General features: G+C 68.8%; 57 protein-coding genes, 2 tRNA genes and 1 pseudogene (2 of these 60 cut by a window edge). 33 read left to right on the forward strand and 27 right to left on the reverse strand.

The features are described 5' to 3' along the window. The 3 genes from B0B14_RS03040 to B0B14_RS03050 all read right to left on the reverse strand — a co-directional run. Window positions 1–61, reverse strand: partial view of a Dabb family protein gene (locus B0B14_RS03040; RefSeq protein WP_076680043.1) — the start only. Its footprint begins 248 nt before the window's first position; only the first 61 of its 309 coding nucleotides appear in the window; its start codon is at window positions 59–61; its stop codon lies beyond the left edge, outside the window. Between the two features lie 34 nt (window positions 62–95). Then, window positions 96–1,412: a DUF4032 domain-containing protein gene (locus B0B14_RS03045; RefSeq protein ID WP_076680044.1), complete on the reverse strand. Its 1,317-nt coding sequence runs from the start codon at window positions 1,410–1,412 to the stop codon at window positions 96–98. A 76-nt stretch (window positions 1,413–1,488) separates the two neighbouring features. Next, complete coding sequence (locus tag B0B14_RS03050) at window positions 1,489–2,589, reverse strand: ABC transporter ATP-binding protein (protein WP_076680045.1); 1,101 nt, start codon at window positions 2,587–2,589, stop codon at window positions 1,489–1,491. Between the two features lie 239 nt (window positions 2,590–2,828). On the opposite strand from B0B14_RS03050, the gene B0B14_RS03055 reads away from it, so the two are divergent. The 3 genes from B0B14_RS03055 to B0B14_RS03065 all read left to right on the forward strand — a co-directional run bounded on the left by B0B14_RS03055 (window position 2,829) and on the right by B0B14_RS03065 (window position 4,882). Then, window positions 2,829–3,800, forward strand: a complete 972-nt coding sequence (locus B0B14_RS03055) for a DsbA family protein (RefSeq protein ID WP_076680046.1) — start codon at window positions 2,829–2,831, stop codon at window positions 3,798–3,800. Between the two features lie 33 nt (window positions 3,801–3,833). Continuing rightward, a tRNA-Thr gene (locus B0B14_RS03060) sits at window positions 3,834–3,906 on the forward strand. Window position 3,907: 1 nt separating this feature from the next. Beyond that, a complete protein-coding gene (locus tag B0B14_RS03065) occupies window positions 3,908–4,882 on the forward strand; it encodes a DMT family transporter (RefSeq protein ID WP_256714231.1) in 975 nt (324 codons plus the stop codon). Between the two features lie 219 nt (window positions 4,883–5,101). Here the strand turns inward: B0B14_RS03065 and B0B14_RS03070 are convergent. Further along, a pseudogene (locus B0B14_RS03070) lies at window positions 5,102–5,647 on the reverse strand (nitroreductase family protein); the annotation flags it as partial. Next, entirely contained in the window at window positions 5,644–6,057 is a 414-nt protein-coding gene (msrB, locus tag B0B14_RS03075) for a peptide-methionine (R)-S-oxide reductase MsrB (protein ID WP_076680047.1), read from the reverse strand. The gene msrB and the pseudogene B0B14_RS03070, both read right to left, overlap by 4 nt. An 82-nt stretch (window positions 6,058–6,139) precedes the next feature. On the opposite strand from msrB, the gene B0B14_RS03080 reads away from it, so the two are divergent. From B0B14_RS03080 to groL, 5 genes are all read left to right on the forward strand, one after another. Next, window positions 6,140–7,114, forward strand: a complete 975-nt coding sequence (locus B0B14_RS03080; protein ID WP_076680048.1) for a DUF2332 domain-containing protein — start codon at window positions 6,140–6,142, stop codon at window positions 7,112–7,114. A gap of 308 nt (window positions 7,115–7,422) precedes the next feature. After that, window positions 7,423–7,674, forward strand: a complete 252-nt coding sequence (locus B0B14_RS03085) for a DUF3263 domain-containing protein (protein WP_179085260.1) — start codon at window positions 7,423–7,425, stop codon at window positions 7,672–7,674. Window positions 7,675–7,742: 68 nt separating this feature from the next. Next, on the forward strand, window positions 7,743–8,318 hold the full coding sequence (locus B0B14_RS03090; RefSeq protein WP_076680050.1) for a LytR C-terminal domain-containing protein: 576 nt from the start codon (window positions 7,743–7,745) through the stop codon (window positions 8,316–8,318). 144 nt (window positions 8,319–8,462) lie between these two features. Then, the gene (locus B0B14_RS03095; protein WP_076680051.1) at window positions 8,463–8,663 is read left to right on the forward strand and encodes a cold-shock protein; all 201 of its coding nucleotides are present in this window, start codon (window positions 8,463–8,465) and stop codon (window positions 8,661–8,663) included. A 167-nt stretch (window positions 8,664–8,830) separates the two neighbouring features. Next, on the forward strand, window positions 8,831–10,450 hold the full coding sequence (gene groL, locus B0B14_RS03100) for a chaperonin GroEL (RefSeq protein WP_076680052.1): 1,620 nt from the start codon (window positions 8,831–8,833) through the stop codon (window positions 10,448–10,450). Between the two features lie 88 nt (window positions 10,451–10,538). Here groL and B0B14_RS03105 read toward each other — a convergent pair whose 3' ends face one another. The 3 genes from B0B14_RS03105 to B0B14_RS03115 all read right to left on the reverse strand — a co-directional run bounded on the left by B0B14_RS03105 (window position 10,539) and on the right by B0B14_RS03115 (window position 13,428). Beyond that, on the reverse strand, window positions 10,539–10,826 hold the full coding sequence (locus tag B0B14_RS03105) for a WXG100 family type VII secretion target (RefSeq protein WP_076680053.1): 288 nt from the start codon (window positions 10,824–10,826) through the stop codon (window positions 10,539–10,541). Between the two features lie 117 nt (window positions 10,827–10,943). Then, a complete protein-coding gene (locus tag B0B14_RS03110) occupies window positions 10,944–12,593 on the reverse strand; it encodes a sensor histidine kinase (RefSeq protein WP_076681236.1) in 1,650 nt (549 codons plus the stop codon). A 142-nt stretch (window positions 12,594–12,735) separates the two neighbouring features. After that, window positions 12,736–13,428 (reverse strand): response regulator transcription factor, encoded by a 693-nt coding sequence (locus B0B14_RS03115; protein WP_076680054.1) that lies wholly within the window; start codon window positions 13,426–13,428, stop codon window positions 12,736–12,738. Window positions 13,429–13,547: 119 nt separating this feature from the next. Here B0B14_RS03115 and B0B14_RS03120 point away from each other — a divergent pair, with 119 nt between their 5' ends. Continuing rightward, entirely contained in the window at window positions 13,548–14,579 is a 1,032-nt protein-coding gene (locus tag B0B14_RS03120; RefSeq protein ID WP_076680055.1) for a CPBP family intramembrane glutamic endopeptidase, read from the forward strand. On the opposite strand, the gene B0B14_RS03125 is transcribed toward B0B14_RS03120, so the two are convergent. Genes B0B14_RS03125 through B0B14_RS03135 form a run of 3 tightly spaced genes read right to left on the reverse strand, consistent with a single transcriptional unit; the run spans window position 14,537 to window position 18,248 of the window. Next, window positions 14,537–16,177: a DNA repair helicase XPB gene (locus B0B14_RS03125; RefSeq protein WP_076680056.1), complete on the reverse strand. Its 1,641-nt coding sequence runs from the start codon at window positions 16,175–16,177 to the stop codon at window positions 14,537–14,539. The two genes, B0B14_RS03120 and B0B14_RS03125, sit on opposite strands and share 43 nt — an antisense overlap. A gap of 60 nt (window positions 16,178–16,237) precedes the next feature. Further along, a complete protein-coding gene (locus B0B14_RS03130) occupies window positions 16,238–17,971 on the reverse strand; it encodes a helicase-associated domain-containing protein (RefSeq protein ID WP_076680057.1) in 1,734 nt (577 codons plus the stop codon). Between the two features lie 4 nt (window positions 17,972–17,975). Then, on the reverse strand, window positions 17,976–18,248 hold the full coding sequence (locus B0B14_RS03135) for a multidrug ABC transporter ATPase (protein ID WP_076680058.1): 273 nt from the start codon (window positions 18,246–18,248) through the stop codon (window positions 17,976–17,978). A 133-nt stretch (window positions 18,249–18,381) separates the two neighbouring features. Here B0B14_RS03135 and B0B14_RS03140 point away from each other — a divergent pair, with 133 nt between their 5' ends. Next, complete coding sequence (locus B0B14_RS03140) at window positions 18,382–18,765, forward strand: cold-shock protein (RefSeq protein WP_076681237.1); 384 nt, start codon at window positions 18,382–18,384, stop codon at window positions 18,763–18,765. Further along, window positions 18,749–19,549 carry a DUF3027 domain-containing protein gene (locus B0B14_RS03145; protein WP_076680059.1) on the forward strand — a complete coding sequence of 267 codons (801 nt, stop codon included), beginning with the start codon at window positions 18,749–18,751 and terminating at the stop codon, window positions 19,547–19,549. Before B0B14_RS03140 ends, B0B14_RS03145 begins: the two co-directional genes overlap by 17 nt. 9 nt (window positions 19,550–19,558) lie before the next feature. Here the strand turns inward: B0B14_RS03145 and serC are convergent, their stop codons facing one another. Next, on the reverse strand, window positions 19,559–20,677 hold the full coding sequence (gene serC / locus B0B14_RS03150) for a phosphoserine transaminase (RefSeq protein ID WP_076680060.1): 1,119 nt from the start codon (window positions 20,675–20,677) through the stop codon (window positions 19,559–19,561). Window positions 20,678–20,807: 130 nt separating this feature from the next. Here serC and B0B14_RS03155 point away from each other — a divergent pair, with 130 nt between their 5' ends. From B0B14_RS03155 to B0B14_RS03165, 3 genes are all read left to right on the forward strand, one after another. Further along, entirely contained in the window at window positions 20,808–21,509 is a 702-nt protein-coding gene (locus tag B0B14_RS03155; RefSeq protein WP_076680061.1) for an iron-dependent transcriptional repressor DtxR, read from the forward strand. 220 nt (window positions 21,510–21,729) lie between these two features. Beyond that, window positions 21,730–22,644: a M23 family metallopeptidase gene (locus tag B0B14_RS03160; protein WP_083710301.1), complete on the forward strand. Its 915-nt coding sequence runs from the start codon at window positions 21,730–21,732 to the stop codon at window positions 22,642–22,644. A 305-nt stretch (window positions 22,645–22,949) separates the two neighbouring features. Next, window positions 22,950–23,447, forward strand: a complete 498-nt coding sequence (locus B0B14_RS03165) for an HNH endonuclease (protein WP_076680062.1) — start codon at window positions 22,950–22,952, stop codon at window positions 23,445–23,447. A 21-nt stretch (window positions 23,448–23,468) separates the two neighbouring features. Here the strand turns inward: B0B14_RS03165 and B0B14_RS03170 are convergent, their stop codons facing one another. Next, window positions 23,469–23,978 (reverse strand): MarR family winged helix-turn-helix transcriptional regulator, encoded by a 510-nt coding sequence (locus B0B14_RS03170; protein ID WP_143733672.1) that lies wholly within the window; start codon window positions 23,976–23,978, stop codon window positions 23,469–23,471. A 149-nt stretch (window positions 23,979–24,127) separates the two neighbouring features. On the opposite strand from B0B14_RS03170, the gene B0B14_RS03175 reads away from it, so the two are divergent. From B0B14_RS03175 to B0B14_RS03195, 5 genes are all read left to right on the forward strand, one after another. Beyond that, the gene (locus tag B0B14_RS03175; RefSeq protein ID WP_256714333.1) at window positions 24,128–25,072 is read left to right on the forward strand and encodes a DMT family transporter; all 945 of its coding nucleotides are present in this window, start codon (window positions 24,128–24,130) and stop codon (window positions 25,070–25,072) included. Continuing rightward, a complete protein-coding gene (locus tag B0B14_RS03180; protein WP_076680063.1) occupies window positions 25,051–25,608 on the forward strand; it encodes a cysteine hydrolase family protein in 558 nt (185 codons plus the stop codon). The genes B0B14_RS03175 and B0B14_RS03180 overlap by 22 nt, the downstream gene beginning before the upstream one ends. Window positions 25,609–25,695: 87 nt before the next feature. Beyond that, complete coding sequence (locus B0B14_RS03185; protein ID WP_076680064.1) at window positions 25,696–26,439, forward strand: hypothetical protein; 744 nt, start codon at window positions 25,696–25,698, stop codon at window positions 26,437–26,439. Beyond that, on the forward strand, window positions 26,439–27,989 hold the full coding sequence (locus tag B0B14_RS03190; protein ID WP_076680065.1) for a DNA polymerase Y family protein: 1,551 nt from the start codon (window positions 26,439–26,441) through the stop codon (window positions 27,987–27,989). The genes B0B14_RS03185 and B0B14_RS03190 overlap by 1 nt, the downstream gene beginning before the upstream one ends. A gap of 42 nt (window positions 27,990–28,031) precedes the next feature. Further along, entirely contained in the window at window positions 28,032–31,466 is a 3,435-nt protein-coding gene (locus tag B0B14_RS03195) for an error-prone DNA polymerase (protein ID WP_076680066.1), read from the forward strand. A gap of 54 nt (window positions 31,467–31,520) precedes the next feature. Here B0B14_RS03195 and B0B14_RS03200 read toward each other — a convergent pair whose 3' ends face one another. Together B0B14_RS03200 and B0B14_RS03205 are read right to left on the reverse strand one after the other, a co-directional pair. After that, a complete protein-coding gene (locus tag B0B14_RS03200; RefSeq protein ID WP_076680067.1) occupies window positions 31,521–31,802 on the reverse strand; it encodes a Fe-S cluster assembly protein HesB in 282 nt (93 codons plus the stop codon). A gap of 131 nt (window positions 31,803–31,933) precedes the next feature. Beyond that, window positions 31,934–32,113: a hypothetical protein gene (locus tag B0B14_RS03205; RefSeq protein ID WP_076680068.1), complete on the reverse strand. Its 180-nt coding sequence runs from the start codon at window positions 32,111–32,113 to the stop codon at window positions 31,934–31,936. A gap of 132 nt (window positions 32,114–32,245) precedes the next feature. Here B0B14_RS03205 and B0B14_RS03210 point away from each other — a divergent pair. Next, window positions 32,246–32,317 (forward strand) — tRNA-Arg (locus B0B14_RS03210). 174 nt (window positions 32,318–32,491) lie between these two features. Here B0B14_RS03210 and B0B14_RS03215 read toward each other — a convergent pair. Then, window positions 32,492–33,574 (reverse strand): tyrosine-type recombinase/integrase, encoded by a 1,083-nt coding sequence (locus B0B14_RS03215; RefSeq protein ID WP_256714233.1) that lies wholly within the window; start codon window positions 33,572–33,574, stop codon window positions 32,492–32,494. Between the two features lie 150 nt (window positions 33,575–33,724). Between B0B14_RS03215 and B0B14_RS03220 the strand changes: the two genes are divergently transcribed. From B0B14_RS03220 to B0B14_RS03250, 7 genes are all read left to right on the forward strand, one after another. Further along, window positions 33,725–34,822: a DNA cytosine methyltransferase gene (locus B0B14_RS03220; RefSeq protein ID WP_076681241.1), complete on the forward strand. Its 1,098-nt coding sequence runs from the start codon at window positions 33,725–33,727 to the stop codon at window positions 34,820–34,822. A gap of 71 nt (window positions 34,823–34,893) precedes the next feature. Continuing rightward, the gene (locus B0B14_RS03225; RefSeq protein WP_076680069.1) at window positions 34,894–37,605 is read left to right on the forward strand and encodes a Z1 domain-containing protein; all 2,712 of its coding nucleotides are present in this window, start codon (window positions 34,894–34,896) and stop codon (window positions 37,603–37,605) included. Next, entirely contained in the window at window positions 37,602–38,576 is a 975-nt protein-coding gene (locus B0B14_RS03230) for a PD-(D/E)XK motif protein (RefSeq protein ID WP_083710303.1), read from the forward strand. Before B0B14_RS03225 ends, B0B14_RS03230 begins: the two co-directional genes overlap by 4 nt. Next, on the forward strand, window positions 38,573–40,477 hold the full coding sequence (locus B0B14_RS16255) for a hypothetical protein (RefSeq protein ID WP_143733607.1): 1,905 nt from the start codon (window positions 38,573–38,575) through the stop codon (window positions 40,475–40,477). The genes B0B14_RS03230 and B0B14_RS16255 overlap by 4 nt, the downstream gene beginning before the upstream one ends. Next, a complete protein-coding gene (locus B0B14_RS03240; RefSeq protein WP_076680072.1) occupies window positions 40,464–41,366 on the forward strand; it encodes a hypothetical protein in 903 nt (300 codons plus the stop codon). Before B0B14_RS16255 ends, B0B14_RS03240 begins: the two co-directional genes overlap by 14 nt. Window positions 41,367–41,500: 134 nt before the next feature. Further along, window positions 41,501–42,091: a DUF6339 family protein gene (locus B0B14_RS16260; RefSeq protein ID WP_143733608.1), complete on the forward strand. Its 591-nt coding sequence runs from the start codon at window positions 41,501–41,503 to the stop codon at window positions 42,089–42,091. Between the two features lie 36 nt (window positions 42,092–42,127). After that, window positions 42,128–42,580, forward strand: coding sequence for a very short patch repair endonuclease (locus B0B14_RS03250; RefSeq protein ID WP_076680074.1), 453 nt, complete (start codon window positions 42,128–42,130; stop codon window positions 42,578–42,580). 175 nt (window positions 42,581–42,755) lie between these two features. Here the strand turns inward: B0B14_RS03250 and B0B14_RS03255 are convergent, their stop codons facing one another. Next, window positions 42,756–43,685 carry a hypothetical protein gene (locus tag B0B14_RS03255; protein WP_143733609.1) on the reverse strand — a complete coding sequence of 310 codons (930 nt, stop codon included), beginning with the start codon at window positions 43,683–43,685 and terminating at the stop codon, window positions 42,756–42,758. Window positions 43,686–44,775: 1,090 nt separating this feature from the next. Here B0B14_RS03255 and B0B14_RS03260 point away from each other — a divergent pair. Together B0B14_RS03260 and B0B14_RS03265 are read left to right on the forward strand one after the other, a co-directional pair. Further along, on the forward strand, window positions 44,776–45,441 hold the full coding sequence (locus B0B14_RS03260) for an ankyrin repeat domain-containing protein (protein ID WP_076680076.1): 666 nt from the start codon (window positions 44,776–44,778) through the stop codon (window positions 45,439–45,441). Between the two features lie 110 nt (window positions 45,442–45,551). Beyond that, window positions 45,552–46,211 carry a VOC family protein gene (locus B0B14_RS03265; RefSeq protein WP_076680077.1) on the forward strand — a complete coding sequence of 220 codons (660 nt, stop codon included), beginning with the start codon at window positions 45,552–45,554 and terminating at the stop codon, window positions 46,209–46,211. Window positions 46,212–46,234: 23 nt separating this feature from the next. Here B0B14_RS03265 and B0B14_RS03270 read toward each other — a convergent pair whose 3' ends face one another. Further along, window positions 46,235–46,651 (reverse strand): DoxX family protein, encoded by a 417-nt coding sequence (locus tag B0B14_RS03270; RefSeq protein ID WP_076680078.1) that lies wholly within the window; start codon window positions 46,649–46,651, stop codon window positions 46,235–46,237. Between the two features lie 113 nt (window positions 46,652–46,764). Between B0B14_RS03270 and nhaA the strand changes: the two genes are divergently transcribed. Beyond that, window positions 46,765–48,042, forward strand: coding sequence for a Na+/H+ antiporter NhaA (gene nhaA, locus B0B14_RS03275; protein WP_076680079.1), 1,278 nt, complete (start codon window positions 46,765–46,767; stop codon window positions 48,040–48,042). Here nhaA and B0B14_RS03280 read toward each other — a convergent pair. Then, complete coding sequence (locus B0B14_RS03280; protein ID WP_076680080.1) at window positions 48,024–48,353, reverse strand: DUF7882 family protein; 330 nt, start codon at window positions 48,351–48,353, stop codon at window positions 48,024–48,026. The genes nhaA and B0B14_RS03280 overlap by 19 nt on opposite strands. A 166-nt stretch (window positions 48,354–48,519) precedes the next feature. On the opposite strand from B0B14_RS03280, the gene B0B14_RS03285 reads away from it, so the two are divergent. Both B0B14_RS03285 and B0B14_RS03290 read left to right on the forward strand, forming a co-directional pair. Continuing rightward, window positions 48,520–48,855: a DUF7882 family protein gene (locus B0B14_RS03285; RefSeq protein ID WP_076680081.1), complete on the forward strand. Its 336-nt coding sequence runs from the start codon at window positions 48,520–48,522 to the stop codon at window positions 48,853–48,855. After that, window positions 48,842–49,057 (forward strand): hypothetical protein, encoded by a 216-nt coding sequence (locus tag B0B14_RS03290; RefSeq protein WP_076680082.1) that lies wholly within the window; start codon window positions 48,842–48,844, stop codon window positions 49,055–49,057. The genes B0B14_RS03285 and B0B14_RS03290 overlap by 14 nt, the downstream gene beginning before the upstream one ends. Window positions 49,058–49,061: 4 nt before the next feature. Here the strand turns inward: B0B14_RS03290 and B0B14_RS03295 are convergent, their stop codons facing one another. The 8 genes from B0B14_RS03295 to B0B14_RS03330 all read right to left on the reverse strand — a co-directional run bounded on the left by B0B14_RS03295 (window position 49,062) and on the right by B0B14_RS03330 (window position 55,385). Then, complete coding sequence (locus B0B14_RS03295; RefSeq protein ID WP_256714234.1) at window positions 49,062–49,775, reverse strand: glycosyltransferase family 2 protein; 714 nt, start codon at window positions 49,773–49,775, stop codon at window positions 49,062–49,064. Then, entirely contained in the window at window positions 49,772–51,112 is a 1,341-nt protein-coding gene (locus tag B0B14_RS03300; RefSeq protein WP_083710307.1) for a PIG-L family deacetylase, read from the reverse strand. The genes B0B14_RS03295 and B0B14_RS03300 overlap by 4 nt, the downstream gene beginning before the upstream one ends. Next, entirely contained in the window at window positions 51,109–52,185 is a 1,077-nt protein-coding gene (locus tag B0B14_RS03305) for an acyl-CoA dehydrogenase family protein (RefSeq protein WP_256714235.1), read from the reverse strand. Before B0B14_RS03305 ends, B0B14_RS03300 begins: the two co-directional genes overlap by 4 nt. Beyond that, complete coding sequence (locus B0B14_RS03310) at window positions 52,182–52,733, reverse strand: Dps family protein (protein ID WP_076680083.1); 552 nt, start codon at window positions 52,731–52,733, stop codon at window positions 52,182–52,184. The genes B0B14_RS03305 and B0B14_RS03310 overlap by 4 nt, the downstream gene beginning before the upstream one ends. Window positions 52,734–52,858: 125 nt before the next feature. Then, window positions 52,859–53,221: a DUF7882 family protein gene (locus B0B14_RS03315; RefSeq protein WP_076680084.1), complete on the reverse strand. Its 363-nt coding sequence runs from the start codon at window positions 53,219–53,221 to the stop codon at window positions 52,859–52,861. Between the two features lie 59 nt (window positions 53,222–53,280). After that, window positions 53,281–53,988, reverse strand: a complete 708-nt coding sequence (locus tag B0B14_RS03320) for a DsbA family protein (RefSeq protein WP_076680085.1) — start codon at window positions 53,986–53,988, stop codon at window positions 53,281–53,283. 108 nt (window positions 53,989–54,096) lie between these two features. Beyond that, the gene (locus B0B14_RS03325) at window positions 54,097–54,462 is read right to left on the reverse strand and encodes a histone-like nucleoid-structuring protein Lsr2 (RefSeq protein WP_076680086.1); all 366 of its coding nucleotides are present in this window, start codon (window positions 54,460–54,462) and stop codon (window positions 54,097–54,099) included. Between the two features lie 65 nt (window positions 54,463–54,527). Further along, window positions 54,528–55,385, reverse strand: coding sequence for a helix-turn-helix transcriptional regulator (locus B0B14_RS03330; RefSeq protein ID WP_372236628.1), 858 nt, complete (start codon window positions 55,383–55,385; stop codon window positions 54,528–54,530). Window positions 55,386–55,523: 138 nt separating this feature from the next. On the opposite strand from B0B14_RS03330, the gene B0B14_RS03335 reads away from it, so the two are divergent. After that, window positions 55,524–55,531, forward strand: partial view of a DUF485 domain-containing protein gene (locus tag B0B14_RS03335; protein ID WP_076680088.1) — the start only. It continues 343 nt past the right edge of the window; only the first 8 of its 351 coding nucleotides appear in the window; the start codon lies at window positions 55,524–55,526; the stop codon falls past the right edge of the window.

Here is a 55,531-nt window from a genome sequence, read left to right on the forward strand (position 1 = left end):
CCGCGATCTGCTCGTCGGTCGTGCCGTCCTTCCAGCGGAAGACCGCCATGTGCAGGATCATCCGTGCTCCTTCCGAGTGGTGGGGATGCGGTGAGTCAGACGAGATCGCGCCAGTCGACGTCGTCGTCGTCGTCGGCGTCGAAGTCGACGGGAGTGCCGCTGGTCGTGATGACGGGGAGGGACATCGTCTCGGTGACCGGTCCCATGACCGTCGCCTCGTCGCGGCGGTGGCGGAGCACGCCGTCGATGTACGACGTGAGCACCTCGGCCAGCGGAACGGAGCGGCCGCGGGCCTGCGACATGTACCAGCGGTGCTCGAGCACCTGGTGGAACACCTCGGCCGGCTCGAGCTTGGCGCGCAGATCGAACGGGATGGCCTGCACGACGGGCTCGAACACACGGGTGAGCCACTCGTGGGCGACCATCTCCTCGTCGGCGCCGAGGCGGGAGATGCGGGCGCGGAACTCGTCGAGGTCGTTGAGCAGGCGACGCGCCTGGTTCTCCTCGACGTCGAGTCCGGTGAGGCGGAGGAGGCGGCGCTGGTGGTGACCGGCATCCACCACCTTCGGCTGGATCGACACGTGCGTGCCGTCGACGGTGGCCTGGATCGACATCTCGCCGATGTCGAAGCCGAGGTCGTTGAGCTTCTGCACGCGCTCCGTGATGCGCCAGGACTCGTCGACGCCGAACGACTCCTTGTCGGTGAGCGCCGCCCACAGCAGGTGGTAGGACGACATGATGCCGTCGGCGATCGCGACGGCGTCGATTCCGCCCTCGAGCCGTCCGCCCGCTTCGAGGTCCATGATCTCGCCCGCGATGTTCGTGCGTGCGATCTCCAGGTCGTGCGCGCGCTGACCCGCCGTCAGCCCGGACTCGTGCAGCTCGCCGGTCTCGGCATCCACCAGATAGGCGGCGAAGGCGCCCGCGTCGCGCCGGAACAGCGTGTTGGACAGCGACACGTCGCCCCAGAAGAAGCCGACGTTGTGGAGGCGCACGAGGAGCACCGCGAGGGCGTCGACGAGCCGTGTCGCGGTGTCGGGGCGCAGCACCTGCGTGAACAGCGCCCGGTAGGGGAGGGAGAACTTCAGGTGCGCCGTCACGAGGGCGGCGGGAAGCGGGGCGCCGGAGGAGTCCTTGCGCCCGGCGATCACGGCGACGCGCTCGACGCAGGGGGCATCGAGACGCGCGAGGTTGCCGAGCATGTCGTACTCGCGACGCGCCATCTCGGTCGTCGTCTCCTTGATGGCGACCACCCGGCCCGACAGGTTCGCGAAGCGCACGAGGTGGCGCGAAATGCCCTTCGGCAGGAAGACGATGTGGTCGTTCGACCACTCGGCGAGCGGCGTGGACCACGGCAGACCGAGCAGGCCCGGGTCGACCGAGCTCGCGGTGATGGTGAGTGCTTTCGTCACGCTTCCCCTTGGAAAGACCGCGCGGCGCGGGCCTCGGAACTCCGAGACCCGCGCCGCGTCGGTGCGACGGTCGTGCTTAGGACGCGACGACCTTGTCGTTCAGGCGCTCGCCCGACTCGAGGTCGAAGGCGTGCACGTGGCCGGCCGTTGCCGCGAGGGTGACGGTGTCACCGGCGGTCGGGTGGTTGCGACCGTCGACGCGCGCCACGATGTCGGTGCGCTTGCCGGCGATGTCGGTGTGGCCGTAGAGGTAGCCGTCGGCGCCGAGCTCCTCGACGAGGTCGACGACCACCGAGAGGCCCTTGCCGTCGGCGGGGCCGACGACGATGTCTTCGGGGCGGACGCCGATCGTGACCTGGCTGCCCGAGGCGCGGCCCACGGTGTCGCGGTCGAGCGGAACGACCTCGGTGCCGAACTGCACGCCGCCCTCGGCGAGGTTCGAGACGAAGAGGTTCATGGCGGGCGAGCCGATGAAGCCGGCGACGAAGACGTTGTTCGGACGCTCGTACAGGTCGCGCGGCGTTCCGACCTGCTGGAGCAGACCGTCCTTGAGCACCGCGATGCGGTCGCCCATCGTGAGCGCCTCGGTCTGGTCGTGCGTGACGTAGACCGTGGTGACGCCGAGGCGGCGCTGCAGCGACGCGATCTGCGTGCGCGTCTGGACGCGGAGCTTGGCGTCGAGGTTCGACAGCGGCTCGTCCATGAGGAACACCTGGGGCTGACGCACGATGGCGCGGCCCATGGCGACGCGCTGACGCTGGCCACCCGAGAGGGCCTTCGGCTTGCGGGTCAGGTACTCCTCGAGGTCGAGCAGCTTCGCGGCCTCGAGCACGCGGGCGGCGCGCTCCTCCTTGCCGATGCCGGCGATCTTGAGCGCGAAGCCCATGTTCTCGGCGACGGTCATGTGCGGGTAGAGCGCGTAGTTCTGGAAGACCATCGCGATGTCGCGGTCCTTCGGCGGAACGTCGGTGACGTCGCGGTCGCCGATCAGGATGCGGCCCGAGTTGACCTCTTCGAGGCCGGCCAGCATGCGAAGCGACGTGGACTTGCCACAGCCGGAGGGGCCGACGAGGACCAGGAACTCGCCATCGGCGACTTCGAGGTTGAGCTTGTCGACGGCGGGGCGCGTGCCCCCGGGGTACAGACGAGTTGCGTTGTCGAACGTGACTGACGCCATGTTTTCTTCTCCTCACCGGCAGGTACGTGCCGGACGATCCGTAGTGATGGAATGAGTGGGGGCTTGACCCACACGCCCTTCGTCGGGCGCACCTCACAGTATGACACGCCGACCGGGCACGGCGCGCGCGGAGCTTTCGTCTGGGAATCTCCCAGCGAGTCTGGCTAGCATCGGATCGTCCGTGCCTCCCGCGCACGGTCGTCCGCGTCCCGCGGCCCACGCCCGTTCCAAGAGGTTCCATGTCGAGCGACGATCCATCGCACGTGCCGACCAACCGCGACCGCCGAGAGGCGGTGCGTGAGAAGGCCCAGCAGGTGCGAGCCCAGCAGTCCCGTGCCCGTGCGATCCGCACGGCATCCCTTTCGATCGCCGTAGTGGCGGTCGTCGCCGTCGCCGCCGTCGTCGTGACGTGGGTCGTCGGCTCGGATGCCTCCAAGCCGCTGGCCTCGCCGACGGCCGCCTCCGGCGACGGATTCCAGGTCAGCGCGGTGACCGGCATGGTGGCCGCCGCCGGCACCCTCGACAGCGCGCCGACCCCCGCCGCGACCGAGACGCCCGAGCCCGCGCCCGACGCGACCGCCGAGCCGAGCCCGTCTCCCACCGACCAGGCCCCGGTCGAGATCCGCGTCTATGTGGACTACCTCGCGCCCGGCGCCGCCGACTTCCAGATCGCCAACGCGCAGCAGCTCGCCTCGTGGGTCGACAAGGACGCCGCGACGCTCACGTACTACCCGGTCGCGATGCTCACCTCCAAGTCCAACGGCACGAAGTACTCGCTGCGCGCCGCGAGCGCCGCCGCGTGCGTCGGCACGCACTCGCCCGACGAGTTCTTCGCGTTCAACCACGAGCTGCTCGCCAAGCAGCCCGCGGTCGACTCGGACGGCCTCGACGACACCGCGCTCGCCGACATCGCGATCGCCTCGGGCGCCGCCTCGCCCAAGATCGTCCGCGCCTGCATCGAGGAGGAGCGCTACGCCTCCTGGGCGAAGTCGGCCACCGAGCGCGCGCTCAAGGAGATCCCCGACACCGACGGGCTCGCCCTCACCGGCACGCCGATGGTGCTCGTCAACGGCAAGGCCTATGTCGGCGCCCTCGACGACCCCGCGGAGTTCGCCCAGTTCGTGCTGACGATCGGCAGCGACGCGTACTACAAGACGCCCACTCCGACGCCGACGGACACCTCCACGCCGACCCCCGCCACGACGCCGTAGCGGGTCGGCATCGCCCGGTAGACTCGGGCCTCTGCCGACTTGGCGCAATTGGTAGCGCACCTAACTTGTAATTAGGGGGTTACGGGTTCGAGTCCCGTAGTCGGCTCGTGATCTCCGGCGACGCCTCCGCCGCACCGGCGCGCGCGCTCCCGCTGTGGCTCGCGCTGGCTGCAGCGATCCTGATCGGGATCCTCACGGCCCTCCAAGCGCGGATCAACGGCGTGCTCGGCGTGCGACTCGAAGACGGATTCGTCGCGGCTGCCGTGTCGTTCGGCTCCGGTCTGCTGATCCTCATCGTGCTCTCGCTGGCGCTCCCCGGCGGACGGCGAGGCGTGCGCACCCTCGTCTCGGGGGTGCGCGGGCACCGCATCCCGTGGTGGATGCTCGCGGGCGGCGCGGCAGGGGCGTTCACGGTCGCCACGCAGGGCCTCGCGGTGGGGATCATCGGCGTCTCGCTGTTCTCCGTCGGCGTCGTCGCCGGCCAGGCCGTCTGCGGACTCGTGCTCGACCGCATCGGTTTCGGTCCCGCGGGCGTGGTCGCCGTGACGGTGCCGCGCCTGGTCGGAGGAGTCCTCGCGCTGGCCGCCGTGGCGCTGTCGCTGTTCGGAGACGCCGTGCGCGGCATCCCGTGGTGGATGCTCGTGCTGCCGTTCTTCGCCGGGGTCGGCATCTCCTGGCAGCAGGGCACGAACGGGCGCCTGCGGCAGCGCGTGGGCACCCCGCTCACCGCGACCCTCGTGAACTTCGCGGGCGGGACGGTGCTGCTCGTCCTCGCGGCGCTCGTGCACGTGGGATTCGTGGGCGGACCGGCGGTGTTCCCGACGGACCCGTGGATCTACCTCGGCGGGGCGACGGGTGTGGTCTACATCTTCCTGTCGGCGGCCGTCGTGGCGTCCACGGGCGTGCTGCTGCTCGGCCTCGGCTCCGTCGTGGGGCAGCTCGTCACATCGGTGGTCATCGACGCGGTCTGGCCCGCAGCCGGGAGTCCCGGCATCCTGCAGGAGACCGTCATGGTCGTCCTCGCGCTCGCGTCGGTCGCGGTGGCGGCGGCGCCCTGGGGTCGGATGCGCCGCAGCGGGTGACGGCTACTGCGCGGAGTCGTCCCGCTCGGCCGCCTTCGTCGACTTCTTGTGCGTCTTCGCCTTCACGGATTTCTTCGAGCCGCCGTGCTTCTTGGATGTGCCGGACTTCTTCGATGTGCCGGACTTCTTCGAGCGGTCGGACTTCTTCTCGCTCCCGTCCGTGGACGGGGAGGAGGCATCCGCTTCCCCCGCGATGACCGCACCCACGCGGGGAGCGGGCTTCTCCGAACCCGGCAGGCGGGAGACGAAGCGGCTCGCGTCGACGGGCTTGCGTCGCCCGGGGCGCGAGCGCTCCGGCTTGCCGCCGACGTACAGCCAGCCGAGGAGCTCTTCGTTCTTGTCCAGGCCATGGAGCTTCGCGACGGGCTTCGACCGCGTGGCGGAGCCGGCCGTGCGCCAGAACACGCCCCATCCGGCGTCGTCGAGCAGCAGGCTGAGCATGTGGGCCACGCCGGAGGCCACAGCCTCCTGCTCCCATCGCGCGACCTTGCTCTTGCGGTAGCTCGCGACGACGGCGATGAGCAGGGGTGCGCGCAGCGGCTTGGTCGAGGGCTTCTTGTCGCCTTCGGCCTTGGCGATCGCGGCGCCGAGGCGCTCGCGGTCACGGCCACGCAGCTCGATGAGCCGCCACGGTCGCAGCGACGAGTGGTCGGCGACGCGACCCGCGGCCGCGACCAGTGTCAGCACCTCGCCGGGGGAGGGGGCGACATCCGTGACCTTCGAGAGCGACTGACGGTCGCGCACCGCCTCGAATGCGCTCGTCACGACTCGTCTTCGGGCGCCGGAGTGAAATCGAGCGAGAGGGAGTTCATGCAGTAGCGGTCGCCCGTGGGCGTGCCGAAGCCGTCGGGGAACACATGTCCCAGGTGCGAGCCGCACGTGGCGCAGCGTACCTCCGTGCGCACCATCCCGTGGGCGCGGTCCTCGAGGAGCTCCACCGCATCGGGCCGGATCGACTCGTAGAAGCTCGGCCATCCGCAGTGGGAGTCGAACTTCGTCCCGCTCTTGAACAGCTCCGACCCGCACGCGGCGCACGTGTACAGGCCCGCCCGGGACTCGTCGAGCAGTTCGCCCGTCCACGCCCGTTCGGTGCCGGCCTCGCGCAGCACCGCGTACTGCTGGGCGGTGAGCTGCTCGCGCCACTCGGCGTCGGTCTTGGAAACTTCGTAAGTCATGTCGCGCTCCTTCCCGACCATTCAACCCGAGTCCGAGCCCGCCGGCGCCGCCTGCGCCTGCCGGTTCGCCCAGAATGGAGCGATGGATGCCGAGACCCTCGCCGTGCAGAGCCGCTTCGAGCGGTTCGCGCGCGACGAGGCGGCGGGAAGGTCCCCGCTGTACGCGCGGTGGGCGGCGGGCATCGCAGACGATGCGCAGACCGCGCGGGTGCTGGCGCGCATCCCGGCCGGCCATCGCCAGCCGCCGCTCGTGTTCGCCGTGGCCCGGCTGCTCGGGGCGCCGGAAGCCGGCTACGGGGCTCTCGCCGCCTGGATCGCGTCGCACGAGGACGAGTTCGTCGCCGAGACCTCGCGGCGGAGCGTGCAGACGAACGAGCCGCTGCGGTGCGCGGCCCTGCTCCCGGCGCTCTCTACGGTCGACGGACCCGTCGCGCTGCTGGAGATCGGCGCGAGCGCGGGCCTCTGTCTGTTCCCCGACCGGTACTCGTACCGCTACGCCGGCGGGCCGTCGATCGACCCGCCCGACGGCGCGTCGTCGGTCGTGCTCCACAGCGCCGTCTCGGGCGACCCGGATATCCGCCTCCCCGATGTCGTCTGGCGGGCGGGCATCGACCTCGAGCCCCTCGATGCGGCCGAGCCGCACGACCGGCGGTTCCTCACGACGCTCGTGTGGCCGGGGGAGCGGGGGCGTGCGGAGCGCATCACGGCGGCCCTCGACATCGCGGCATCCGCCCCGCCTCTTCTGCTCCGCGGCGACGCCACCGATCCCGATGTGCTCCAGGATGCCGCCTCCCGCGCCCCGCGCGACGCGACGCTCGTCGTGACGACCCCCGGCGTGCTGCCGCACATCCCCCGAGCGGGCCGGGAGCGACTGATCGCCACTCTGCGCTCCCTCGACGCGGTGTGGATCTCGATCGATCCGCCCGGACTGCTCGGCGAGGTCTCCGGCGTCGACCCCGCGACGTGGGACGGGTTCGTGCTCAGCCGCGACGGGGATCCTCTGGCCGCTGTCGATCCCCTGGGTGCCCGGGTGGACTGGCTTCCGGGCCGCGCCTGACCGCGGCATCCGCCCCGCTCGGGCCGTGTGCGGAGGTGGCAGTTCTCGCCGCGTCGCGGCGGTGGAGGCGACCTCGTCTGCCACCTCGGCGGGAGCGCTCGTGCGAGGTGGCGGTTCTCGCCGCGTCACGGCGGTAGAGGCGACGCCGTCTGCCACCTCGGCGGGCGACCTCGCCTGCGCTGAAGCCCCCTGTGTGAGCGCGAAGTTCATCAGCGATTTCGAGCGCATCGAACGCACGGCTGCCTCCCCGATCGACGTCGGCGGAGTGGCGCGCCGGCCCGCGCGAGATGCGGAGGTACCGTCGATCCGTGCCCCTCTCCGACCGCGATCGCTCGATCCTCGAGTTCGAGGCGAACTGGCGACGCCACGGAGGAGCGAAGGAGGAGGCCATCCGCTCCGACCTCGGCCTGTCGCCGGCGCGGTACTACCAGCTGCTCGGCCGCCTGATCGACACGACGGAGGCGCAGGAGCACGATCCTCTGCTCGCCGGCCGGCTGCGGCGCCTGCGGGACTCGCGCGTGCAGACCCGCGTCGCGCGGGGTGCGGGCGCACCGCTCTGACGACGGCTTCCGGCCCACCGGGGCGGCACGCCGCGGGCTCCCAGGTGCCCTGCCGGTAGCATCGTCACGTGCCGAAAACGACCTTCCCCCGGGACCGCTTCGACGACCTCCCCGCTGACACCGGGCGCGTCGGCGCCCACCGTGCCGAGCAGCCCCGCATGCGCGGGTGGGTCGTCTTCCTGTGGGCGGCGCTCGCGACGGTCGTCCTCATCGCCGTCGGGATCTTCGGCACTCTCCTCGCCTCGGGTCGCGTCGTGCTGTTCCCGACCCCGTCGCCCACCGCGACTCCGGCACCCGTGGTCACGCCCGTCGTCGACACCTCGTACAGCGTGATGGTCTTGAACGCGACGCCCGAGAGCGGCCTTGCGACGCAGATGAAGGATGTCGTGGTGGCGGCCGGATGGCTCACCGACACGGTGACCGCGAGCGATGCGGGCTCGGAGGACTTCGCCGAGACGACCGTCTACTACGCCTACCCCGAAGACGAGGCGGCGGCGCTCGGCCTCGCCCAGGTCATCGGCGGGGCGGCCATCGCCCAGACCGACGTCTACCAGCCCATCGACACGCCCGACGCGAAGCTGCTCACGATCGTGATCGGTCTCGATCGCACGGCGGCCGGAGCAACGCCCGCGCCCACTCCCTGAGTCTCGATCGGCGGTCGTGCGCAGTGCGTGTTTCCTGCGCGTAAACACTTGGATGCGCGCGTGTCAACAGTGGCCGGAACCGGGGTGTTCGCCCCGTCCCGACTGCATACGATTCTCGTGATCGTCAGCAACAGGAGAAATGACATGACCCAGGGCACCGTCAAGTGGTTCAACGCCGAGAAGGGGTTCGGCTTCATCACCGTCCCCGGAGGTCAGGACGTCTTCGTCCACTACTCCAACATCGACATGTCGGGATTCCGCGTCCTCGAAGAGGGGCAGGCCGTGGAGTTCACGGTCGGCACCGGACAGAAGGGCCCGCAGGCGGAGGCCGTCCGGCCGGTCTGACCCGCACACCTCTCCGAAGACGGGATGCCGCGAGGCATCCCGTCTTCGTGCGTCCGGACCTCCCGCCCGGCTTGCACTCGGCATGTGCGAGTGCCAGAATGGATTAGCACTCGGTCTATCTGAGTGCTAATACTTCACCCCCAACGTCCGGGAGGGACGACACACACATGGCAAAGATCATCGCTTTCGATGAGGAGGCCCGCCGCGGCCTCGAGCGCGGCCTCAACATCCTGGCCGACGCCGTCAAGGTGACGCTTGGCCCGCGCGGTCGCAACGTCGTGCTCGAGAAGAAGTGGGGCGCCCCCACGATCACGAACGACGGTGTCTCGATCGCCAAGGAGATCGAGCTCGACGACCCGTTCGAGAAGATCGGCGCCGAGCTGGTCAAGGAGGTCGCCAAGAAGACCGACGACGTCGCCGGTGACGGCACCACGACGGCGACGGTCCTCGCTCAGGCGCTCGTCAAGGAAGGCCTGCGCAACGTCGCGGCCGGCGCCGACCCGATCTCGCTCAAGAAGGGCATCGAGAAGGCCGTCCAGGCCATCTCCGACGAGCTGCTCGCTTCGGCGAAGCCCGTCGAGTCGAAGGAGCAGATCGCCGCGACCGCGTCGATCTCCGCCGCAGACCCCGAGATCGGCGCCCTGATCGCCGAGGCCATCGACAAGGTGGGCAAGGAAGGCGTCGTCACGGTCGAGGAGTCGCAGACCTTCGGCACCGAGCTCGAGCTCACCGAGGGCATGCGCTTCGACAAGGGCTACATCAACCCCTACTTCGTCACCGACCCGGAGCGTCAGGAAGCGGTCTTCGAAGACCCGTACATCCTGATCGCGAACCAGAAGATCTCCAACATCAAGGACCTTCTGCCGATCGTCGACAAGGTGATCCAGGAGGGCAAGGAGCTCGTCATCATCGCCGAGGACGTCGAGGGCGAGGCGCTTGCGACTCTCGTGCTCAACAAGATCCGCGGCATCTTCAAGTCGGTCGCCGTCAAGGCTCCCGGCTTCGGCGACCGTCGCAAGGCGCAGCTGCAGGACATCGCGATCCTCACGGGTGGACAGGTCATCACCGAAGAGGTGGGCCTCAAGCTCGAGAACGCGACGGTCGACCTTCTTGGCCGTGCCCGCAAGGTCATCGTCACGAAGGACGAGACCACGATCATCGAGGGTGCCGGCGACGCCGCGCAGCTCGAGGGCCGTGTCACGCAGATCCGCCGCGAGATCGACAACACCGACAGCGACTACGACCGCGAGAAGCTCCAGGAGCGCCTCGCGAAGCTCGCCGGTGGCGTCGCCGTCATCAAGGCCGGAGCCGCGACCGAGGTCGAGCTCAAGGAGCGCAAGCACCGCATCGAGGACGCCGTCCGCAACGCGAAGGCAGCCGTCGAGGAGGGCATCGTCCCCGGTGGTGGCGTCGCGCTCATCCAGGCCGGCAAGAAGGCCCTCGACGGACTCACCCTCACGGGTGACGAGGCCACGGGTGCGAACATCGTGCGCGTCGCGATCGAGGCTCCGCTGAAGCAGATCGCCCTCAACGCGGGCCTCGAGCCCGGTGTCGTGGCGAACAAGGTGTCCGAGCTCGAAGCAGGGTGGGGCCTCAACGCCGCAACCGGCGAGTACGGCGACCTCTTCGCCCAGGGCATCATCGACCCGGCCAAGGTGACGCGCTCGGCGCTGCAGAACGCCGCGTCGATCGCCGGTCTGTTCCTCACGACCGAGGCCGTCGTCGCCGACAAGCCCGAGAAGGCGCCCGCTCCCATGGGTGACCCGTCGGGTGGCATGGACTTCTGATCCAGCCTCGCTGATCTGAATCCGCAAGAAGGGCCCCTCCTCCGGGAGGGGCCCTTCTTCGTGCGCTCGGGCAGGGTGGGGCCGCGTGTCAGCGGAACAGGCTCGCCGTGGCCTGCTCGGCTTCGGCGTACTGTCGGCCGGCGACGCCGAGCGCCATGCTGATGTCGGCGAGCGACTGCTCGACCTGCCGCTGGGTCGCGCGCCAGCGGTCGACGACGCCGACGAACGCGACGGATGCCGAGCCCGTCCACTGCGATTGCAGCTGCGTCAGATGCGCGAGCATCGCGTGCGACTCGGCCTGGAGGCGGTCGGCGGTGCCGCGCACCTGTGCGGTCGCGGTGAGGACGGCGTCGCTGTCGACGGAGAAGACGGCCAATTCGGGCTCCTTGGTTCGAGGGTGTGAGCCCACGGTAGGAGGCGCCCGCGCGGCATCCGTCGTCGTCCGCTCCGTCTGGGGAGAGCGCCCGCTCCGCCCGGACGGGGGAGGAACGGATCAGATGTCGTCGTCGAGGCGGAGCCGCGCGATCGGCTGCGTCTCGAGGTGGAGGTGCTCCGAGGCATCCCGTGCCTGCGCGAGCGGGAACTCCACGTGGAACGTCGCCCCGCCGCCGGGGGTGTCTGTCACGTAGACGCGGCCGTGCAGTGCGTCGACGATCGACGACACGATCGACAGTCCGAGGCCGGTGCCGCCCGTCTCGCGGGCGCGCGATGTGTCGGCGCGCCAGAACCGCTGGAAGATCTTGTCCTTGATCTGATCGGGGATGCCTTCGCCGTGGTCGGCCACTTCGATCCACCCCATGCCGGCGACCGTGTCGACGCCGACCCGGAGGTCGATGGGGGAGTCCTCCGCCGTGAAGCGCTTGGCGTTTCCGAGGAGGTTCGCCACCACCTGGCGGATGCGGTTCTCGTCGCCGAGCACGATGGGCGGCGTCGAGGCGGGACCGATCTCCGGAGCGGAGAGGTCGAGCGGCGCCATCGGCGGCACCTCGGACGACCCCGTGGCCTGCGTCGCGGGGACAGGACGGGGCTTGCGGCGCAGGAGCGAGAGACCCGCGGCCGCACCGCGGCGCGGCGCGGCGGGTCCTCCTCGTCGTCTCGGCGGAGTGGCGGGATCGTCGGAACGGGCTTCATCGTCGTCGCGCGGCGTGCGCTCGATCGTCGTGTCGGTCACGGTCACGAGCCGCTGGGATGACGTCGCCCGCACATCAAGGGCGGCATCCCTCGCCACGGGACGGAGATCGACGGGGGCGAACACCACGTCCCGGCGCTCGTCGAGGCGGGCGAGGGCGAGGAGGTCCTCCACCAGCAGCCCCATGCGCTTGGCCTCGCTCTCGATGCGGTCCATGGCCTGGGCGATGTCGTCATCGCCCGAGATCGCCCCCATGCGGTACAGCTCGGCCCAGCCGCGGACGGTCACCAGCGGCGTGCGCAGCTCGTGGCTCGCGTCGCCGATGAAGCGGCGCATCTGCCGCACGGTCGAATCGCGCTGCGTGATCGCGGCATCCACCCGCCCGAGCATCGCGTTGAGCGCGGTCTTGAGTCGGCCGACCTCGGTGGTGGTCGGCTCGATGTCGCTCAGACGCTGGCTGAAGTCGCCGGCCGCGATGGCCATGGCGGTGGTCTCCACCTGGCCGAGGCTGCGGAACGTGAGGGTCACGAGCCAGCGGGTGAGGAGCGCGCCGCCGACGACCGTGATGAGGGCGAGGATGCCGTAGATGCCGAGGAACGTGCCGACGACCTGGTTGATCGGGGCCACCGGGCGCGCGATCAGCTGCGTGTAGAAGTCGCCGACGTCTTCGATCGGATAGATGTCGACCGCCGCCCGGAAGCCCGAGCCGCCATCGGTGCTCGGGAGCGAGAACGTCGACGTGCCCTGCGTCGCGGTCTTCTCGGGCGTGAAGACCTCGGGGAACACCGGGGCGCGGGAGTCGTCGTTGCCGCCGGCGGTGATGACCAGAGCGCCGTTGCGGTCGTACATCGCGACCCACGTGTCGCTGGGGGCGACGTTCTGCTTCACCCGGAAGTCGGGCTGTCCCGACTCGTCGACCTCGATGTCGATGAGGCCGCTCGCGACATCCGTCGGCACCGCCTGCTCGAGCGCGATCTCGAGGTTCTGCAGCAGCGTGTTGCGCAGGAAGGCCATCGTGCCGACGCCGGCGGCGACGAGCCCCACGACGAGGAGCGCGACAGTGACCCCGGTGACCTTGGCGCGCAGGCTGAGCCCGCGCCACCACCGGGTGACCGTGTCGGTCTTCCGCGCCAGGGCGGCCTCCTCGGTTCGCGGCCTAGGCCGACTTGCCCGCCTTCAGCATGTAGCCGAAACCGCGCTTGGTCTGGATGAGCGGCTCGCTGGAGTGCGGATCGATCTTACGGCGGAGATAGGAGATGTAGCTCTCCACGATGCCGGCGTCGCCGTTGAAGTCGTACTCCCACACGTGATCGAGGATCTGCGCCTTCGACAGCACGCGGTTGGGGTTGAGCATGAGGTAGCGCAGCAGCTTGAACTCGGTGGGGCTCAGGTCGATCGAGACATCCCCGACCAGCACGTCGTGCGTGTCCTGGTCCATCGAGAGCTCGCCGGCGCGGATGACGGATTCCTCGTCGGCCTGCATCGTGCGGCGCAGGATCGCCTGGATGCGCGCGACGATCTCGTCGAGACTGAAGGGCTTCGTGACGTAGTCGTCGCCGCCCGCGTTCAGTCCCGTGATCTTGTCCTCGGTCTCGTCCTTCGCGGTGAGGAAGAGGATGGGCGCCGTGTAGCCGGCTCCGCGGAGCCTCTTCGTGACGCTGAACCCGTTCATGTCGGGGAGCATGACGTCGAGGATGATCAGGTCGGGTTCCTCTTCGAGGACGGCCGAGATCGTCTGGGCTCCGTTCGAGACGGCCCGGACCTGGAATCCGGCGAACCGGAGGCTCGTGATGAGCAGGTCGCGGATGTTCGGCTCGTCGTCCACGACGAGGATGCGCGGTGCGGTCATAGGCCCATATTGGCACCGCAGTCGATGAGCTTGCTGGATATCGGGCGGATCGGCGCCCGTGCGTCGGCATCCGCGCGCATGGAGGAGGTGCTCAGCGTGCCCTCCTTCATGATGGAACGGTGACGACTCCCGCCGCTCCGTCCCTCCCGTCCCCGCCCCCGGCGGCGCCCGCGCCTGCGCGCCGGCTGCCCGATGAGGCGTTCGGCTCCGGACTGCCGTACCACCGCCTCGTCTTCGCCCGTCGCCGGACGGGCTGGTGGACCCCGCTCGTGGTCGGTCTCCTCGGGGTCGCGCTCTACCTGGCGATGACCGGTGTGGCCGCGGTCGCCGTCATCGTCGCGACGCTCTCCGACCCCGACGGCGGCTCCGGCATCCTCTCGCTCACCGAGGACGTCGTGTTCGATCTGACCGATCCGCTCGTCATCGCCGTGCTGCTGGGCTCGATCGCCCTCATGCTGCCGGCGTATGTGCTGGCCTCCCTCATCGTGAACGGACGCCGCGTCGGGCTCGTCTCGTCGGCGGCGGGCAGGCTCCGGTGGGGATGGATGCTGGGGTGCGCCGCGGCGGCCGTGGTGGTCGCCGTCGCACTGACCGCCGTGTCGATGCTGCTGCCCGCCGAGGCCGTGGACGCGTCGGGCTCCGTCGTGGCACCCGAGGACAATCCGCAGCTGTGGCTCACGTTCCTCGTGCTGCTGCTGATCGTCCCGCTGCAGGCCGCCGCCGAGGAGTACGTGTTCCGCGGCTACCTCATGCAGTCCATCGGGCGCTGGCTGCGGCATCCTGCCTTCGCGATCCTGCTGCCGGTGCCCCTGTTCGTCGCGGGCCACCTCTACGACCCGCTCGGTCAGGCGAGCGTCGCGGTGTTCGCGATCGCGGCCGGATGGCTCACGTGGCGCACCGGCGGGCTCGAGGCCGCCATCGCCCTGCACGTCGTGAACAACCTGATGGCGTTCCTGATGGGTCTCGCAGGCCTCGCCGACGTCAACGCGACCTCGCCGGGCGTCGCGAGCTTCGTGTGGTCGGCCCTCGTGATCGTCGCGTACGTCGGCGTCGTGGAGTGGCTGTTCCGCCGCACGCGGCTCCGGCGCACGCTGCGCCTGACGCGTCCTCAGGCCGCGAGCGAGTCCGCGTCGAGGATCGTGTACGCGTAGCCCTGCTCCGCCAGGAACCTCTGACGGTTCTGGGCGAAGTCCTGATCGACCGTGTCGCGGGCGATGAGCGTGTAGAAGCTCGCGGTGTGGCCACTCTCCTTCGGGCGCAGGAGGCGTCCGAGGCGCTGGGCCTCCTCCTGGCGCGATCCGAACGAGCCCGACACCTGGATGGCGACGGATGCCTCGGGCAGGTCGATCGAGAAGTTCGCGACCTTCGAGACGACGAGCAGGTCGATCTCGCCGACGCGGAACGCCTGGTAGAGCTGCTCGCGCTCGTCGACCGGCGTCGCACCCGTGATCTGGGGGGCATCGAGAGCTTCGGCGAGGATGTCGATCTGGTCGAGGTACTGCCCGATCACGAGGATGCGCTCGCCCTTGTGGCGCTCGACGAGCTGCTTGACGACGTCGATCTTCGCGTGCGCGGTCGCCGCGAGGCGGTAGCGCTCGTCGTCGGCCGACGCGGCGTACTCGAGGCGGTCGCCCGCGGGCAGGTCGACGCGCACTTCGTAGCAGGCGGCGGGCGAGATGAAGCCCTGGGCCTCGATCTCCTTCCACGGCGCGTCGAAGCGCTTGGGGCCGATGAGGCTGAACACGTCGCCCTCGCGGCCGTCTTCGCGCACGAGGGTCGCGGTGAGCCCGAGGCGGCGCCGGGCCTGCAGATCGGCGGTGAGCTTGAACACGGGGGCCGGGAGCAGATGCACCTCGTCGTAGAGCACGAGTCCCCAGTCGAGGGCGTCGAGCAGCGCGAGGTGGGCGTACTGACCACCGCGCTTGGCGGTGAGGATCTGGTAGGTCGCGATCGTGACGGGCTTGATCTCCTTGACCTGGCCCGAGTACTCGCCGATCTCCTCCGGCGTGAGCGTCGTGCGCTTGAGGAGCTCGTCGCGCCACTGGCGCGCGCTCACCGTGTTGGTCACGAGGATGAGCGTCGTGGTCTTGGTGTCGGCCATCGCGGCGGCGCCCACGAGCGTCTTGCCGGCGCCGCAGGGGAGCACGACGACGCCCGAGCCGCCGTCGGTGAACTTGTCGACGGCCTCGCGCTGGTATGGACGCAGGCTCCAGCCGCTCTCATCGAGCTCGATGGGATGCGGAGTGCCCGGCGTGTAGCCGGCGAGGTCTTCCGCGGGCCACCCGATCTTCAGCAGCTCCTGCTTGATGTGGCCGCGCGCCCACGCGTCCACGAGGAAAACGCCGGGGGAGGGGTGGCCGAGCAGCAGCGGCTGGATGCGCTTGTTCTTGGAGACCTCGGCGAGCACCGCGGCATCCGTCGCCCGCAGCACCAGCTCGCCCTCGTCGTTGCGCTCGATCACAAGGCGGCCGTAGCGGCCCACGGTCTCGCGGATGTCGATCGACACCGACGGCGGCACAGGGAAGCGCGACCACTTGTCGAGCGTCGCGAGCATGTCTTCGGCGTCGTGTCCGGCCGCGCGGGCGTTCCACAGGCCGAGGCGGGTGATGCGGTACGTGTGGATGTGCTCGGGAGCGCGCTCGAGCTCGGCGAAGATCGCCAGCTCGTGCCGCGCGCTCTCCGCGTCGGGGTGCGCTACTTCGAGCAGAACCGTGCGGTCGCTCTGCACGATGAGGGGACCGTCAGCCATAACGTGCCAGTCTACCGGGGCGGGCGGCGCAGCGGCGTCGCCCGGCGCCTGTCGCGTCGGTCAGACCGGGCGCACGCTCTCGATGCTGGAGACCGGCAGCGTGCGCTCGATGTCGGCCGCGCGATCGCGCCCCCGGAGTCGCCCGCCGCCGAGTCCGGTGGCCTCCAGCACGAACTCGCGGGAGCTGCCGTCGGGGAGCCGCACGACGACCGCGACCACCGAGCGCGCGCGTACCGCCTGGTCGAGTTCGCGCTCGCGCCAGTCCGCCTCGACGTCGTCGCCGCGCGCCGTCTGCAGGCGGGCGATGAGCGCGGCGTACGGATCTCCGCCGCCGGCGGCGTCCGTCGACCGGGCGAGACGGTGCCGGTGCAGCGACTGGAGGGCGCCGTCGGTGTCGACGGCCACGACGGGGTAGCGGGCATCGACGAGCGACCAGTACACGGCATCCCGCGCGACACGCGACGTGAGATGCCCGTCTTCGCGCAGGAGCCCGAGCGGACGCAGCGCCTGGTCGACCTCGATCGCGGCGAGGAGTCCGGCATCCGCACTCTCCACGCGCGTGCGCACGTCGTCGGTCCGCACGCGGACGAGGCCGTGGCGAGCGGCGGTGCTCTCGATCAGGTAGGCGAGGGGCTGCGGGATGCCGGTGAGCGAGAGCTCGGTCAGGAACGCGCGGATCGACTCGGCCGTCTCGCCTTCGGTCATCCCGCCCTCGAGCGACTCGGCGGTGAAGCGGTACGTGGATGCCTGGGCCCGCGATTCCCGCACGGCGATTCCGCGCAGGCGCAGATCGAGGTGGGGGGCGAGCGGCCCGGGCGCGATCGCGCTGAGATCGGCCTGGAGGTAGATGCGGTCGATCTCGGGCGGGAGATGCGCGACGAGCGAGGACGAATCCACGACTCCACGCGTCCGCACGGCGGATCCCCACGGCGTCTCGTCGCCGGTGGGTGTGCGCAGGCCCCAGGCGATGGTGAAGCGCTCCAGCCGAGCGGACCGTTCGGGCCAGTCGGGGTCGAGGGGGAAGGCGCCGGTCCATGCCGCATATGGAATGCACCCGCCCTCGGGTGTGCGCAGCGGCGCGGGCAGCGCGCCCACGAAGCCGGCGGCGATCCTCTCCCAGCGGTCTGCGGTCGACAGCGCGAGCCACTGCGAACCGAGATCGCTCACGAGCCATTCGCGACCCTCGGTGTGCGCGAGATCGGCGGCGGATGCGGCGGAGAGCAGGTCGTCGAGCTGCTCGGGGGTGTCGACGGCGCCCGATTCGACGAGGCGCTTGCGGTCCACGGCACTGACGCTGCCGGCCGCCGTCAGGGCGAGCGGGCGGTGCAGCGTCGCGAGCAGCAGGTCGGCGAGCGCTCCGACGCTCGAGAACGCGCGCTCGGCGGCCGCTGCTTCACCGCGGGGGTCGGTCATCGCCGAGGGGGCGTCGGCAGCCGGTGCCGCGAACGCCTCGTCGTGGAGGGCGCGCAGGGCGGCCAGTCGCGTGGCGACCACGCGGAACGGGGTGCCGTCCTCCCGTGCGAGTCCTTCGGCGACGAGGGTGTCGCGCTCGTCGGCCGCCGCGGGGACGCCCGCGTCGATCGCGGCGGTCAGGGCATCCAGGCGGGGCCGGGGCATCCGGATCAGGACGCGATCGACGGATGCCGCGTCGAGCAGAGCCTCGGCGGCGTCGAAGAAGTCGCGCCACCCGACCGTGGGGGAGACGCTGCGGACGCGCAGGAGATCGGACAGCGCGTCGGAGGAGAGCCCCGCGAGCCGGTTCGCCAGGGTGCGTTCGTCGGACGCATCGACCACGGGGTCAGCGGCCCCTGTTCGCGCGTGCCCTCCGCACGAAGGCCATGATCACGACCGAGATGAGGAGGATGAACGCGATGATCGGCGCGATGTACACCAAGACGCCCAGGAGGGGCCAGATGCCCGTGCCGTAGTCGGCCTGCTCCATGCCGGCCGCGGTGCCGATCATGATCGCGAAGAAGCACACGATCGACAGCACCAGCAGCCCCAGCGACATGAAGGCCAGGATGCGGTCGATGCGGCGGACGGGGACGTCGCCGGGAGTCTGCGTGCTCATCCGGATCAGCCTACCTTCTGGGCTCGTCGCCCACGGCCTGAGATCCTGCCGTGCTCTAGGCTGGAGGGTGGGGTCGTTCGACTCCGGTTCCACCCTGCCCGCGTCGCGCGGGCGCATCTCCAGCGAGGTTCTCATGCCCACCGGCAAGGTCAGGTTCTACGACGAGGAGAAGGGGTTCGGCTTCATCACCACGGATGACGGCCAGGACGTCTTCCTGCACGCCACAGCCCTGCCCGCAGGTTCACCGTCGCCCAAGCAGGGCACGCGACTCGAGTTCGGCGTCGCCGACGGCAAGCGCGGACTGCAGGCGCTCTCGGTGCGCGTCCTCGAGGCCCCCGTGAGCCTGTCGAAGCGCTCGCGCACGTCGGCCGACGACATGGCGATCATCGTCGAAGACCTCGTGAAGCTCCTCGACGGCATCGGCGGCGATCTGCGCCGAGGCCGCTACCCCAACGGTCCGCAGGCGAAGAAGATCGCGGCCGTGCTGCGCAAGGTCGCCGATGACTTCGAAGCCTGAGCAGTCCGACGCACGCGAGTCGGCAGACGTCGACTCGGATGCCTCCGAGTCCGCGGTCGCCGAGGCGCCGCTCCAGGTCGTCATCGAGGCGTCCGACGACGAGGGGGTCGTTGCCGCGCCCGTCGAGCCGGTCGTGCCCGATGAGACGCTGCTGAACGCGCACGACCTGGCGCTCGCCGCGCTGCGCGAGATCACCCCCGAGAGCTCGATCGGCGCGCCCGCGGGCTACGCGGGCGAGGCCGACGGCGTCGTGTCGCTCCGCTTCGCCAATCGCCTCGACGGCTACCCCGGATGGTTCTGGACGGTCAGTCTCGCCCGCGTGGAAGACGCCGAGCCGACGGTGCTCGAAGTCGAGCTCCTGCCCGGCGACGGGGCGCTGCTGGCCCCGGACTGGCTTCCGTGGGCGGAGCGCCTGGCGGAGTACCAGGCCGCGCAGATCGCCCTGGCGGAGGCGGCCGGAGACGACGCCGCCGACGACGAGGGCGACGACGACGAGGATCTCGACGACGTCGAAGACCTGGATGCCGCGGACTTCGACCGCGACGGCTCGCCGATCCTGCACGCGGGCGACGTCGACGGCGTCGACATCGACGCGCTCGACCCCGACGAGGACGACGCCGACGACTCCGCTGCGGAGGAGTCCGACGAGGACGACTCGGACGAGGACGACTCGGACGAGGACGACTCGGACGAAGACGACTCCGACGAGGACGAGGACGAGGACGACTCGGACGAAGACGACGAGTTCGACGACCCCGACGACGAGGGCGACCGCAGCTACTGAGCCGCGACCTCAGCCGTTGATGCGCTCGACGGTGTAGTCGATGCAGCGCGTCAGCTGGCGCACGTCGTCGGGCTCGATCGAGACGAACGTCGCGACGCGCAGCTGGTTGCGTCCGAGCTTGCGGTAGGGCTCGGTGTCGACGATCCCGTTCGCACGCAGGCTCTTGGCGACCGCCGCGGCGTCGACGGTGTCGTCGAAGTCGATCGTGACGACGACCGAGGAGCGGTCTTCGGGGTGGGCGACGAAGGGGGTGGCGAACGAGGACGCCGCGGCCCAGTCGTACAGCGTCTGCGACGACTCGCGCGTGCGGGAGTCCGCCCACGCCAGGCCGCCGTTCGACGTGATCCACTCGAGCTGCTTGTCGAGGAGGAACAGCGTCGTGAGCGCGGGCGTGTTCAGTGTCTGGTTGAGGCGCGAGTTGTCGAGCGCGTTCTTGAGGCTCAGGAACTCGGGGATGTACCGGCCGGATGCCGCGATCCGCTCGATCCGCTCGATGGCGGCCGGCGACACGAGCGCGAACCAGAGGCCGCCGTCCGAGCCGAGGTTCTTCTGCGGCGCGAAGTAGTACACGTCGGACTCGGATGCGCGGAAGTTGATGCCGCCCGCCGCGCTGGTGGCGTCGATGACGGTCAGCGCGCCTTCGTCGCCGTCGACGCGGCGCACGGGTGCGGACACGCCCGTCGAGGTCTCGTTGTGCGGCCACGCATACACGTCGACGCCCTCGACGGCCTCGGCGGTCGTGCGGGTGCCGGGGTCGGCCGAGCGCACATCGGGCGCCTCGAGCCAGGGGGCCTTCGCGGCGGAGGCGAACTTCGACCCGAACTCGCCGAACACCAGGTTCTGGCTGCGCTTGTCGATGAGGCCGAAGGCCGCGGCATCCCAGAACGCCGTCGACCCGCCGTTGCCGAGGATGATCTCGTAGCCGTTCGGGGCGCGGAACAGATCGCTCAACTGGATGCGCACCTGGGCGACGAGGTCCTTCACCGGTGCCTGGCGGTGCGACGTGCCGAGCAGAGAGCGCCCGGGGCCGGCGAGCGCGTCGAGCTGGGCGTCGCGCACCTTCGACGGGCCGCAGCCGAAGCGTCCATCGGTGGGGAGGATCTCGCGGGGCAGCATCACGTTGGCCATGACCAGAGTCTAGAACCGCGCGGCACGGCGCCCTTTCCGTGTGACCGGGCGTAACCACCCCCGCCGTGCCGCGGCATCCGGCTGATGGGTAGGCTTGAAGGTCACGATCAGCCCTTGCGAGGACCCACACATGACCGATCTCATCGACACGACCGAGATGTACCTGCGCACGATCCTCGAGCTCGAAGAGGAGGGGATCGTGCCCCTCCGTGCGCGCATCTCCGAGCGTCTCGGGCACTCCGGTCCCACCGTCTCGCAGACCGTGGGACGCATGGAGCGCGACGGACTCGTCGTCGTGTCGGACGACCGCACGCTCGAGCTCACGGGCTCGGGACGCCAGAAGGCCGTCGACGTGATGCGCAAGCACCGTCTCGCCGAGCGACTCCTGTCCGATGTCATCGGGCTCGACTGGGCCTACGTGCATGAAGAGGCCTGCCGCTGGGAGCACGTCATGAGCGAGCAGGTCGAGCGCCGGCTCGTCGAGCTGCTCGGGCATCCCACCGAGTCGCCCTACGGCAATCCGATCCCCGGACTCGACCAGCTCGGCGACATCCCCGCGATCACCTTCGATCAGGGCGTCGTGGGTCTCGTGCGCCGCATGAACGAGGCGGGGGAGCCCATCGAGGGCACCGTGCGCCGACTCGCAGAGCCCGTGCAGGTCGATCCGGAGCTGCTCCAGCAGCTCAAGAACGCGGGCGTCGTGCCCGGCGCATCGGGGGCGTTCCGCTACAGCGAGGGGTACGTCCTCGTCGAGATGGCCGGCAGCGACGAGGGCCTCGAGCTGCCCGTCGAGGTCGCTTCGCACATCTTCCTGGTGGACGACCGGGGCTGATGTCCAGGGGGTTGCCAGGAACCCAATGTGACAGAAACGTGACATTCCGGTAGCCTCAGAGGGTCCACAGGCGAGAAGCCCGCCGTCGGACCGCCTCTCGAGTCGCCTCAACGGCTCGTCGCTCGGGAGACGAAATCGCACACTGTGCCCCGACACAACGTGCCCTCGAGCAGATTGCTGACGAGCCAAGCGCCACGGCGCAGAGGCGCCGGAGGAAAGCTTGGCTGAAGAGACTGGATCGTCCGAGGGCGAGAACGCCGTCGAAGAACGCACCGACACCGGTGTTTCGCGACGGAGCGGACGACGGGCAGCGACCCCTGTGAAGGCGCCCCGCATCCCTCGTGCGAAGAGCCGTCCCGCGCGCGTCGCGAAGTCGTCGACGTCGCCGCGCACGACGGCCAAGCCGCTGCGCAGTCTCGTCATCCTGAGCGTCGTCGGCGGTCTCGTGGTCGCCATCGCGCTCCCCGCCTTCAGCACACGCCCGCCGGCCGCCGAAGCCATGACGCTGCAGCAGGTCGCCGCCGACGATGCGCAGTCGCTCGTCGTGGCATCCGACGCCACCGCCACCACCCTGACGCGTGAGAGCTACGCCGCCACGACGCAGGAGGAGATCGACAAGAAGAAGGCCGAAGAGGCCGCCGCCGCCCGCGCGAAGGCGCTCGCAGCCTCGGTGTCGCGCGGTGGCAGCCGCGTCGCGTCGATCGACCTGTCGATGACCGCTCCCGGTTCGGGCGAGGTCCGCTGGCCGCTCACGTCGTTCTCGTACGAGTGGTTCAACACGTTCCGCCCGCCGGGTCGCTCGGGCCACAACGGCTTCGACATGATGGCCCCGGCCGGCACCCCGATCTTCGCCGCCGCAGCGGGTGTCGTCCGCACCTCGACCGACAGCGGCGGCAGCTACGGCGCCGTCGTGATGATCGACTCCGTCGTGGGCGGCCAGGTCGTCTCGACCACCTACGCCCACATGATCTACGGATCGCGCGTCGTGAGCGCCGGACAGACCGTCTCGGCCGGTCAGCTGCTCGGCCAGGTCGGCAAGACCGGCAACGCCACCGCGACGCACACGCACTTCGAGGTGAAGATCAACGGAGGTCTCGTCGATCCCCTCGCGTGGCTCCAGGCGAACGCCGGCTGACCCGTCGTCGCCGACACGCCACCGGGCGTTCACCCGGGCGTACGGCCCTCCCGTCGGAGGCGTGCGTTAGCCTGAAAGCCGACGCTGAGAGAAGCGGAGGGCGCCGATGGATTGCACACCTCGCATCCGAACCATGGATGCACTCGGTCTGCTTGTCCTTCGGCATCGTGTGACGGGATGCCGCGGTGCTGCCGCGCGTCCAGGGCGCTGTCTGTAGACAGCGCCTTTTTTCATGCCCCTGCGCCCCTCGAATCGTCGGAACCGAACAACCGGGAAGCCGTCCCGGCCGTTCGAGAGGATGAGAAATGCGCACTCTGGTGCTGAACGCGGGCTATGAGCCTCTCGCCGTGGTGTCGTTCAAGCGGGCGCTCGTGCTCGTGATGAACGAGAAGGCCACCGTCATCGAGCACATCGACGGCAGACCCGTCTGGGGGGCTCGGGCCGCCTACGACAGACCTGCGGTCATCGTCCTGACGCGGTACGTGCGCATCCCGGGTTCGCGCGTCGTGCCCGTCACCCGCCGAGGAGTGCTCCGGCGCGATGCTCACCGCTGCGGATACTGCGGCAAGGCGGCGTCGACGATCGACCACATCCTGCCGCGGTCGCGCGGGGGAGCGGACTCGTGGGAGAACCTCGTCGCGTGCTGCCTGCGCTGCAACAACGTGAAGGGCGACAAGACCCCGCAGGAGATGGGGTGGGAGCTGCGTCTCGTGCCGCGGCCTCCGCGGGGTGCGCACTGGACGGTGCGCGGCACCGAGCGCGCGGAGCCCCAGTGGGAGCCGTACCTGGAGCTCGCCGCGTAGGGGCGGTGCGGTCGCTGGTCGTCAGGCGTCGTCGAGGATGTCGAGCCATCGGCTCAGGATCGGTTCGAGCGCCGCGGCATCCGTCGCTCCCAGTTCGGAGATCAGCCGGTGCTCGTTCGCCATGTGCGCGGCGAAGGCCTCATCGATCACGTCGAGACCGGCGGGTGTGAGGCGCACGAGTCGGCGACGGGCGTCGTCGGCCGCGGCGTCGCGCTCGACGAGCCCTCGCTCGATGAGGCGGTCGACCCGCTTCGTGAGTCCACCGGTGGTCACCATGGTGTGACCGGCCAGCTCGCCGGCGGGGCGGGCGTACGGCGCGCCCGCGCGTCGCAGCGTCGCGAGGAGATCGAATTCGGCTTCGCTGAGCCCCCATTCCCCGTACACCGGGGTGATCTGCGCGGTGAGCGCGAGCGCCAGGCGGTGCAGGCGTCCGATGACCCCTTGCGGGCTCGGGTCGATGTCGGGGCGCTCGCGACGCCACTCCTCCATGATCTGAGCGACGCGGTCGGGGGCGTTCTCCGCAGGCATCATCCCGCGACGGTACCAGATCTCTTCCACGGAAGGTATTATTGCTTCCGTGGAAGATAATCGCGTGCGCTGGATGCTGGTGACCGCCCTCGCCCCGGTCGTGGGGCAGCACCTACTTCGTCACCCGTCACCTCCTCCCCCCGGACGCTCCGCTGTGGGGGAGTGTGCTGCGGGCACTGCCTGCCGGACTCATCGTCCTCCTGCTCGCGCGCAGGCTCCCGCGCGGCGCGTGGTGGTGGCGGTCGCTCGTGCTCGGCACGCTCAACGTCGGCGGCTCCTTCGTGCTCATCTACATCGCCGGGCAACGATTGCCCTCGAGCACCGCAGCCACCCTGATGTCGACATCCGCCGCCTGCATGATGCTGTTCGCCTGGGCCATGCTCCGGCAGCGACCGCGGCTGGTCGCGGTGATCGGCGCGGCCATCGGATTGGTCGGCGTCGGCCTCATGCTCGGCCTCGACGGGGGCGGCGTCGATCCGTGGGGAGTCGCGGCCTCGCTCGGGGCGATGACGGCGTCGTCGCTCGGATTCGTGCTCACGGTGCGCTGGGGGGAGGATGTGGCCGCCCTTCCCATGGCCGCGTGGCAGCTGCTGGGCGGCTCGGTGGTGCTCGTCCCGGTAGCGCTGATCGTCGAGGGGGCGCCGCCCGTGCTCACGCTCCCGTCGACGCTCGGCTTCGCGTATGTCACGCTCGTCGCGACGGCACTGGCGTATGCGGCGTGGTTCGCCGGGTTGCGGCACCTCCAGCCGGGTCCGGTCGGGATCATCGGACTGCTCAATCCTGTGACGGGCGTCGCGCTGGGCGTGCTGATCGCCGGCGAGGCGTTCGGGCTGCCGCAGGCCGTGGGCATGGCACTCGTGCTGGGCGGGATCATCCTCGGGTCGCTGCCCTCGCGTCGCCCGCGGGCCGCCGCCGTCATCACCCTTCCTCTATCTCCGCCGTCCCTCGATGTCGCACTTCCCGTCGGTATGAGGCCGCTCAACGGGCGTGAAGGAGGACATCGACGAAGTGGATCGGCAGGAATGCGACGGATGCCGGCATCCGTCACCCCTGTCTCCCGTGATGGGATGGAGGCATGCCCAGAACCCTCATCGTGATCGACATGCAGCGCGGCTTCGACGACCCGGTGTGGGGGGCGACGACCAATCCGGCGTGCGAGCAGAACGTGGGCGCCCTGGTCGGCGCCTGGCAGGCCTCCGGTGAGCCGATCGTGGTGGTGCGGCACGATTCGACGTCTCCCGGCTCGCCGCTGCAGGCGGGCACGCCCGGCAATGCGCTGGTCGACGTCGTCGCGGCGGTGGAGCCGGCGCTGTTCGTCACGAAGAACGTCAACTCCGCGTTCTACGGAGACGTCGATCTGCACGCCTGGCTGCAGTCCGAGGGGGTGTCCGAGCTCGTGATCTGCGGCATCCAGACCAACATGTGCGTCGAGACGACCGCCCGGATGGCGGGCAATCTCGGCTACGACGTGACGGTCGTGCTCGACGCCACGCGCACCTTCGATCTGCAGACGGATGTCGCGGGACTCGGCGTCGTCACGCGCACGGCCGACGAGCTCATGGCCACGACGGCCCTCGATCTGCAGGCGGGCGGCTTCGCGCGCATCGCGACCACGGGGCAGCTGACCGGCTGATTCCGGATGCCTCGGACGATGTCCGAGGTGGGAGATACGTTCGACCTTGTCGTTGAAACACTAGAACATCTGTTCTAGGCTGACGTGATGAGGGCGATCGTGGCGAACGAAGCGCTCCGGCAGGAGCAGGGGTCCGAACTCGAACGGCTGCGTGCCGGTGTCGAGCGGATGCAGGGGCGCAAGCTCGATGCGCCGGTGCTGCCCGTCCATCCTGCGCTGGCCGCTCTGCTGCCCGGTGGCGGACTCCGCCCGGGTGCCGCGTACTCGCTCGCTCCCTCCACGTCGCTCCTGCTCGCCCTGCTCGCCGGCGCCTCGCAGGCCGGGTCGTGGTGCGGTGCCGTCGGCATCCCCGAACTCGGGGCGGAGGCGGCCGAGCGGCTCGGTGTCGATCTGTCGCGCCTCGTGCTGATCCCCGATCCGGGGCCGAGATGGCTCGCCGTCGCGGCGACGGTGGCCGAGGTGCTGCCGGTCATCGCGGTGCGCCCGTCGTCGCGGGTCTCCGACGGAGACGTGTCGCGGCTGGCCGCGCGACTCCGCGACCGCGGCTCGGTGCTGCTGGTGCAGGGCGCCTGGCCGCAGGCCGAGGCGGTGCTCGAGATCGAGCGGCCGTCGTGGTCGGGACTGGGGCGCGGTCACGGCTACCTGTCGGGGCGCGAGGTCACGGTGCGCTCGTCGAGCAGGCGGTGGCCCGTGGCGCGCACGGGTCGGATGCTGCTCCCCGCCGCCGACGGAACGATCCAGTCGGCGCCTCCCGCCGGTGTGTTGGCCCCGGTCGCCGATCGTCCCCACGACGTCGACCGGTTCGCTCCTCTGCTCGAGGCGGTCGGCTGATGCGCGACGGCCCGATCCGCAGCATCGTGCTGTGGTTCCCCGACTGGCCGGTCACGGCCCTCGCCCGCGAAGGCGCCGTCGATCCGGCGCGCGCGGTCGCGGTGTTCGAGAAGAACGAGGTCGTCGCGTGCTCGACGGCGGCCCGCGCCGAGGGCGTGCGCAGGGGCCTGCGGCGTCGTGATGCGCAGGCCCGCTGCCCGCACCTCTCCGTGATCGCCGCCGATCCCGTGCGCGACCATCGTGCGTTCGCTCCGCTGGTGGCGCGCATCGAGGAGATCGCGCCGGGCGTGCAGATCGTGCGGCCTGGCCTGTGCGCGCTCCGAGCGCGCGGCCCGTCGCGGTACTACGGCAGCGAGCAGAACGCGGCGATCGCACTGCTCGATGCGCTCTACGAGGCCGGGCTCGAAGGAGTGCGGGCAGGCATCGCCGATGGTCCTTTCACGGCCGAGCAGGCCGCGCGTGCCGGCACCGGGCCCTCCGATCCGATCTGCCTCGTGCCGTCGGGAGGGGCGGGCGGGTTCCTCGCACCGCTGCCCATCACGAGCCTCGACGCCGACGACGTCGTGGGGCTGCTCGCGCGCCTCGGCGTGCAGACGCTGGGCGGATTCGCCGCGATGGAGGCCGAGCGGGTGCGCGAGAGGTTCGGCGACCGCGGCATCCGGCTGCATCAGCTCGCGGCAGGGCTCGACCCTCGTGCCGTCGACCCGCGCACGCCTCCGCCCGAGCTCGATCGCGAGGTCGTGTTCGAGCCGCCGCTCGAGCTCGCCGATCAGGTCGCGTTCGGCGTGCGCCAGGCGGCCGACGCCTTCATCGAGAAGCTCGGGGCGATCGATCTCGTCTGCACCGAGCTGCGCGTCGAGCTCTTCGGCGACCGGGGGGAGCGCAGCGAGCGGGTGTGGCTGCATCCGGGTCGGTTCGATGCGGCGGCCGTCGTCGACCGGGTGCGCTGGCAGCTCGCCGAAGACGCCGGCACGGGCATGCTCACCAGTGGGGTCGCCCGCGTGCGCATCGAGCCTGCGGCGGTGGATGCTGCGTCCCACCATGCCCCCGCGATCTTCGGAGCCGGCACCGACGAGCGCGTGCACCACGCCCTCTCGCGCGTGCAGGCCATGCTCGGCCACCGTGGCGTGCTGACCCCGGAGGTCGGGGGAGGGCGGTGGCTCAGCGAGCGGCAGGTGCTCGTGCCGTGGGGCGATCGCGTCGTCACCACGAAGGAGCGGTCGCGTCCCTGGCCGGGGAGCCTCCCCGATCCGCTGCCGACGACGGTCTTCCCCGCTCCGCGTCCGGTCGAGGTGGCGGCGGCGCCTCCGGGGGGAGCGGTCGCGGTCGATGACCGCGGCCGGGTGACGGCCGTCCCCGCCGTGCTCACCGAATCGGGGCGTCGCCGGGCGATCGAGTCGTGGGCGGGGCCGTGGCCGATCGTCGAGCGGGGGTGGGATGCTGCGCGCGCCCGTCGCGCGCACCGGTTCCAGGTGGTCGATGCCGAGGGCGTCGCCTGGCTCCTCGTGTGCGACTCCGGAGCGTGGACCGCGGAGGCCCGCTATGACTGAGCTCCGCCGCCCTCGGTCCCTGAGCGTGTCGAAGGGCCGCTGATGGGCTTCAACAATCCGTCCGTCCCCTGGTCGGAGATGGAGCGTCTCCTCAGCGACCGCCGCCGCCCGAAGACGACCCCGGCCGGCGTCGACGGCGGAGACAGCCCCGCGTGGTCGCACAAACGCGGGCCCTACGTCCCACCCGTCATCGCCCGCCCCGACGACGCGGTGCCGTACGCCGAGCTGCACGCGCATTCGTCGTACTCGTTCCTCGACGGGGCGTCCTCGCCCGAAGACCTCGCCGAAGAGGCCGAGCGCCTGGGACTGCACGCCCTTGCGATCAGCGACCACGACGGGTTCTACGGCATCGTGCGCTTCGCCGAGGCGGCCGAGTTCCTGAGGGTGAAGACCGTGTTCGGGGCGGAGCTGTCGCTCGACCTGCCGAAGCCGCAGAAGGGCGAGGCCGATCCCGTCGGGTCGCACCTGCTCGTGCTCGCGCGCGGGGAGGAGGGCTATCACCGCCTGGCCGCCGCCCTCACGCACGCGCAGCTCGCAGGGGCCGAGAAGGGGCGTCCGCTCTACGACATCGATGCGCTCGCGCAGCAGGCCGACGGGCACTGGTCGATCCTGACCGGATGCCGCAAGGGCGCCGTGCGCCGGGCGCTCGCCGACGGCGGACCCGCCGCGGCCGCGGAGGAGCTCGATCGTCTGGTCGCCCTGTTCGGGCCGGATGCCGTGAACGTCGAGCTCGTCGACCACGGCGGCCCGCTCGACACGCGCGACAACGACGTGCTGGCCGCTCTCGCCCGGGAGCGCGGACTGCCGCTCCTCGCGACCAACAACGTGCACTACGCCGAGCCGGCACGGGCTCAGCTCGCCGCGGCGATCGCGGCCGTGCGCGCCAACCGCAGCCTCGACGAGCTCGACGGGTGGCTGCCCTCGCACGCCGGCGCGCACCTGCGGTCGGGGGCCGAGATGGCCGAGCGCTTCGCCCGGTATCCGGGGGCGATCGCCCGCACCGTCACGCTCGCCGACGAGCTCGCGTTTCCGCTGCGCAAGGCGAAGCCCGCCCTGCCGAAGCAGAAGGTGCCGGAGGGGCACACCCCCATGTCGTATCTGCGGCAGCTCGTGTGGGAGGCCGTGCCGCGCAAGTACCCCGACATCCTCGAGAAGCACCGCAAGCGCATCGAGATGGAGCTCGACGTCATCGAGATGAAGGACTTCCCCGGCTACTTCCTCATCGTCTACGGCATCGTGGCCGAGGCGCGGCGCCGCGGCATCCTGTGCCAGGGGCGGGGCTCTGCAGCCAACAGCGCCGTCTGCTATCTGCTCGACATCACGGCGGTCGACGCGATCGCCTACGACCTGCCGTTCGAGCGGTTCCTGTCGGCGCTGCGCGATGAGGAGCCCGACATCGACGTCGACTTCGACTCGGATCGCCGCGAGGAGATCATCCAGTGGGTCTACGGCGAGTACGGGCGCGAGCGGGCCGCGCAGGTCGCCAACGTCATCCAGTACCGGCCCAAGAACGCGGTGCGCGACATGGCGAAGGCGCTCGGGCATTCGCCCGGACAGCAGGATGCCTGGTCGAAGCAGATCGAGCGCTGGGGGGCGAACCTCGAGAGCGCGGAGGGCAACGACATCCCGCCGCTGGTGCTGCAGTACGCGACCGAACTGCTGAAGGCGCCGCGGCACCTCGGCATCCATTCGGGCGGAATGGTGCTGACCGACCGGCCCGTGGGCGAGGTCGTGCCGATCGAGCATGCACGTATGGAGAATCGCACGGTCATCCAGTGGGACAAAGACGACGCCGCCTGGATGGGACTGGTGAAGTTCGATCTGCTGGGGCTCGGGATGCTGGCCGCCCTGCAGTACTGCTTCGACCTCATCCGCGGGGCGACGGGGGAGGAGTGGGAGCTCGCGACGCTCCCCAAAGAAGAGGCCGCGGTGTACGACATGCTGTGTCGGGCCGACTCGATCGGGGTGTTCCAGGTGGAGTCTCGCGCGCAGATGGGGCTGCTCCCACGGCTGCAGCCGCGACGCTTCTACGACCTCGTCATCGAGATCGCGCTCATCCGGCCGGGGCCGATCCAGGGTGGGGCCGTGCACCCGTATGTGCGGCGCAAGCTCGGGCAGGAGCGCATCACGTACCCCCACGACCTCCTCAAGCCCGTGCTCGAGCGCACGCTGGGCATCCCGGTGTTCCAGGAGCAGCTCATGCAGATGGGCATGGCGATCGGGGGGCTGTCGGGGGCGGATGCCGATCTCCTGCGTCGCGCGATGGGGTCCAAGCGCGGGGTCGAGCGCATCGAATCGCTGCGCGAGAAGCTGTATGCCGGGATGGCGGCGAACGGACTCACCGGCGAGGCTGCCGACGATATCTACGTCAAGATCCAGGCCTTCGCGAACTTCGGTTTCGCCGAGTCGCACTCGCTGTCGTTCGGGCTGCTCGTCTACGCGTCGTCGTGGCTCAAGCTGCACTACCCCGGGGCCTTCCTCGCCGGACTCCTGCGCGCACAGCCCATGGGGTTCTACTCGCCCGCGACGCTCGTCGCCGATGCCCGCCGGCACGGGGTGGAGGTGCGCGCGCCCGATCTGCACGCCTCCGGTGTCGAGGCCGTCCTCGAGCCGGTGGATGCCCCGGCCTCTCCGGCCGCTGAGTCTGTCGAAGGGCAGCCGTCCCCCCGCCACACCGGCCTCGACGCCTGCACTCACCGCATCCAGCCCCCGATCCCGCCGTTCGACCGCCACGCTCCCGACGAGTACGAAGCCCACCGCCGCGACGGCCGCTTCGCGGTGCGGCTCGGCCTGGCCGCGGTGAAGGGCATCGGTCAGGCGGTCGCGACGCGCATCGTCCTCGAGCGCACGGCGGAGGGTCCGTTCGCCGATCTGCGCGACCTCGTGCGCCGCACCGACCTCACGACCGCGCAGGTCGAGGCGCTCGCGACGGCGGGGGCGTTCGAGTGTCTCGGCCTCACACGGCGCGAGGCGATCTGGCTCGCGGGCTCGGCCGCGCAGGATCGCGCCGAGTACCTGCCCGATTCGCTCGTGTCGGTGCAGCCGCCGCTGTTCACCGATCCCTCGAGCTACGAACTGCTCGCCGCCGACCTGTGGGCGACCGGCGTCTCGACCACCGACCATCCGCTCGCGCACTACCGTGCGGCTCTGGATGCGCGCGGTGTTCTGACCTCGTCCGAGACGCGCACGTTCGAGTCGGGCCGCCGCGTCGAGGTCGCCGGTCTCGTGACCCACCGACAGCGGCCGGCCACGGCATCCGGGATCACGTTCATCAACCTCGAAGACGAACATGGCCTCGTGAACGTGATCTGCTCGGTCGGCGTGTGGAACCGCCACCGTCGCGTCGTACGCGACGCACCCGCCCTCATCGTGCGGGGGATGCTGGAGCGCTCACCCGAGGGCGTCGCCAACATCCTCGCCGACAGCATCGAAGACCTCAGAGTGGGGGTGCACCACACCTCGCGCGACTTCCGCTGAACACACGACAGCGGGGGCGCGCCGTGGTGGCGCGCCCCCGCTGTCGGAGAGTCGTCAGGGCTGGTTCGCGAGCGCGAAGCGCACGGATCCATCCTGGGCGATCTCCGCGTCGAGCACGCGCTCGTCGAGGGCGATCGTGGCCGCCTCGTCGAGGAAGACCTTGGCTCCGCCCGCCGACACGACGGTGTCGCGCGGCTCGGGCGCGGGTGCGACGCTGAGCTCGTATCCGCTGGGGGTTCCCGTGTCGCGGATGCGCACGCCACCGTCTTCGGCGTCGGGGACGCGAGCGACGATGGTCTTGACGGCAGCCGTTGCGGTTTCGGTGATCACGAGCATGTCTGCTCTCCTTCCGTTGGGGTGTGCGAGTCGGCCACGATTCCGAGAACGGGGCCGAGATGCAACCGAACAGCGCGATATGAGCGCCATTCACACGGGATACGGAGGTTCACCGCTCCGCGCCACGAGCCTCAGGCGTCGCGGTCGGCGCCGCTCGCGAGCCGGTCGGCTTCCGCGCTGTCGACGGTCTCGTCGGCGGCATCGGGATCGAGTAGCTCGTCGCCGTCGACCTCGCGCGTGGGGAGGCCTGTGGCCTCTTCTCCTTCGTCGTCGGGCGTGGGCAGGGGAGCGGGTATGGGCTGGTTCGACATCTTCGTCTCCTTCGCTGGGGTGTCTCCAGCCTGTCCGTGCGGGTCGCGCACGGCACGGGGCTTGACGAGCACGGCGACCGTGGCTAGTCAGCCCGGCTCGGGCGTGCGGCACGGATAGACTGGATGCCGCCAGCCTCTGTAGCTCAATGGAAGAGCAGTTCCGTCCTAAGGAAACGGTTGGGGGTTCGAGTCCCTCCAGGGGCACAACTGTTTTTTGCCTCTGACCAGGGGTTCTTCTGAGGTCAGACCATATAAGGGTCGGTTTTTGCCCGCTTTTTGCCCGCATTCTGTGAACTCCAACGGGGTTCAGAGGCCCTCATTTGGGGTCTCGGAACGACGAAATCGACCATTTCGGAGATTGAGCAATCTGCTCAGTTTTCACTGCGGACGGGCGTACCGGGTCTGTGGTCCGGACGGCAGCGCGACGAGCGGCATAGCGTCGTTGAGACGCGAGGCGACGTCATCCAGATCGTCGTCGAAGAGGTCGGCGTAGGTGTCGAGCGTCATCGCCGCCGACGCATGACCGAGCATCCGCTGGACCGCCTTCACGTTCGCGCTCGAACTGATCGCGAGGGAAGCGGCCGTGTGTCGGAGGTCGTGCGGAGTGACCCGCGGGATCGACGGATCGAACTCCTGCGCACGCCGGACGGCGTTCGCGCACCATCCCTTCTCACCCGAGAGACGCATATGGGTGACCCCGTCGCCGAACAGCAGCCCTTCGGGGCCCTTGCCAGCGCACGCCTGCTCGATCATCGGCGCGAGACGCGCGGGGTAGGGGACCGAGCGGCGTTCGTGTGTCTTCGGTGTGCCGACGTGGACCTCGTACCCGATCATCACGGCGTTCTCCTCGATCACGAAGCGCCGACGCAGCCGATTCACACTGCGTACACGCAGCCCCGTCGCCTCGCCCCAGCGGAGGCCGCAGTACGCCAGCGTCAGGACGAGCGTCGGATACGCCGAGCACGCCGCAAGGGTCGCCACCTGATCGTGCGACAGATAGACGCGACGCTTGCCCGGACCGTGCCGAGGAAGGTTGCGCACCTGACGAGCGGGGTTGTTCGCAAGCCGACGATCGTCGATAGCGACGTCGAGGATGCCGGCGAGGATCCCGAGCGAGCGGATGACGACCGTACGCGACTTGCGCGTCGCGAGCTCGGACACCCAGTCCTGCACTTCGGAGCGCCGGATCGACGAGATTTCTCGGTCGGCCCACACTGGCTCCACGTGGTTGTTCCAGGCCTGCTCGAGCGTCGCGTAATACGAAGGCTTCGTCATCGGCGGCTGCTTGGAACGCAACCAGCTGTCGGCGAACATCCGGACGGGAACCCTCGACGACACCGGGTCGATGTACTCGCCCTTCGCTTTCGACACCGTGACCATCGAAAGGTAGAGCTCCGCTTCGCGCATCGTCGTGAACCCGCGCTTCTCCGCCTCGGTGCGATCCGGCTTGCGATAGCGCACGCGGTAACGGCGGCCCTTGGTCAGCCGATTGTCGGAGGGGTCCTCGATAGGCTCGGCGCGCTGACGTGCTGTGTCCGTAGGTCTAAGTAGGCTTGCTCCGAACTCAGGGCTTGGGGCTGAGGGAGTCACAACGGAGGAGACAGACGAGTGGTGCCCGAATTCACACTTGGAGAACTCTTCTCAGGACCAGGCGGCATGGCGCTGGGCGCGCACAAGGCTGCGCGAGCAGTGGGAGTCGGTCTTCGACACGGGTGGGCGAATGACTATGACGCGAACACGGTGAAGACCTATATCGAGAACATCGAAGGCGCGTCCGAAGAGTCGGTGATCTGCAGCGACGTGCGATCGCTCGACATTGAATCTCTGCCGCACATCGATGGGTTCGCGTTCGGGTTCCCCTGCAATGATTACAGCTTGGTAGGAGAGAACCGCGGGCTGAAGGGGGAATTCGGTCCGCTCTTCGCGTACGGCGTGAAGGTGCTTGATTATCATCAACCGGAGTGGTTCGTCGCCGAGAACGTCAGCGGTCTCCGCAGTTCGAATGGCGGTGACGATTTCGCACACATTCTCAAGTCATTGCAGGCGGCCGGACCCGGTTACCGACTTACACCGCACTTGTATCGCTTCGAAGACTACGGCGTCCCTCAACGCCGCCATCGCATCATCGTTGTCGGAGTTCGCGAGAACCTGCCGGTCACGTTCCGCGTGCCGGCACCGACACACCTCGGTAGCAAGAAGTGGAAATCCGCGTCTTCCGCACTAGAGAACATTCCCGAGGACGCACCGAATCAGGAGATTACGCGTCAGTCGCCGACCGTCGTGCGACGTCTCGAACTGATTGATCCCGGCGAGAATGCGTTCAACGCACGTCGGATGACCGACGATCTGCGGCTCAATGTCAAGGGGGCGACGCTGAGTCAGATCTACAAGCGTCTTCACCCCGAGAGGCCCTCGTACACGATCACGGGCTCCGGTGGCGGTGGCACCCACGGGTACCACTGGTCCGAACCCCGAGCCCTCACCAATCGCGAACGCGCGCGCATTCAGACGTTTCCCGATCACTTCAAGTTCATCGGGCCGAAGGAGAGTGTCCGCAAGCAGGTCGGGATGGCTGTGCCGCCGCGGGGTGCATTCCATGTATTCCGAGCCCTGTTCCGCTCCTTCCAAGGTGAGCCCTACGACTTCGTTCCTGCAAATCTCAACCTCGATGGATCGCCGGTGGATCGTGAACTTCTCGTCGACGCGTAGTCGCGGGGCCGATCGCCGATATTCGGCCGCCCGCTATCCTCATCACTCGATTCCGATTGACAGGATCTCCGATGTCGCTGATGCCGCTCCCTGCTGAATCGTTCCGCAACGGACTGCTCGCATTCGAGGGAATTCTTGCGGGGCAATTGGGTCGCTCGACATCGGCCGCAGAAGCCGAGGCCCGCAAGGTGATGGAAGGCATGATGCCCGGGTTCGGGCTCGCGCTGGACCTTTACCTTGCCGATCAACGGGACATTGTCGAGACCATCAACCTCGGAAATCTTGTCAAGAACGATGGCGGCTTCAAATCGTGGTACAGCGGGCCTCGGATCGCCACGGGCGAATGGCCCGAATACAAGAAGATCTTGAGCACCAAGTTGCCCGAGCCTGGCGTGCAGGGAGTCGACGAGTCGACCACGCGCATTCTTTCGCGATGCGCGAACCCCAAAGAACCAGGGGACCGTCGTAAAGGACTCGTGATCGGATACGTGCAGTCAGGCAAGACCGCCAACTATGCAGGTCTGATCGCGAAGGGGGTGGACGCCGGATATCGGATCATCATCGTCCTCGCTGGCATGTACACGAACCTCCGGGCACAGACCCAGCTGCGTCTGGAGACGGACCTCAACGTCAATGACGCGAAGGACAAGAACGGTGTCGCGTGGTCACTGCTCACCGGCCGAGACACCGACATCGCGCCGAGCAATAGCGTCGGTTTCATGTCCAGTTCGACCAATGTCGCGATCATGATCGTGAAGAAACACGAGAAGCGTCTCGCAAACGTCGCGCGCTTCCTTCAAGACATTCCCGACGCCACGTTGCGCAACCGTGCCGTTCTTATCATCGACGACGAGTCGGATCAGGCGACGCCCAACACACTGAGCGATCGGGAGCTGATCTCCACAATCAACAAGCGCGTTCGAAGCATCTGGAAGGAGGTGCCCACTGGAACATACGTCGCGTACACCGCGACTCCGTTCGCAAACATGTTCATCGATCCGAATGATCCGGAGGACCTGTATCCCGAAGACTTCGCGATGGTATTGCCGCGGCCTGAGGGTTACATGGGTGCGGACAGCTTCTTCGATGTCGATCAGGATGCCGACCATGATGAAGACGAGCCGATCTACGCGCTGTCGCACGTAATCGATCTCGCTGAAGCTCAGGCGTTGGTGCCAGGGAAGGACATAGACGAATTCGACCCCGAAGTCACGCCGTCGCTGGACGACGCCATCCGGTGGTTCATCATTGCGACCGCCATCCGCCAGATTCGGACCGGCAAGAACAGTCACTCGTCGATGCTTCTCCACACGTCGCACCGGGTGGCAGCACACCAGCGGCTCAAGGACGCTGTGGCCTCATTCACCGAGGATCTCGCGCTCCGTCGTGACGCGGAGGAACAGGCGTTCAGATCGGTCTTCGTGGACGAGACCGGGCGGGCGGCACATCTGCGGGGTGAGGAGCTGGTTCCGGAATGGACTGCAGTTTGGGACCAGGTGCGTGAAATCATCGGTCGACTCACAGTGAAGATCGACAACGGGCAGTCGGATGATCGCCTCCTCTACCCGGATGACTCTCCCCAGTTCGTCATTGCGATCGGCGGTGGCACCCTCTCAAGGGGTTTGACGCTTGAGGGACTGGTCGTCTCATACTTTCTCCGGACCTCCAACACCTACGACACCCTTCTCCAGATGGGCCGTTGGTTTGGCTTCAGGCCGCACTACCAGGACCTCGCCCGCGTGTGGGTTGGCCCGGGGCTTCTCGAGGACTATTCGCATCTCGCGCGAGTCGAGCGGGAGATTCGCGCCGAGGTAGCGGTCCTCGAGGCGGAGGGGAAGACACCCCGGGAACTTGCAATCCGAGTTCGAACTCACCCCGGCCGCCTGCAGATCACATCGCCCGGGAAGATGACGAATGCGATGATCGTCCACGCGGGGCTTGGCGGGAGCCGGCGGCAGACGATCTACCTCGACCGATCCGCCGAAGGCGCGAAGAACTCGCAGAAGGCTGCCCGAGACCTCATTGAGACCGTGCGTTCCCGAGGCGCGACTCATCTCGTGCATGACCCGCATGGGAAGAGCTCCCGTGACTCTCAGATGTTCGTGGGACTGAGGAACGAGGAAGTGGTCGATTTCCTTCGCCAGTACTGGGTCGCTTCAGACCCATGGCTGCAGGCTGACAAGATGGCCACCTGGCTCAAGCATCACGGCACGAATGTCACTTGGAACGTGGTGCTCGTGTCTGGACCCCGCAAGAGGGGCACCTTCGCCTACGGTCCGGGCGTGGAGGTTGGACTGGTCAGTCGTGCTCCTCTCCAGGAGAAGTACTGGAAGCCGGAGCGCCTCGACGGCGAACTGCCACAAGGCTCCGACGTCATCAATATCCGCGCGCTCATGTCGGGGACGGACTCGACCCTCGACCTGGAGATTCTCGCGGCCAACGACGCGCTCGTCGATCCGAATGGGTTGCTCGAATCCACCGATACGAGCCGCATCGAAAGCGTTCGTGCGACGAGAAGGTCGGTCGCCCCTGACACTGGGACGCTCCTCCTCTATGCCGTCGACAAGGACTCCCAGCCGCTCGCGAAGTCAAAGACCCGCCGCGACATGGAGGCGCCTGGGCACCTGATCGGCCTGGGCGTGATCTTCCCGCACGCGGAAACCGAGGAGCAGGGCGAGTTCGTCGCCGCGGATGTTCAGCCTCCGGTCGTCGATGACGAGCCTTCGGAGAGCGCAGGCTGGCAGGACACCGAAGGTGACTATGCCCACCCGGAGGGCGAATGAGCACCGGGTATGCCCGCGTCGAACACGCGCTGAAGATTCTCGGAGCTCGTCGTCCGCGGATCGGCGAGGCGGTCGCCGCATCGATCGGTCCTGACCGAAACATGCACGAAGCACGGCTGGCCAAGGATCATCTCGGCATCGTTCATTTGATCGTCAGTCTCCCTGCGGGTCGCAGTCGATTCGCACCTCCTCTCGGCGATGTTCTTCCCGCGAAGTGGCTCGATGAAGACTTCGAAGACGGTGTCAAGACTTCTCTGGACGTGGCGAGCACTGACCCCAGTCTCACGCCGACTTTCCTCTCCCTTGTGGGCGAGATGCTCTCTCGCGTCGACGAGACTGATGATCCCTGCATTGACGAACTCATGCGGGTTCTCAGCTCCTGGCGCGAGGCACTTTCGCGGGAAGGGCGCACGCTCTCTCGCCAGCGGCTGATCGGGCTTTTCGGAGAGTTGACAGTCCTGGCACGCCTCGCCGAGGAGGATCCTGTTCAGGCAAAGTCTGCGTGGCGCGGACAAGCGGGCTACCGGCATGACTTCTTCCTCAGCAATGCCCTCGAGGTTAAGGCGTACACGGGCACTGATTCGCCGTCTGTGGAGATTCATGGTGCGCATCAACTGGACCCACCGATCGGCGCATCTCTCCACCTCCTGACCCTGCGGCTCGAGGAGAGTCCTGCAGGGGAGACGATCGCCGAGCTGATCGAGCGCATCGACGCACTTGGTCTGCCAAAAGGGTTGCTGTTCGAACGTTCCACTGACGAATCACCCATTGCGTCGGATGATGCGGTCGCCTTCGTCGTGGCCGAAGAACGACTGTTTCAAGTCAGCTCGGACTTCCCGGGGGTGCGCGCATCCGTCCTCGGCGCGGAAGCGCTGACCGCAGTCTCCAGGCTTCGCTACTCGCTGCTACTCGATGCCTGCCCTGGCAGAATCGACGCTGACCTTCTCCCGGCCGTCTTGGAAAACCTGTGATCCCGTCTGCTCTACCTGCGATCGAGCCGCTCGATTGGTACCCGAAGAAGTTCACGCCTGGAGACATGGATGCGACTGGCGGTGAACGCCTGCTCGGCCGAACCGAACTGTCGCCGCTCGAGGTGCTGGTTCGCGAGACTGCCCAAAACAGCTGGGATGCGAGACTCGACGGCACACGCCCCACATATGGGGTCAGCCTGCGGCGCGCAGACTTCCGTTTCCGAGAGGACCTGGCTCGTCTGCTTCCCGAAAAGCATCGAGCAACACCGGTTGGGCCTCTCGCATATGACTGTCCCTACGTGCTTGAGGTCTTTGACCGCGGGACATGTGGATTGGACGGGCCTGTCACGTTGAAGCCGGTCCAAGGGGACCTTCCTCGCAACTTCCAAGACCTGATTCTCAAAGTGGGCGTGCCTAGAGACGACGGCAAAGGTGGCGGCACATACGGTTTCGGCAAGACTGCCTCCTACGCGTTCAGCAGCCGCGGAACCGTTCTCTACTGGACGCGTTGCAGGAATGAACAGGGTCGGCTCGAACACCGCTTCATCGTTTCCGCTTTTCGAGACTCGTATCAAGAGTCGAGCGTCCAGTACACCGGTCGTCATTGGTGGGGCCGTCGCGAGGGCGATAACATTCTGCCGGTTATTGGCCCAGAAGCGGAGGCACTCGGCTATCGCCTGTTCCAGCGGGGGTTCGGTGCAGGTGAGACCGGCACATCAATGCTGATCATCGAGCCGACACTCACGCCCGAGAGCCTCGGTTCGACGCCCGCCGATGAATTGCCGCTGACCTACAAAGCCGAAGATGTCCTAGGTGAGTTCGCCGCGCGTGCGCGGAGCGCAATCCGCCGTCATCTCTGGCCCAAACTCATCCCCATCCCGGGTGCAGTCGAGTCGCCGATGGACATCTCGCTCGAAGCTGGCGACGCGACGGTGCCACTTGTCGACGAGAAGCCCGGCTCGATCGAGCTCTGGGGTGCTGGACTCAACGCGATCAGATCCGTGAGGCAGCGAAGCACGACATCGGTCACGACACCGCAAGGCCTTCCTGTCAATGTGTTGGCGGTGACGCGGCTCCAGCAGACGATCGGCCATCTGGCAATCGTCCGGCGAGTCCTCGCTATCGAGAGCCCTCCGAATCATGACGACCTTGATCCTCGTGAGAACGCAACAGTCACGCGAATTGCTCTCATGCGTGGCCAGGCCGAACTGGTCGTCGCGACCGTCGACTGGGTTGCCCAGTCGCCGCTGGAGGGCATGGACTGGCTAGCGGTGTACAAGTCGACCGACGATTGGGATGCCGTCTACGCACGCACCGAACCGCCGGCGCACGACGCGTGGGTCAGCAGCTCCGGGGGGGAGCCCGCGCTCGTGGTTAAGGCGACCAAGCAGCGTGTCAGCAAGGCGATTCGCAACGAGATGTATCCGGAGCCGGTTGTCGTTCAACCCGAGGACCGCCCCGTCCGTACTGGAGCACTGTCCCGTCGTTTCGGATACTTGGTGCCGTCGCCGGCGGTCTCCCCACCTTCCACGCCAGGACCTTCCGGCGGCGGAACCGGCAGGCAACGTGGCCACGCGAAGAATCGACATCGTCTGGAGATTTCAGCCCCGCGACTCGTCGAGACCCGTGAGGATGGTCGCCAGCGCCAAAGTGTCATCTTCAGCGTCGCAGGCGAGTCGGCATCTATTGTGACGCTGAGCGTGAGCGTTATCGGGGACGAGGGGGCCCACGAAGCCCTCGACGCTGGTGAGCTCGACCTCGAGTGGCGCGACGCCGTTGCGGTCAGTGCAGGAAGAGCGGTCGTCAAGGGTGGCCAACGTGCATCAGTGGAATTCACGGGCGCACCTCGTCGCGCGCTCCGCATCGACATGAGCGCGGAGGAACACAATGGCGATCATTGAGTCGAGGCCTTATCTGACGCCGTCTGCCAGCTCGGTCGAGGCGACGATCTCGCTTGTTCCGGAGAACCTGGACATCGAGCGAATCGGCGACGATTGGACGTCCGGCGATGACCTCACCTTCCGTTGTGTCGCCACCCTTGAAGACTCGTTCTGGACAGAGGCCCTGATCGATCAGGGCGAAGACATCTTGCTGGTCCTCGTCGTGGCATGCACTTCCGCCCGTGCGCGATGGCGGGCGCAAGCTCCGTTCGAGGCAGTAGACGGTCTCTGGCGGGCGGAATTGGATCTTGTCGTCGACGGAGGTGAGATCGCAGTCGATCTGACGGCGGACGCTTGGGTAGTTGGCCCTGGGCGAACCGGGAGCTCGAATGCCGCCCACGCAGTCCACCAAGGGGCAAAGCTCTGGCAGCGCAATTCGCCGATGTGGATCCCGCTGGAGCGGCCGAACGCTGACTTCCCCACGTCCGCCTTGTCATTCTCTGCGACCGGGCGTCGTGCGGTGCCATGGTCGGTGGAGACTGCAACCGACGCGGAGCCGCATTGGAGCATCAGCGGTTCGGTGCGCCTCTACGTGAATACCGATCTCGAGATCTGTCACTCGATCGTCGAAGGAACCGCGAGCGAGGATGTTTACTCGGCGATCACGTGCGATATCCACCTCGCGGTCCTGCATCAGATCGGCTCATGGCGCGACTCGGTCAATGGCGTGTCGCTCGATGCGACCGCTGATGACGATCACGGTTGTCTTGCCGCCATGGGCGCGAATATCGCACGCAGCCTCGGTCTCACGTTTGATGAGGCGTGTCGTTTGGCAATCGAAGACCCTCTAGGCCTCGCAGTTCGATCGCGCGAGTCAGTCATGTACTACGGAAAGGTCGAAGCTGCGTGAGCGTTCTATATCCGCGACTCAGCCGCTCCGACATCGCGAGCGAGATCAGTCGACTCGAGCGCACTCTGAGATCCGGCGGCGTCGCTCAACCATTCCCTGACGGCGGACACCACGCGGGCGCGATCTTTCCCTCCGTGGGTGTGCCCGTTCCGGTCGCCCGTCTTCGCGAACTCCATGCCATCACCTTCGACGCGGTGCACGCGCTGGATGCGCGCCGCCGTGCCGATCGCGACAGGCTCTTCGACGTCACCGTCGGAAATGTGCTCGCGTCATGGTTCGAGGAGGATGGACGAAGTCAAGCGGCACATCCCGACATCTGGCCATACATCACGCTTGTAGTGCTTCCAGACCTCGCTGTCCAGCGATTTGGGCCGGATGCGACAGGCACGCTCCCTCACGATCGGTTCGCCGCTGGACGACGCAACGTCTTTCAGAGGCTCTATCTCCGATCGTGGATCTTGGGTGATCTGCTGAGTGACCCCGAGTTGCCGTTGTTCGAGGACGAACTCGTCGGCCTCGTCGACCGAAACCTCTCCTCCGATCACCGACTCGCACGAATGGTCAGCGAGCAGATCACGAACCTTGATCGCGCGCAGAATCGACGGGAGCCGGTTCGCAACGCATTCAAGTCGTTGCAGTTCGAGCTGCGTGTGACAGACGTATCATCCTTGAACGATGACGCACTTCGATTGCTCCTCAGCGAAGTGTTTCAGCCTTCGACCTGACAAATTCATGGATCAGATCACCACGAGGTCGGCGCTGTGAACGAGTCCTGGGCGTCTAGCGAAGGTGCGCGGCGCACGATGATCGCTAACCGCAGACGAGATACGCAACCTGAGTTGCGAGTGCGTCGCATCCTCCATGCGGCCGGCCTTCGGTATCGCGTTGATGTTGCGCCGTTGCCCGGGCTGCGGTCTCGTGCGGACATCGTCTTCACGAAGCAGCGCGTTGCCGTCTTTATCGACGGATGTTTCTGGCACGGCTGCCCGACCCATGCAGTCGCTCCGAAGGCGAACGCCGACTACTGGGGGCCGAAGCTCGCGCGGAACCGGGCGCGAGACTTGGAGGTATCGAAGAGGCTGACCGAGAGCGGATGGGAGGTTCTCCGCTTCTGGGAACACGAGCCGCCGAAGGACGTTGCCAGGGTCATTCTGAAGAAGTGGATCCTGTCAAGTCGATCACTTCGGACCACGTGTACCCCGTTGAAGAACTAGGCATTCTGCTCTCTGCCGTCACCGCGGTCAGGCGTATCGGGTTTGCGCACCAGTGGCTGAGATACGTAGCGATGAGTTCGCGACTGCGCATCCCGTTGTGCAGGCGGCTTACGCGCACGCGTAATCCGCTGACACTGGCCATCAAGCGCGCAACCTTCGGCCGCCAGAGGCGCCTCTACGGCGTCGGCGTCGGGAGTGCGGGCGGGGCCGACACGACGAGGTCGTAAAACGCTCCTCCCGCCGTGAGGACTGCTACCACGCCTAACACAACCGAGACGCCCAACTCCACGGCGAACGCTGTAGGTCGAGGTATCGGGTCTGATGGCGCTCGCCACACAGCTGAGCTGAGACCGCGTGCGGAGAGGAATGTCACTGCCATGATCGCGAGGACGAGGAGGTTGGCGATGATCACACCCCAAACGAACGCGAGAGCATCGTCACCGGGGAACGCCGCCACCATCGCTTCGAGCGAGTCTTGCACTCGGTTGACGAGACTTTCAGGCGAGGCTTCGTACGTCGCGAGGTATCGCGATCGCAGCGCGCCCACAGATACCGCACCCCGTGAGGCGTTGAGGGAAACGATCCAGGTCAACGCGAATGCGACTATCAGGACCGCGAGCTGAGCAAGGGTCAAAGCGACTGAGCTTCCAACTGGGACCTGACGCGCGCGTGCCGACAGCGTGGAGCTGATGATCCAGCCCGAGAGCCCACCAACGACGACCATGCCTGCAATCAGCATGATGTGGAAGAAGAGCAAGTAGGCGACGATGACCGCTGCACCGATGACCACAGCGGCGATGATGACCCCGACGATCTGAAGCCACGGAAACTCGTCATCGTCGGACTTTGTGGCTTGGGCTGGAGTGGAACTTGCGGGCGACGGCGAAGCAGCGTGATACGTGTTGTTGTAGATGCGGATCTTGTTCTTCTTGTTGGTCTGCTTACCGCTGCCCGACTGACTTATTCCCGCCTGGATGGCTGGACCGCCCGCAGACGGCAGTTGTCCAGCACGTCTTGCAGTCACCATCCATTGCACTGATCCCGTCAGGACCGCAGCGATCAAGGTGGCAAGAACGGCAGACCAAGTTGTCGGCCAGAAGTCCATGCATTCCCCATTCCCAAGTGACAGATAGTGCTTCGTGCGGCTCGAAGCATCCCCTACCCGCCCCTGGGCCTATCATGGCGCAGATTTCACTTGAGGAAATGCATGTTCAGCACGCGCGTGTCGAAACATGCGTTCGTTCTTGACACACGATTGAGCGTGTCTGCGGGGGAGTGAGACGAGGCCTCCCGCCGACCGCCGAAGCCGGTAATGCACGACGGGAGGCCTCTTTGCCCCCTCGCGTGCGTCGAGCATGTGAGGGGTGTGTGTGAGTCTGCCGGGGTGGGCGACGATAGAGACGATAAAGAGGAGAAGCGCCGACCCCACCCGGGCAGGGTGCCGACAGCCAGAGCACCGCGACCCGCCTCATGACCCGCGCCCGAGACGAAGGTCTGGCGCCGGAAGCGGGGATCCAGGAGCCGCGGCAGGCGCCAGCGGTGCACCCGCATAACGATCCGACCCGCCCGTGTTACGGGTGTCTGGGCCTAGGGGGCCGTCGACCGGGCGATGACTTTTGGCGCGAGCGCCCGCGTCGCTGGTTTCGTCGACGAGGAGACCGGCCGCGAGGTCTACCTCCAGGCCCGAGAGCAACAGCTTCGCGAGCAGGCCACCGGACCCGTCGTTGGCCCCGGATATCCGGTCCATCGATCGGCCGCTGAACGCAGAGTTCGACGATTCGTCTGCCCAACGTTGGCGTCGGAGCTGCCGGACCTTGATTTCTCGCAATTGTGCACTTCTGGCCGTTGAACACCAGGTGCTGATCAATGTGCACAGAATTCTCGGCGTTCACGGATGCGGGTAAAAGTGGGTCTCGCGAATGCCCGATCTAGCCCCGGAATCCCGAGGGTTTTCTTGCCCGCAATTTGCCCGCATCCCATCTGTAGTTTGGTGTTTTTGCATGTTTCGCGATGCGGTCGTACTCTCGGTAACCCGCGTAATTCCGCGGAAGTTGCTGCTAGGTGCAACCAGGTGTAGCTAGCAAAAACGCGCGTTCTCGAATTTGAGTCCCTCCGGGGCTCTCGACGAACCGGCTGACTAGAGTCGAACACGGCGGAAATGCCGGGCCGTCAAGCAAGAGCCCTGAGGGGAGCCGATGTCGAGCGAGAACACGGTGGACTGGCTCGGCGTGCTCGTCCCGCGCGTCCAACTCAACGAGAGCCTTCTCGGCCCGCGCGATCTTCTGGCCGACAGTGCGAAGAACGGCGACTGGGGTTCGGTCCTGGCGACGCTCGACGACAATATGACGCTCACCGCGAATGACTGGCGGCCCGGCGGCAGCAGCTGGTTCGGGCCGCTGCATCAGGCGGCGTGGCTCGGCGCTCCGGAGAGCGTCGTCCGAGCGCTCGTCGAGCGTGGCGCGTGGCGGTCTCTGAGGGACTCGGCCGGTCGGCGGCCGGTCGACATCGCGCGCGAGCGCGGTCACGCGCAGACGGTGGAGGCGCTCACTCCGGTCTATGACGTCTCGCTCGCCCCCGAGACGGCGGCGGCGATAAGCCGCCGCCTGGCGGAACTCGTCGAGGAAGCCGCCGCTCGCGCCACCGACGGACGGGTCGAGATCCGGCATCTCGACGTGCAGTGCCTGGCTGAGCGCTCCGACAGGGTGTGGTTCCCGATCCCCGGGATGTACGGCGGATTCTCGGTCGAGCTCTTCAAGCGACGCCTTCACGTCGAGAGCTGGAGTCGCGTCGTCGGCGGCTCCGGGCGGGCCTATGTCATCACGGCCGAACGGACGGTGCTCGTCGACGAGGGATTCGTCTAGGGAGAGTCGAGCCCGCAGCTCAAGAAGCGCTCTGCTCGCTGTCGGAGCGACCCGCGAGTACCGTGGACGCCACCGGCCCCCGACAGGAGCCCGCGCGCGAAGGAGCCCCCATGACCGAGTCGCACGTCATCACGCCGGCCGAGTTCCACCGGGTACTCCGCGTCGCCGACTGGCGCATCACAGCCTCAGGCCCGCAGGCGGTCTTTTCCGCGACGTCACTCGCCCACGCTGCGACCCTCGTAGATCGGGTGGTCGCCTCCGCCGAGCGACTCGGGCTCCTGCCCGATGTCGATCTTCGCCCCGAAGCGATCGTCGTTCGCGTGCCGGTCCGCGACGGCGACGGCATCCCGCAGCGCGCGCCGGAGTTCGCTGCCGCCGTCTCCGCTGCTGCCGCCGAACTGCGTCTGGCACCGAATCCGTCCTTGGTGCAGTCGATCGGCATCTACGTCGCGCAGCACTCCGGCGCCGACGTGCGGCCGTTCTTCCGGGCGGCGCTCGGCTACGACGACCTCGGCGACACGGATGCGGTCGATCCGCTGCGCGCCGGGCCGCAGCTCGCGTTCAACCCGATCACCGGCGACGTCCCCGCGCGCGGGCGGACGCATATCGACGTCTTCGTGCCCGCGGATCAGGCTCAGGCGCGCGTGGATGCCGCGCTCGCCGCCGGCGGGCGGCTCGTCGACGACGCCCACGCCCCCGACTGGTGGTCGCTCGCGTCACCCGAGAATCACGGCGTCGACATCGCATCCTGGACCGACACCTACGGGTAACCCCGCCCGGGTCGGCGGCGCGGTCAGGACGATCGGCTGCGCCGCCGCTCCCGCCACGCCGCGAACGCCCCGGTCGACCACAGCGCCCAGACCACGAGCAGCGGCTGGAAGAGGAGCCGGATGCCCCGCGCGAGGTCGCTGTCGAGCCCGAACGCGTCGGTGCCGCTGACGAACTGCTCGACGTTGCCGGGGAAGATCGCCACGAAGAACGCCGCCGTCAGCCACCCGACGGCGACCCGCCAGCGCGCGAGCACGATGAGCGAGACGCCCAGCGCGAGCTCGACCACGCCGGAGGCGACGACCACCACGTCGGGTGGGAGCGGAAGCCACTGCGGAACCTGTGCGACGAACTCCGCACGGGCGAAGGTGAGGTGGCCGACGCCGGTGAACACGAGCGCGGCGCCCAGCAGCCAGCGGGCGATCGTGCGGACGAGGGTCATGTCCCGAGGCTAGCCCGCGGAGGGCGGTAGACTCTCCGGCGGAGTGCCGGGAAGTCTGGTCGGCGGAGCTGCCGGGCATCGCCGGCGGCTGACGCAGCGACCCGAAGGATCACATGGCCACGCACGCAGCAGCATCCACCCCCTTCTCTCGACTCGTCGCCTGGGTCTCCGGCGACGTGGTGGGCGGCGCCCTCATGATCGGCGCCGCGGTCCTCGCGCTCGTCTGGGCGAACTCGCCCTGGCAGGACGTCTACCGCTCGATCTCCGAGACCGTCGTCGGCCCCGCAGCCCTGCACCTCGACCTCAGCCTCGCGACCTGGGCGGCCGACGGTCTCCTCGCGATCTTCTTCTTCGTCGTCGGCGTCGAGCTCAAGCACGAGATCGTCGCGGGGAGCCTGCGCAACCCCCGCCAGGCCGGTGTCCCCGTGCTCGCGGCGGTAGGCGGGATGGCGCTCCCCGCCCTGATCTACGTCGGGATCGTGCTCGTGCTCGATCCCGGTCCGGCTCTGCACGGCTGGGCGATCCCGACGGCGACCGACATCGCGTTCGCGCTCGCGGTCCTCGCGATCTTCGGTCGCGGTCTGCCCGCCGCACTGCGCGTGTTCCTGCTCACGCTGGCCGTCGTCGACGACCTCCTCGCGATCATCATCATCGCCGTGTTCTACACCGACGGGGTCGACTTCCTCACGCTGTTCGGCTCGTTCGCCGTCATCGCCGTCTTCGGCCTCGCCGTGCGCGCGAAGAAGATGCGCTGGTGGATCCTGGTGCCGCTCGCCGTCGTGGCCTGGGCGCTGATGCACGAATCGGGCGTGCACGCCACGATCGCCGGCGTGCTGCTGGGCTTCTGCGTGCCGGCGACCTCGATCCGCGGCGAGGTGATGCCCCGCACCCATCAGCTGGAGCACGGCATCCGTCCGCTGTCCTCGGGCATCGCGCTGCCGGTGTTCGCCTTCTTCGCCGCCGGCGTGACTCTCTCGGGCGACGCCGGTCCGTTCGGGCCGCTCGCCGACCCCGTCGCGATCGCGATCATCGCGGCCCTCGTCGTCGGCAAGCTCGTCGGCGTGCTCGGCGTCACCGCGGTCGTGACGCACACGACGCCGCTCCGGCTCCCGGAGGGCATCGGCATCCGCGACCTCCTGCCCGTCGGCTTCCTCACCGGCATCGGATTCACGGTGTCGCTCCTGATCGCCGAGCTCTCGTTCGAGGGCGGCATCCACCAGGCCCCCGCGAAGTTCGCCGTGCTGGTCGCGAGCCTGATCGCGGCGGTGCTCGCGGCCTTCACGCTGCGGTGGGACGCGCGACGGGCTCGGAGCATCGACATGAACGACGACGGTGTGCCGGATGCTGCGGCGCCCCGGATCGGCGACGGCGGTCAGCCCACCGGCGGCTGAGGGGGCTCGTCGCTCTCGGCCGGTTCGGGCACGATCTGAAGGCCCGACGGCGAGTTCGCCGATTGCAGCAGCTGCTCGAGCCAGGCGCGGTTGATCTGCGGCGGCCTGCTGCCGCGGAACGTGAACACCATCGACGCGCCGCCGTGCACCCAGACCGAGTCGCGGCCGCTGCCGCCCGAGCGGTCGCTGCGCCACGTGAAGAAGAACGGCTCATTGCGGCGGAGCTTGGCTCCGATCACGGTCTGCAGGTGCGCCAGCAGACGATCGTCGAACTCGCCCCGCACGATGTCGCCGTAGTTGAACTCGCCCACGCACGTCCCTCCGTCGTTCTCCCTCGATCGTGCTGCCGAGCCTGCGTGTGCGCAAGCGCGACACGCCTCCTCGTATCCCCTCCTCCCGTGAGTGTCAAGGGCGAGCGACAGGACATCCCACGGGGCAGTCTGGAAGAACGAGACGAGATCTGGACGGGAGGTCGAGATGGGCCGATTCATCTACGACGGCACGATCAGAGCCGACTTCGACGACCGGGTGCTCGCGCACCTGCAGATCGTCATCGGCAGCAAGCTGAGACGCGGCGAGGCGTTCCACTTCAGCTGGCGCGACGATCCGAGCATCGGCGACGGCCGCACGACCGTGTGGGTGCATTCGCAGGCCTCGCTCGTGTACAAGTTCCACGGCAGTCGTCAGCCGACGCTGAACCGGTCGTGGGTGGATGCCCTCGCCTACACTGCGAACTCGGCCTCGGGTCTGTACCTCGTGCCCGAGCCCGCCGACTCGCCCTCCCGCGACGAGCTGACCGATGAAGCGGATTGACATCGAGTACGGCGGCACTCACTTCTCGGTGGGGGGTCGCGAGCTCGACGACGTCCTCGCCGAGATCGCCGAAGGGATGCGCGCGGGGGGAGCCTGGATGCGCGTCAACGACGGCGAGGCCACGCGCCGCGAAGCGCTGCTCATGATCACTCCCGGCGTGCCGATCGCCGTCGTGCCGTTCCCCGACGAGCTCCCGGCCTGACGCGTCACGACATGGCGACGGATGCCGCGTCGCGCAGCAGGTCTTCGCGCAGGTAGCGCGCATAGCCGCCCGCCGTGCGCCCGCGCTGCCGGCCGCTCGTGCGCACCCACGCAGCATCGGATGCCTCGATGCGCGCACCCTGCGCGCGCAGCGCCTCGACCAGCCGCACGTCTTCGTGCTCGGCGATCGGCGGGAAGCCGCCCGCGGCGCGCAGCACGTCGGCCCGCACGCCGAGGTTCGCGCCGTGCACATGACCGTTCGCGACGCCCGGCGTGTGCGTCGCCTGCCAGGCGGCCACCTGCGCGGCGGACAGGTCGCGGAAGTCGGGGCGGACCGTGCCGATCAGCACCTCGGCGCCGTCGTCGGCGTACGCGCACTGCAGCAGGAGCCAGTGCGGCGGGACGACGGAGTCGGCATCGGTGTGCGCGGTCCACACGCGGGCCGACGGTACGTCGGCGAACTCCGCGAGGGCCGCGGCGACGCCGTCGGCTCGCGCGGCTCCGACACTGCGGTGATCGACCGAGAGCACCGTGACCCCGAAGCGGGCGGCGATGGCCGCGGACTCGTCGGTGCAGGCATCCAGCACCACCCAGACGCCCACCCGCGCGACCGTGCCGCGCGCGGCGCGCGCCGCGATCTCCACGGAGGCGAGGCAGTCGGCCAGCAGCTCCGCCTCGTCGTGCACCGGGACGACGACGGCGATCGCGTCGATCGTCACGCGAGGAGTCCGCTCTCGCGGGCGACCGAGCCGGCTCCGCCGCGCGCGAGCACGTCGAGCAGGAAGTCCTCCTCGTCGTGGTGGGCGACACGGGCGAGCGAACGGCGGGCGCCCACCGCGGCGTGCACGGCATCTCCCGAGAGCGGCGCTTCGGCGATCGGGTGCCGCCAGTGGCACATCACCAGGACGCCGTCGTCGGTGAGCGACTCCTCGATGCGGTCGATCACGTCGGCGAGGTCGGCCGGCGACCAGTAGTACCCGACCTCGGCGAGCACCACCAGGTCGAAGCGGCCGTCGGGCCAGTCGGTGCGCACATCGAGCGTGTCGACGACGACGTGCGGCGCATTCGCCGTGCGCTCTCGGGCCCGCGCGGCGGCGTGGGGTGACACATCGACGGCGAGCACCTCGGACGCGCGGCTTGCCAGTCGCTCGGTGAGCGCGCCCGTGCCGCAGCCGATCTCCAGCGCGCGCGAGAACGTGGCACGGGGGAGCGAGGCGAGCAGGATGTCGCGCTTGCGCAGCTCGTACCAGCGGACGTCGACACCCCACGGATCACCGGTGCGGGCGTACCGTGCGTCGAACGACGACACGGGAGTCGAGGCGGAGGCGGCCGCGGCGTCGACGAAGACCTCGAACGGCCGCTCGAAGTGGGCGATCATCCCCGCGTGGAGGACGGGCTCCTCGCCGCCTGAGGGCGTGGTCTGGCTCGCGTGCCGGGTCAGGGCGCGTCGCTTGGCCGCCTGCGTCGAAGCGGACAGCGGCAGCATCCGCCAGCCCGAGGCATCCACCGTCGTCGGCTCTCCCCAGTGCCACAGCCAGATCGGATACCCGAGCACGTGCGCTCCCGCCGCGGCGAACTCCAGCGCGAGTTCGCCCAGCACGCGGTGATCGCGGTGGCCGTCGCCCCACCACGGCACGGCGATCGTGAGTCCGCCCTCCGTGCCGGTCGGCACGAGCGCGTGCAGCGCGCGCCGCACATCGTCGGCCGCTTCGCGGATGCCGCCGTCGCGGACGCCGAGGAAGTGCACCGCGCCGTTCGCGCCGAGCTCATGCAGCGCATCGACGAGCTCGTGCCGGCGTTCCCGGGCGAGACCGTCGCCGGCTCCCGACGGCGCAGCCCCGCCGTCGGTCACGACGACCACCCCCACAGGCAGGCCCCGACTGGCGGCGAGGGCGATCAGACCGCCCGCGCCGAGCGTCTCGTCGTCGGGGTGCGCCGCGAGCACGACGAGCCGGTCGCCGCGGAGCGTGAACTCCTCCGCCCCGCTCCAGGGCGCGGCCCGCGTCCAGTCCTCTTCGGACGTGCCCGGATCGCGGTGGTCGAACGCGACGCTCACGACGCGGCGACCGCTCGCCCGAGCCTGGCCAGGTCGCGCTCGGCGTGGTGCTGGCGCAGGTAGATGCGCAGATCCGACACGCGTCGGGCGAACTCCTCGTCGGACGTCAGCGGCCCCGGGCCCAGAGCGTGGCCCGAGATCGTCACGATGCGCTCGACGGCCGCGGCGGTGATCGCCCGGACCCGCTCGGCGAGCAGCTTCGCGCTCCGCTGCGGATCGGCGTCGATGCGGTGCGCGGCATCCGCGAGCGCCGCCCGCACGCTCCACGACGCTGCATCCGCTTCGCCGAGGAGGCTCTCCGCGAGCTGGTCTGCTCGCGGACCGGATGCCGCGGCGGTCAGGGCGTCCAGCAGAGGAGCGACACCGCCCCACCACACGGCGGCCACTCCGATCCCGCCCCAGGAGAACCCGGGACGGCGCAGGTACCAGCCGTCGTCGCCGACGGGGATCGCGTGCGTGCCGCGGAAGTCCACCGGCGCGCTCACGATCCGGCTGAGACCGCGCGAGACCCACGGTCCGCGGTGGGTGTGGACGCCCGGCTGCCGCAGCGAGACCGCGAACAGGCGGCGCGTGTCCGGCGACACCCAGGCCGTCACGAGGGCGTGGCTCAGGTCGGTCGCGAGCGAGCACCACGACTTGGTGCCGGTGAGGTGCCAGCATCCGTCATCGTCGATCGTCGCCTCGAGGCGCTCCGGTCCCTCGGCCGCGTACACGCCCCAGGACGACTCCGCGGTGACCGCGAGGTCGTCCAGCGCGTCGGTCGCGAGCGCGCCGGCGGCGCGAGCCTCGTCGAGGATCGCGAGCGCGTCGAGGTGCGGCTCGAGCACACGGGCGGCGCCGACGTCGAGCTGCGCCGCCGTGGCGAGCGCGCTCCACCGCTCCGCCGTGCGCCCGTCGCCAGGAGCAGGGATGCGACCTCCCACGCGGACGGCCCAGTCGATCGTCGCGCCGATGTGCGTGCCGAGACCGATCTCCGAGGCCGCCTCGCGTTCGACCTCCTGCGCCGCCCGGGGGGCGGCGTGTTCGTCGTCGATCCCGATCGCGTGGCCTCCGGCCAGCGTCGGTGCGGTCACTTCCCTGCCGGTCGGCGGTTCTCGGCGCTGACCATCCACGCGAACTGCTCGAGCTCCTCGAGCACCTTGTGCAGGATGTCGGCGCTGGTCGGGTCTTCTTCGTCGACCGCGTCGTGCACTCCGCGCGTCGTCGAGATGACGGCCTCGAGGCGCTCGGTCACGAGATCGATGGTCTCGGTCGTGTCGACCTCGCCCTGCGGGAACTCCGGCAGCGTCGTGGTCTGGGCGACGGTGTCGCTGCGGCCGTCGGGCAGGGCGTGGAGGGCGCGCATCCGCTCGGCGACGACGTCGCTGAGCTCGCGTGCGGCCTCGATGATGTCGTCGAGCTGACGATGCGTGTCGCGGAAGTTCGTGCCGACGACGTTCCAGTGCGCCTGCTTGCCCTGGATCTGGAGCTCGAGCAGATCGACGAGCACGGCCTGCAGGTCGTCTCCGAGCTTCTTCGACGCGCGGAATCCGCTCTCCGCGTTCTGCTCGTCGGTGAGCTTCGCTCCGCTGCCGCCACGGGCGGCGCGGCGGCGGTTCTTGAGGGCCGTCTGAGTCGGCATGATCGTCCTTTCGCACGCGCGAGGGGTGTCGCGCTCTGCGACCCTACGTCGGCGAGGACGATCGGACTCAGGGGGTTGTCGCGCCCCGAACGGGGTGCTACGCCGTGCCGGCTCCGGATGCCGGGTCAGTCGTTGTCGGCGACTTCCACGATCTGCGGGGCATCGTCGGCGATGTCGATCGGGCCGGTGTCGAAGTGCTCCGCGACGAGGGTGATCCCTCCCGAGGAGTTGGCCGACTGCGCCAGCTCGTCCATCCACTGGCGGCTCAGCGCGGCGGGTTCAGGGTCGTCGAAGACGAACCGGAGGGGGATCGAGGGGTGCAGCCAGAGCGTGGTCCGGCCGCGCGGCTGGTCTTCGGGATGACGCCACGACACAGTGAAGCTCTCCCCGCGGCGGAGCTTGGTAGCGATGACGACTTTGAGGTGCGCGAGAGCGCGGTCCTCGATGTGGATCGGTGTCGCCGATCCGCCGTAGTAGATGGTCCCCACACGGAAACCATAACCCGCCGAGCGGGCGAGACCGCACAATCCGGCCGAGGGGCCCTGACTCAGCCTCCGAGCGCTGCCGTCACGGCCTCTCGGACGCGCTCGCCGTCGGTCCCGTCCTCGCGGATCTCGAACGGCGTTCCGTCGATCACCAGGATGGGCACGCCCTGCACGACCTGCTCCGTGCCGTCGATCGTGCGACCGAGCCAGTGGTCGTTCGACGCCGTCGCCCAGGAGGCGAAGCGCTGACCGGTCACGGCATCGGAGATGTCGGCCTGCACCCCCGCTTCGGCGGCCAGCGCGATGATCTGCTCGTCGTCGAGGGCACCGTCCTGCGTCACCTGATGCTCCTGGAGAAGCGCGTAGAACGCCGGAAGGCGGTCTCCCTCGCCCGCGTCGACCACGGCCGCCAGGGCATTCGCCGCCCGCGTCGACCACTCGGTCGTATCGCCGCGCTTCGCGCTCACGAAGGTGAGCGGGTGGATCGTGAGGGTGACCTCGCCCGCTGTCACCCACTGCTGCAGGTCGGCGCCGATCGCCTCGTCGAGCGATTTGCAGTGCGGGCATGAGAGGTCGGTCCACAGCGCGATCTCCACCGCTCCCTCGCCGGACGGCAGTGCGAACTCGCGGGCGTTCGCGGGCGCAATGACGGCGTCAGCCGACGGCGTGGCGGTCGGCGTCGGCGTCGCGGCGCTGCATCCGGTGAGCAGGAGCACGCTCGCGGCTACGGCGGCGATCAGTGCGCCGAAGCGCGTGCGCAGAGGGGTCATGCCCCCAGTGCATCGCGGCCGGCGGTGTCACCGCGAATCCGTCGTAGGCGAGCGACGAACGATGCCGCCTTTGTGGTCAGACCACATGGAGGATGTCTTCAAGCGGTGTCAGTGCGCCGCGTCGTACGCCTCGAGAACGGATGCCGGCACCCGCCCGCGCTCCGACACCGTGTAGCCGTTCTCCTTCGCCCAGGCCCGCACCGGGCCGAAGTCCTGCTGACCCGTCCGCCGGCGACCCGCGGCCGAGCCGGACGACGAGCCGCGCGACGTCGCCGCGCCCCGCCCGGCTGAGATCGATCGCGCGGCGGCGACGAACGGCGCCAAGGCGTCGCGCAGCGACCGCGCGTTGTCGTCGGTCAGGTCGATCTCGTACGCGACGCCGTCGAGCGAGAACAGCACCGTCTCGCCGTCTCCGACCTCGAGGATGGTGCCGTCGAGGTCGTCGACGAGCTGGTGAACGATTCTGCGGGCCATGGGGACACCCTAGTCAGCGCCTCTCCGACCCGGCTAGAGACCCGATGGTGCGAGTGCGCGCGATGTCAGGGCAGCAGGCCCAGCCGGCGGGCGCGGGCGACCGCGGCGTGGCGCGTCGAGGCATCCAGCTTCGACATCGCGGACTGGAGGTACGACTTCACCGTGCCCTCCTTCAACGACAGCGCCTGGCCGATCTCGGCGTTCGTCGCGCCGAGGGCGGCGCACGCCAGCACATCCGTCTCGCGCGGCGACAGCCGCACGTCGATGTCGAGCGAGGGCTCGGGGACGTCGCTCGACAGCGCGGCCAATCGGCGCTCGAGGTGGGAGAGCCGCTCGCGCAGCGCGGCATCCTGCACGTTCGCGGCGATGCTGCGCAGCTCGGCGAAGCTCTCGCGGAGCTCTTCACGTGCAGCGCCCGTGACGGCCGAGCCGGACTCGCTCGGAGCGATGAGCGACATGCGCCGATCGACTTCGTCGCGCACCCGCAGCTCGGTCGCCAGCTCGTCGGCCACGCCGAAGGCCGAGCGTGAGACGTTGTCGCCGATCGGCGCCTGCGACCACGAGCCGCAGTACACGACGCCGCGCGCGCGCCCCGCGACCACCACCGGAACGGCGAAGAGCGTCGAGATGCCCTCGCCCAGCACGGCGTGGTCGTAGTCGTGCGTGATGCCGCGCGCCGAGCGGTACTCGATCGCCAGGCGCGGCCGCTTCTCCTCGAAGGCGGCGCCGCCGAGGCCGCGGGTGGCGCGGACGACGAGCGAGTCGAGGAGCTTCGTGCGGGCACCGGTCACGGCGCTGACGTGGATGGCGCCGTCCTGCTCGTAGCCGCCGAAGGCGACCGGCAGATTCGTGCGCCGCACCAGGTCGTTCACGGCGCGCGCCATCAGGTGCGTATCGGAATCGCTGGTCGTGGGTGAAATCACGCACTACCTACTTCCGGGGGTGACGGCATCCTCGCCGCGTTCGTAGCGTCGACGATACCATCCGGCACCCGCCCCACAGCGGGCCGGATTCCCCCGCTGGTGCATCGTCGCACCGCGTGCAGACGGCAAGGAGGCCGCATGTCCGA

Origin of the sequence: Microbacterium sp. RU33B (assembly GCF_900155915.1) — a bacterium.
In the GTDB taxonomy this organism is placed as follows: domain Bacteria; phylum Actinomycetota; class Actinomycetes; order Actinomycetales; family Microbacteriaceae; genus Microbacterium.

Excerpts from the sequence above, each read along its gene's own strand:
- B0B14_RS03115 (WP_076680054.1), bottom strand. The coding sequence starts at position 13,428 with ATGACCGCACCGCGCATCCTCGTCGTGGACGACGAGCCGAACATCCGC.
- B0B14_RS03260 (WP_076680076.1), top strand. The coding sequence starts at position 44,776 with ATGTCGAGCGAGAACACGGTGGACTGGCTCGGCGTGCTCGTCCCGCGC.
- B0B14_RS03205 (WP_076680068.1), bottom strand. The coding sequence starts at position 32,113 with ATGTCGAACCAGCCCATACCCGCTCCCCTGCCCACGCCCGACGACGAA.
- B0B14_RS03310 (WP_076680083.1), bottom strand. The coding sequence starts at position 52,733 with ATGCCGACTCAGACGGCCCTCAAGAACCGCCGCCGCGCCGCCCGTGGC.
- B0B14_RS03200 (WP_076680067.1), bottom strand. The coding sequence starts at position 31,802 with ATGCTCGTGATCACCGAAACCGCAACGGCTGCCGTCAAGACCATCGTC.
- B0B14_RS03050 (WP_076680045.1), bottom strand. The coding sequence starts at position 2,589 with ATGGCGTCAGTCACGTTCGACAACGCAACTCGTCTGTACCCCGGGGGC.
- B0B14_RS03110 (WP_076681236.1), bottom strand. The coding sequence starts at position 12,593 with ATGGCCTTCCTGCGCAACACGCTGCTGCAGAACCTCGAGATCGCGCTC.
- B0B14_RS03265 (WP_076680077.1), top strand. The coding sequence starts at position 45,552 with ATGACCGAGTCGCACGTCATCACGCCGGCCGAGTTCCACCGGGTACTC.
- B0B14_RS03290 (WP_076680082.1), top strand. The coding sequence starts at position 48,842 with ATGAAGCGGATTGACATCGAGTACGGCGGCACTCACTTCTCGGTGGGG.
- B0B14_RS03055 (WP_076680046.1), top strand. The coding sequence starts at position 2,829 with ATGTCGAGCGACGATCCATCGCACGTGCCGACCAACCGCGACCGCCGA.
- B0B14_RS03155 (WP_076680061.1), top strand. The coding sequence starts at position 20,808 with ATGACCGATCTCATCGACACGACCGAGATGTACCTGCGCACGATCCTC.
- B0B14_RS03095 (WP_076680051.1), top strand. The coding sequence starts at position 8,463 with ATGACCCAGGGCACCGTCAAGTGGTTCAACGCCGAGAAGGGGTTCGGC.
- B0B14_RS03180 (WP_076680063.1), top strand. The coding sequence starts at position 25,051 with ATGCCCAGAACCCTCATCGTGATCGACATGCAGCGCGGCTTCGACGAC.
- msrB (WP_076680047.1), bottom strand. The coding sequence starts at position 6,057 with ATGACTTACGAAGTTTCCAAGACCGACGCCGAGTGGCGCGAGCAGCTC.
- B0B14_RS03270 (WP_076680078.1), bottom strand. The coding sequence starts at position 46,651 with ATGACCCTCGTCCGCACGATCGCCCGCTGGCTGCTGGGCGCCGCGCTC.
- nhaA (WP_076680079.1), top strand. The coding sequence starts at position 46,765 with ATGGCCACGCACGCAGCAGCATCCACCCCCTTCTCTCGACTCGTCGCC.
- B0B14_RS03165 (WP_076680062.1), top strand. The coding sequence starts at position 22,950 with ATGCGCACTCTGGTGCTGAACGCGGGCTATGAGCCTCTCGCCGTGGTG.
- B0B14_RS03080 (WP_076680048.1), top strand. The coding sequence starts at position 6,140 with ATGGATGCCGAGACCCTCGCCGTGCAGAGCCGCTTCGAGCGGTTCGCG.
- B0B14_RS03140 (WP_076681237.1), top strand. The coding sequence starts at position 18,382 with ATGCCCACCGGCAAGGTCAGGTTCTACGACGAGGAGAAGGGGTTCGGC.
- B0B14_RS03170 (WP_143733672.1), bottom strand. The coding sequence starts at position 23,978 with ATGATGCCTGCGGAGAACGCCCCCGACCGCGTCGCTCAGATCATGGAG.
- B0B14_RS03320 (WP_076680085.1), bottom strand. The coding sequence starts at position 53,988 with ATGACCCCTCTGCGCACGCGCTTCGGCGCACTGATCGCCGCCGTAGCC.
- B0B14_RS03185 (WP_076680064.1), top strand. The coding sequence starts at position 25,696 with ATGAGGGCGATCGTGGCGAACGAAGCGCTCCGGCAGGAGCAGGGGTCC.
- groL (WP_076680052.1), top strand. The coding sequence starts at position 8,831 with ATGGCAAAGATCATCGCTTTCGATGAGGAGGCCCGCCGCGGCCTCGAG.
- serC (WP_076680060.1), bottom strand. The coding sequence starts at position 20,677 with ATGGCCAACGTGATGCTGCCCCGCGAGATCCTCCCCACCGATGGACGC.
- B0B14_RS03240 (WP_076680072.1), top strand. The coding sequence starts at position 40,464 with ATGGCGATCATTGAGTCGAGGCCTTATCTGACGCCGTCTGCCAGCTCG.
- B0B14_RS03285 (WP_076680081.1), top strand. The coding sequence starts at position 48,520 with ATGGGCCGATTCATCTACGACGGCACGATCAGAGCCGACTTCGACGAC.
- B0B14_RS03225 (WP_076680069.1), top strand. The coding sequence starts at position 34,894 with ATGTCGCTGATGCCGCTCCCTGCTGAATCGTTCCGCAACGGACTGCTC.
- B0B14_RS03195 (WP_076680066.1), top strand. The coding sequence starts at position 28,032 with ATGGGCTTCAACAATCCGTCCGTCCCCTGGTCGGAGATGGAGCGTCTC.
- B0B14_RS03325 (WP_076680086.1), bottom strand. The coding sequence starts at position 54,462 with ATGGCCCGCAGAATCGTTCACCAGCTCGTCGACGACCTCGACGGCACC.
- B0B14_RS03255 (WP_143733609.1), bottom strand. The coding sequence starts at position 43,685 with ATGGACTTCTGGCCGACAACTTGGTCTGCCGTTCTTGCCACCTTGATC.
- B0B14_RS03145 (WP_076680059.1), top strand. The coding sequence starts at position 18,749 with ATGACTTCGAAGCCTGAGCAGTCCGACGCACGCGAGTCGGCAGACGTC.
- B0B14_RS03135 (WP_076680058.1), bottom strand. The coding sequence starts at position 18,248 with ATGAGCACGCAGACTCCCGGCGACGTCCCCGTCCGCCGCATCGACCGC.
- B0B14_RS03190 (WP_076680065.1), top strand. The coding sequence starts at position 26,439 with ATGCGCGACGGCCCGATCCGCAGCATCGTGCTGTGGTTCCCCGACTGG.
- B0B14_RS03230 (WP_083710303.1), top strand. The coding sequence starts at position 37,602 with ATGAGCACCGGGTATGCCCGCGTCGAACACGCGCTGAAGATTCTCGGA.
- B0B14_RS03125 (WP_076680056.1), bottom strand. The coding sequence starts at position 16,177 with ATGGCTGACGGTCCCCTCATCGTGCAGAGCGACCGCACGGTTCTGCTC.